Below are 57,671 nucleotides of genomic sequence, written 5' to 3'. Positions count from 1 at the left end.
AATCCCTTGTGGCTTCTCTACTACAGGCGCGGCTTTAGCTTCCTGCAACTGACCATCAAGGTTTAAAAGGCGTCGCAAAATATCCGAGGCGCTTTCACCGATATGCTTAGTTTGACTAGCTATATAACGGTATAGATCCTCATCAACCTCAATTGTTTTCATTCGCTTTTCACATTCTCAATGTTTAAACTCTGGGGGATTATAACGAGATCCACGCGGATACTCCACGTTAAACCCATCACGAATAAGATAAAATGTCAGCATTACTCAACTATAAGCAGGAAGGCCAAGGCCAAACAGTTGTTTTGATTCACGGATTGTTTGGTAGTTTAAGTAATCTGGGTCTACTCGCCCGCGATCTTATTAAAGATCACACGGTGATCAGTATTGATCTGAGAAATCACGGCCTCTCTTTCCACTCCGAAGTCCATAACTATACCGATATGGCAAAAGATGTGGCTCAGCTCCTTCAGCACTTAAACGTTGAGCCATCTATTGTTATTGGTCACTCCATGGGCGGAAAAGTCGCGATGGCTCTTGTGGACATTGCTCCAAATGTAGTCAAGCAGTTAGTCGTTCTCGACATGGCGCCTGTAGCCTACACTACGAACCGTCACGATAATGTTTTTAACGGCTTACATGCTGTTATTAATGAAAAACCAGCAAATCGACAGCAAGCCATGGATATCCTAGCTCAACATATTGAACTCGATGGTGTAAGACAATTTCTCTCTAAATCACTGTACAAAAATGGCGATAAGATGGATTGGCGGTTTAACGTACCGAGCCTTTTTGAGAATTATGACCAAATTATTGGCTGGCAAGAAATCACACCAACAGATATCCCAACTTTATTTATCAAAGGCGGCGACTCTGACTACTTAATGCCAGAACATCAGCCGGCAGTGAAGCGACAATTTAACCATGCTAAAGCACACATTATCGCTGGCACTGGTCACTGGTTACACGCCGAGAAACCGACAGAAGTAATGAGAGTCATTCGAAAATACATTTCGAGTTAACAAATTCGAAAAGCAACACTAGATTATTGAAATAACCCTTCTTGTAGTGCATTAACTTTACCGTTTAACAGTGGTATAGTGCGCCCAAGATTTTTCGGCATGAAGGGCTAAAATGCTTTACGACTATATGGATATGCTCGAGTCTATTGGGCTCGATCTTCTTTTTGCTGCTATCTTTTTTTTCATCGGGATGGCGATAAAAGATGTGCTAAAGCAAGGCAATGTACCTGTTTTTGGTCGTCGTATTGTGTGGTTAGTCCTTTTCCTAGGCTGTGCTGGCTTTATTGCAAAAGGTGTAATTCAGCTAACTTGGGAAGGCTCAGGGTTAGGTTAAACCCTTAGTAGTATCGCCAATAACAAACAATGTAAAGGTATAGACTCTATGGCAAGTGTAGGTATCTTCTTCGGTAGCGACACAGGTAATACTGAAGCCGTTGCAAAGATGATTCAAAAGCAACTAGGTAAACATCTAGTTCACGTTCAAGACATCGCGAAAAGCAGCAAAGAAGACATTGATAACTTCGATCTTCTTCTTCTAGGTATCCCAACTTGGTACTACGGCGAAGCACAATGTGATTGGGATGACTTCTTCCCTGAACTTGAGCAAATCGACTTCTCTACTAAGCTAGTGGCTATCTTTGGCTGTGGCGACCAAGAAGACTACGCAGAATACTTCTGTGACGCGATGGGCACAGTCCGTGATATCGTTGAATCTAAAGGCGGCACAATTCTTGGCCATACCTCGACAGAAGGCTACGAATTTGAAGCGTCTAAAGCACTTGTTGAAGGTGACGAAAGCCAATTCGTAGGTCTATGTATTGATGAAGACCGCCAACCAGAATTGACTGACGAGCGTGTTGAAAGCTGGGTTAAACAGATCTATGAAGAGATGTGTTTAGCTGAGCTAGAAGGCTAATCAAATTGAATGATGCAAAGACCTCCACTTGGAGGTCTTTTTGTATGTATTGTCACACAGCATCGGTAAGTACTTCCTCTTCGCGATACTGAGGTTTCTTTCTTACATAAAGCTTGCGTTGAACCTCTGAAACCACATTCCCCTGTTTATCTTTTACATGAGTAATAAACTCAGGAAAGCACTTTTCTCCATTCCGTGTCATTTGATAAATGTTTTCCAGCATCCCTTCAGTGACCTCAAATTCTGCAAACAAATCACTTTGCCCCGGCTTAATAAAGTTAATGCTTGCCTCTTTATCCCACACATAATATTCCTCTCGTAGAATCCCCATCAGCATCAACGAGTAAATAGGATCAGTTAAAGAGAAAATACTGCCGCCATATTGGGTGCGATTGGCATTTTTATTCCACCAGCGAAGCTTTAAACGTACCTTTACAGTACGGAAGTCTTGAGAAATATGTAAGATTTTAATACCCGCCCCCCAAAAAGGAGGCCAAATATTGAGTGCGAACTTTACAATTCCTGGTTTGTATATCTTCGCTAGTCGCCTATTCATCGCTATTCCTGCCCTCTCCAAGCTTAATGTTACACAATTGTAACTGGTCAGAGCTGTAATATAATGGACCTGTTTCTAATTTACAAAAAGATTCTATTAACCCTTTGAAGTTCGTGGTTTAATGTTCCGAACGCTTATCCTATAATGGTAGGAAGATTGAATTCTGTTAAATCGCTGCAGATGATCCAACGGGAAAGTATATGTCAGATAATAATCAGGCGCTGAAGGATGCGGGTTTAAAAGTAACCCTTCCGAGGCTAAAAATTCTAGAAGTACTTCAGCAGCCAGACTGCCAGCACATCAGTGCTGAAGATTTGTACAAAAAGTTGATTGATCTAGGTGAAGAAATTGGCCTAGCAACTGTTTACCGAGTTCTAAACCAGTTCGACGATGCTGGTATTGTAACTCGTCACCACTTTGAAGGTGGAAAGTCAGTCTTCGAATTATCGACTCAACATCACCACGACCACCTAGTGTGCCTAGACTGTGGTGAGGTAATTGAATTTTCTGACGATCTTATTGAAGAACGTCAAAAAGAGATTGCAGCTAAGTACAATGTCACACTAACAAACCACAGCTTATACTTGTACGGCAAGTGTAGCGATGGTGGTTGTAAAGACAATCCAGATGCACACAAACCGAAAAAATAAGGGTTTGTTAATTTAAAAAGTAAACGTCAGCACATGCTGGCGTTTTTTGTTTCTAGAAGTCAGTACCTTAGACGTCAGTACTTTGGTTACAGAACAAAAGCTACTAAACACCCATCTTTTTTCTCCACAGTTTTGCACATCTATATAGCACTCTGTGGGATTAGGTATAAAAAATGCCAGCGTTTGCTGGCATTTTTTCATCGTTCTCAGCATTAATTGAGATTATTGATTCTCAATTTTTGCCCAGGTATCACGTAGACCAACCGTGCGGTTGAATACTAGATTATCTGCTGAAGAGTCTTTAGAGTCTGCACAGAAGTAACCCATACGTTCAAACTGGTAACCTTTTTCTGCTTCTGCAGAAGCTAGGCTAGGCTCGACGAAGCCATTGATCACAACTAATGATTCAGGGTTGATAGTAGAAGCAAAATCTTCCGCTGCGCCTGGGTTTGGCACCGTAAATAAACGATCGTACAGACGAATTTCCGCTGGAAGAGCTTTATCAGCTGACACCCAATGAATAACGCCTTTCACTTTACGACCATCTGCTGGGTTTTTACCTAGCGTATCTGCATCGTAAGAACAGAAGATCGTTGTGATGTTGCCTTCGGCATCTTTTTCAACGCGCTCAGCTTTGATCACGTAAGCACCACGTAAACGAACTTCTTTACCTAGCACTAAACGCTTGTACTTTTTGTTCGCTTCTTCACGGAAGTCTTCACGCTCAATCCACAATTCACGCGTGAATGGCACTTCACGCACGCCCATTTCAGGTTTATTTGGGTGGTTGGCAACTGTCAAGTTTTCTACTGCGCCTGCTTCAAAGTTTTCGATAACAACTTTAACAGGATCCAGTACAGCCATTGCACGCGGAGCGTTCTCGTTTAGGTCATCACGAATACAAGATTCTAATGAACTAAACTCGATCATATTTTCTTGCTTCGTTACACCAATACGCTTACAAAACTCACGAATAGATGCAGGTGTGAAGCCACGACGACGCAGACCTGAGACAGTCGGCATACGTGGATCATCCCAACCATTAACCAGTTTTTCAGTAACTAGCTGGTTAAGCTTACGCTTAGACATCACTGTGTATTCAAGGTTTAAACGACTGAACTCGTATTGATGTGGACGGCTTTCGATCGTGATGTTGTCTAGAACCCAATCGTACAGACGACGGTTATCCATGAATTCAAGCGTACAAATAGAGTGCGTAATGCCTTCTAATGCATCAGAAATACAGTGCGTAAAGTCGTACATTGGGTAAATGCACCACTTATCACCAGTTTGGTGGTGCGTAGCAAAACGCACACGGTATAAAACTGGATCGCGCATGACCATGAATGAAGAACCCATGTCGATTTTAGCACGAAGACACGCTTTACCTTCTTCAAATTCACCAGCGCGCATTTTTTCAAACAACGCCAGGTTCTCTTCAACAGAACGGTCACGGTATGGACTTGGTTTACCTGGCGCCTTTAGTGTGCCGCGGTATTCACGAATTTGCTCTGGACTTAGCTCATCTACGTACGCTAAGCCTTTGTTAATCAATTCAATTGCATATTCGTAAAGCTTATCGAAGTAGTTTGATGAGTAACATACTTCACCACTCCACTCAAAGCCCAACCAGTTTACATCTTTCTTGATAGACTCAACGTATTCGATGTCTTCTTTTTCAGGGTTTGTATCGTCGAAACGCAGATTACATTGACCCTGGTAGTCCTGAGCAATACCGAAGTTCAAACAGATAGACTTAGCATGACCGATATGCAGGTAGCCATTTGGCTCCGGCGGGAATCGAGTATGCACGCTAGTGTGTTTACCATCCGCTAGATCTTTATCAATGATCTGGCGAATAAAGTTTGATGGACGAGCATCAGCTTCACTCATCTATAGCACCTCAAAAATATTAGTATTGTCAGAGAAAACGGAACCCTGTATCCAAGTATGGTTTCACAGAGTACATTGTTCCTAATGATCCACAATTCTAAGCAATTAGACAACAAGAACTCGCTCTAAAACGACAATATTTATCGAGTTGGCGTGAAAGCAAAGCAGATTCAAAGGGCCTAAACGAAAAAAGGCCTCCTGCGGAGGCCTTTTGCGATGTTGTAGTATCAATTGTTTGCAATACCAATAACAAACAATCGCACCACTATTAAACAGTTAAGCTGGTAACTGAACACCACTTAAGTCTTCATCTTTAGATACATTCTTCATCTCACCAGCAACAATCTCTGCTAGTGGACCAAGGATAACTTGTAGGTTGTTTGTACCTAGCTTCACAACTCCCATAGCTCCAAGATCTTTCAGAGTTTTCTCATTGATAATGCTCATATCTTTCACAGAAAGGCGCAAACGAGTAATACAGGCATCGATAGAACTTAGGTTGTCATGACCGCCAAGTGCTTTCAAGTACTGACGAGCAAGCTCTGAAGAATTGCTTGATCCAGCCACGTTAGATGAAGCTTCTTCATCATCTTCACGTCCCGGTGTTTTAAGGCCAAACTTAACAATCACGGTACGGAACACGAAGTAGTAAACCGCAAAGAAACCAAGACCTTGTACAATGAGCATGTACCAATTTACCGCTAGCGGGTTACGAGTCGACAATACTAAGTCGACTAAACCAGCAGAGAAACCGAAACCTGCAATCCACTGCATTGATGCCGCGATATAAACTGATAGACCAGTCAGCGCTGCGTGAAGAACGTACAGTCCTGGAGCAAGGAACATGAATGCAAATTCAAGTGGTTCTGTTACACCTGTAAAGAATGAAGCAAACGCAGCTGCAATCATGATAGATGCCACTTTCTCTTTATTCTTTGATTTCGCAGTATGGTACATCGCTAGAGCAGCACCTGGTAAACCAAACATCATGATTGGGAAGAAGCCCGCTTGGTACATCCCCGTAACACCTACCGTTGCCGTGCCTTCAGCTAATGATTTCGCACCGCCAAGGAAGTTTGGAATGTCATTAATACCAGCAACATCAAACCAGAACACTGAGTTTAGTGCATGGTGCAGACCAACAGGAATTAGAAGACGGTTGAAGAATGCGTAAACACCTGCACCTGCTTCACCCATACCTTGAATGCTTTCACCAAAACTGACCAGACCGCCGTAAACTGATGGCCAAACGTACATCAGGATGAACGCAATAACGATACCAGCAAAAGACGTTAGGATCGGTACAAGACGCTTGCCAGAGAAAAACGCCAGTGCTTTGTGCAGCTCTACGTGAGAAAAACGGTTGTACAACTCAGCAGAAACAATACCAACCAAGATACCGACGAACTGGTTATTGATTTTACCAAATGCAGCAGGTACTTCACTTGGGTCAATGCCTTGAATTTGTGATACTGCACCAGGGGCCAAAAGCGTTGTGACAACTAAGAAGCCCACGAAACCTGAAAGTGCAGCGGCGCCATCTTTGTCTTTAGACATTCCGTAAGCAACACCAACAGCGAACAATACTGACATATTGTCAATGATCGCTGCACCAGCTTTAATAAGAAATGCAGCAAGTGCACTGTTTGCGCCCCAGCCATTTGGGTCGATCCAGTAGCCAATACCCATGAGTATTGCTGCTGCAGGAAGTGTGGCAACCGGCACCATAAGCGCCTTACCCACCTTCTGGAAGTATCCGAGAATGTTCACCTTAAGTTCCCCCTATAGGATTAGATGTTATGTTGAATGACTTATTTCAGCCGTCCAATTTAGTCATCCTAAGTTTATGATATTAATTTTGCTCCGCAAATTAAAAGCTCACCGTTTGTGATCATAATCACCACAATTTGCCCTTTCGGAAGGTTTTTGCTAGCGAGATCATAAAACTTATTTTATTATACGAAAAAATGGCGTTTTAAAGATAATATTCTCGCACTTTATGCAAGGCAGAATCAGTGTTATTTTGGTATCTAGGCGGGTAAATCACTGTAACTTTGCTCTGAAAAAGAATCATAAAAAACCATACAATTATTACTTTTCAGTTAGTTACTATGACAATAACATCGATAAAACGCGACTTGCTGTATGTGACTCGTTATCTAATTCAGTGATACAAACTAAGTACCCATATGACTGAAGCAGTCTCTACTTAGATAACGATATAGAAATTGAATTCTCATCTATAAGGACTAGCTAACTATGTACGCGCTAAGTAACTGTAAAATTTATACCGGTAGTGATGTTCTTACCGATCATGCGGTCATCATCGAAAACGATCTTATTCAATCTATTGTGCCGGTTTCTGAGCTACCTCAAAGCATCGAAGTAAAAGACCTTGCAGGCGCTAATCTAAGTCCAGGCTTTATCGATCTGCAGTTGAACGGTTGTGGCGGTGTAATGCTAAACGATGCAATTACCCCTGAAACCATGCAAATCATGCACCAGGCAAACCTCAAATCTGGCTGTACTAGCTTCCTGCCAACACTCATTACGTCATCTGATGAAGATATGCGAACTGCAATTGCCGCAGCTCGTGAGTACCACAACAAGTATCAAAATCAATCGCTTGGTTTACACCTCGAAGGTCCTTACCTTAACGTCGCGAAAAAAGGCATCCATAACGTCGATTTTATTCGCCCATCAGACGAAAGCATGATCGACCTTATCTGCGCAAACGCCGATATCGTAGCGAAAGTAACACTAGCACCTGAGCATAACGACCCAGAGCATATTGCGCGATTAAAGGCTGCTGGCATCGTGGTTTCAATTGGCCACACAAATGCAACCTACGCCGAAGCACGTAAAAGCTTTGAAGCAGGCATTACTTTTGCTACACACCTCTTTAATGCAATGACACCAATGGTTGGTCGTGAACCAGGAGTTGTTGGTGCAATTTACGATACTCCTGACGTATATGCTGGCATTATTGCTGATGGTTTTCACGTCGACTACGCAAACATCCGAATTGCTCATAAAATCAAAGGTGAAAAGCTTGTTTTGGTGACGGATGCCACAGCTCCAGCAGGTGCTAACATTGATCACTTTATTTTTGTCGGTAAGAAAGTATATTACCGAGATGGTAAGTGTGTTGATGAAAATGGCACGCTAGGCGGCTCAGCTTTGACAATGATTGAAGCAGTTCAGAATTCAGTTGAGCACGCGGGGATCGCTTTAGACGAAGCTCTACGAATGGCCACGTTATACCCAGCAACAGCAATTGGTGTTGAGGATCGCCTTGGCCGAGTTCGAAAAGGGATGGTTGCAAACCTGACTATTTTCGATCGTGACTTTAAAGTAAAAGCGACGGTTGTTAACGGACAATACGAGCAAAATTAAGCATGAATGGCGGACAGATTGGTAATGTAGATTTAGTAAAACAGCTTAACAGCGCTGCGGTATATAGGCTGATTGATCAGCAAGGTCCTATCTCCCGTATTCAAGTCGCGGACGTGAGTCAGCTCGCGCCTGCTAGTGTTACCAAAATAACCCGCCAACTTTTAGAGCGCGGCCTTATTAAGGAGGTCGCCCAACAAGCTTCAACTGGTGGTCGTCGTGCGATCTCTTTGACTACTGAAGTCAAACCTTTTCATTCGATTGCCGTTCGCTTAGGTCGAGATTACGTACAGTTCAGTTTATACGATTTAGGTGGTACCGCGCTGGCAGAAGATCAGCATGAACTGCACTACACTAACCAAGCAGACTTAATCGCAGGACTTATCGATTTATTAAAAGATTTCGTAAGCCGTTGCGAAGACAAAATTGATCAACTCATCGCTATCGGCATCACTTTACCGGGCCTTGTTAACCCAACAACTGGCGTGGTCGAATACATGCCTAATACCGATATCGATAATCTTGCTCTCGGTGAAATTGTTGGAGAGAAGTTTAATACAGCATGCTTTGTTGGCAACGACGTACGTGGCATGGCGTTGGCTGAGCACTACTTTGGAGCAAGCCAAGACTGCCAGGATTCTATTTTGGTTAGCGTCCACCGCGGTACTGGCGCAGGTATTATCGTTAACGGCCAGGTTTTTCTTGGTTTTAACCGCAACGTCGGTGAAATTGGTCATATCCAAATCGACCCGCTTGGTGAGCAATGCCAATGTGGAAACTTTGGCTGTTTAGAAACCGTAGCTGCAAACCCAGCGATTATTCAACGAGTGAAGCAACTGATTACTCAAGGATACGAATCAAGCTTAACCGACCTTGAAAACATCACAATTGAATCGGTATGTCAGCACGCAATGAATGGTGATGAACTTGCGAAACAGAGTTTAGTGCGAGTGGGCAACCAGCTAGGTAAAGCGATTGCGATTACGGTTAACTTATTTAATCCACAGAAAATTGTAATTGCTGGCGATATTACTGCAGCACAAGATATTGTTTTCCCTGCAATTCAACGCAACGTAGAGAATCAATCTCTTAAAACTTTCCATAACGACCTCCCTATCGTGGCTTCTCACATTGATAAGCAGCCAACGATGGGCGCATTTGCGATGATTAAACGCGCTATGCTAAACGGAGTTTTGTTACAAAAGTTACTGGAAGACTAAGTTTATACAACCAATTGAGTTACAATCTCGGGCTGTGTTTTCACAGCCCGTTTTCGTATATCAGGAATACAGCTCAACAGTATGGAAATTATTCTAATTACAGCCGCTTTTTTAGCTGGTTTTATTGCGCTTAAATGCAGCCTCCCTCCCCTCGTTGGTTTTCTACTAGCTGGATTTGGCTTGCATGCATTTGGTTACCAAAGCAATGACGTTATTGTCACTCTCGCAGATCTTGGTGTTACTCTTCTTCTGTTTACTATTGGACTCAAACTCGATGTAAAAACCCTGCTGTCCAAAGAAATATGGGGAGGGGCAACCGCCCACAACATACTCTCTACCGCTTTTTTTGCCCTAGCGTTATCCGGCTTAAAACTACTGGGCTTGACTTCGCTAGCCAGTATGGACGGCAGCCAAATCCTGCTTTTAGCTTTTGCACTATCGTTCTCTAGTACCGTTTTTGCCGTAAAAGCATTGCAAGAAAAAGGCGAAATGAACGCGACCTACGGCACACTCGCGATCGGTATCTTGGTTATGCAAGATATTTTTGCCGTAGTATTCCTGACGGCTTCAACCGGAAAAGTCCCAGAATGGTATGCCATCGGTTTGTTCGCACTGCCTTTCCTTCGTCCCCTATTCTATAAGCTGCTCGATAAAGTTGGCCACGGCGAAATGCTGGTGCTATTCGGTATTTTCTTCGCGCTTGTTGTCGGTGCTGGGCTATTCGAGTTGGTCGGGATGAAACCAGACTTGGGCGCGCTAATTTTAGGCATGCTACTCGCAGGTCACCCAAAAGCCTCAGAACTATCCAAGTCATTATTCAATATGAAGGAGCTCTTTTTAGTCTGCTTCTTTTTGAACATTGGTTTATCCGCCTCATTGAGCGTGAATGGCGTCGTTCTCGCCCTGCTATTTATCTTACTGCTACCAATCAAAGGACTCTTGTACTTCGTCACTATTAATCATTTTAAGTTTCGAGTACGTACCTCTTTGCTCGCCTCTTTATCACTATTTAACTACAGTGAGTTTGGTCTTATTGTTGCTGGGTTGGCCTATAAAATGGGCTGGATGCCAAGTGATATGCTTGCTGCGATTGCGGTTGCGGTGTCGGTATCCTTTGTAATTTCCGCGCCACTTAACCGCCTTAGCCATAAAATTTATCAACATTCAGGTAAGTGGCTGCAAGAGACAGCGGTAGAAAAGCTCAATCAACGCGACCAACTCATCAACCCAGGTCATGCCCAAGTATTGATCTTAGGTATGGGGCGTATTGGAACGGGCGCTTATGATGAGCTACGTTCACGCTATGGCAAAATTTCATTGGGTATAGAAATTCGTGAAGACGCTGCACATCATCATCGTTCAGAAGGAAGAAATGTGATTTCTGGTGATGCCACCGACCCGGATTTCTGGGAGCGAATTTTAGATACAGGTCATGTAAAACTGGTTCTGCTTGCAATGCCACATCATCAAGGTAACCAAACAGCACTTGAGCAGCTTAAACGCAGAAAATATAAGGGGCAAATTGCCGCTATCGCCGAATACCCAGATCAATTGGAAGGCTTACTTGAAAATGGCGTTGACGCAGCATTCAATATTTATAGTGAAGCTGGTAGCGGTTTTGCTCGACACGTCTGTAAACAACTTCAACCTAAATTCACACCAATTAAATAAGCAACAGCACTGATATTTTTCGGAAGGCTTTCTATTGATAGAAAGCCTTTTTTGTATAGTTTTTATACCAAACCTTGATCTCATTCACCAAAACAACGGTTGAGTTAAATATTTTCCATACAACAAGGCCTTTTATCATTTTTTTAATCACAAAACGTTGCTTTTTTTATTAGTAATGGCAAATTTAAACCATACCGATTAGAAATTGTTTAGTTTAGTAAGGATGTAGTATGTGTTCAGTATTTGGCATTTTAGACATTAAAAGCGATGCAGCCGCATTGCGCCCTATCGCATTAGAGATGTCGAAAAAACTTCGTCACCGTGGCCCAGACTGGTCTGGGATTTACTCTTCAGAGCGTGCTATTTTAGCGCACGAGCGCTTGGCGATTGTTGGTCTAAATAGTGGTGCACAGCCGCTATACAGCCCTGATAAGAAGCTCATCCTTGCCGTCAATGGTGAAATCTACAACCATAAAGAAATTCGTGCTCGTTACGAAGGAAAGTACGAATTTCAAACCGATTCAGACTGTGAAGTCATTCTTGCACTTTACCAAGATATGGGTGCAGATCTCCTTGAAGAACTAAACGGTATTTTCGCTTTTGTGCTCTACGACGAAGAAAAAGATGAGTATTTAGTCGGCCGTGACCATATTGGTATTATCCCTCTTTATCAAGGTCACGATGAGCATGGTAACTACTATGTGGCATCAGAGATGAAGGCTCTTGTTCCAGTATGTAAAACAGTAAGTGAATTCCCTCCTGGTAGCTACTACAGCTCTAAAGATACTGAGCCAACACGTTACTATGTTCGTGACTGGAACGAGTACGCAGCAGTACAAGGTAACAGCACTAGCAAAGAAGAATTGACTGAAGCGCTAGAAGCGGCTGTTAAACGCCAACTAATGACTGACGTGCCTTACGGTGTACTTCTTTCAGGCGGTCTAGATTCTTCTATTACATCTGCGGTAGCAAAACGCTTTGCAGCGATGCGTATTGAAGATGATGAAAAGTCTGAAGCTTGGTGGCCTCAACTGCACTCTTTTGCTGTTGGCCTAGAAGGCGCGCCTGACCTGAAAGCAGCTCGCGAAGTTGCCGACCAAATTGGTACCGTTCACCACGAAATGACGTACACGATTCAAGAAGGTTTGGACGCGATTCGTGACGTGATTTACCACATTGAAACGTATGACGTGACGACTATCCGCGCATCAACACCTATGTTCTTAATGGGTCGTAAGATCAAAGCGATGGGTATCAAGATGGTATTGTCTGGTGAGGGCGCTGACGAAATCTTTGGTGGCTACCTTTACTTCCACAAAGCGCCAAACGCGAAAGAGTTCCACGAGGAGACAGTGCGTAAACTGCTTGCTCTGAACATGTTCGACTGTGCTCGTGCTAACAAGTCGCTGGCAGCATGGGGAGTTGAAGGACGCGTACCTTTCCTAGATAAAGAGTTCATTGATGTAGCAATGCGCTTGAACCCAGCAGACAAGATGTGTGGCAACGGTAAAATGGAGAAACACATCCTTCGTGAGTGCTTCGAGCACTACCTGCCAGAATCGATCGCATGGCGTCAAAAAGAGCAGTTCTCTGATGGCGTTGGCTACAGCTGGATCGATACGCTGAAAGAAGTAGCAGAACAGAAAGTGACAGACCAGCAGATGGAAACAGCTCAATATCGATTCCCATACAACACGCCAACGACAAAAGAAGGCTACGTGTACCGTGAAATCTTTGAAGAGTTATTCCCACTTCCATCAGCAGCAGAGTGTGTACCAGGAGGCCCTTCAGTAGCGTGTTCTTCAGCGAAGGCGATTGAATGGGATGAATCGTTCCAAAACTGTGTTGACCCATCAGGTCGTGCAGTACAGACCGTTCACAACGACTCATACTAATTCTCTACGATAAAGATAAGGGTCGGTTCGTCCAATCCTTTTAAAACAGACAGAAAATTAGATACGATCAAAAAGAGGTGCTTTTGCACCTCTTTTTATGTTTGATGGAATTAGGCTATTTTAAATCTAAATCACTATTGTCTATGCTGACAGGCACACGCTTGGTGATCATCTGAACTAGCATAATTGAGCGTTTCTCACCATCTTGTTCTTGGAAGATGGCATCTATGCCCGCAAATTGACCGCTTTTAACTCTAATTTGATCGCCTGGTTTTGGCATACATTCAGAAACGGTATTGTCATTACAACACTTTTCTAGCTGCATCAATTCGAAGACCAAGTCACCTTGAACTTCTTTCGGTTGAGCACCAAAACGCACAAAGTCAACAACACCTCGAGTAGAGCGGACTGAGGTGAAGTTTGGCCCTTGCTCATAATCAAAGTAAGCGAATACGTAACAAGGAAACAGCGGTTCCTCGACTTTTTGTCTTTTACCGCGCAAAATCTTCTCAACTTCTACAGTTGGATAAAAGCACTCTACACCTTGATTTTCAAGGTGTTGTTTCGCCCTAACCTGCTCCCCACGTTTACAATAAAGTAGATACCAACGTTTCATCTTTTTACTAGCCAATTCTATTTTGTTTTTATCCTAGCATTAAGCCAAAGTTGAGTCATTGATATTCAGTTTATCTATAAAAGTATGATTATACATCGCTCGCATTAACGACATTTTTCAGCAACTTACGATAAAGAAGTCCATAGGCAAAAATGGAAATTAAGTTTGTAACACAACCAATACACCATCATATAATCTGCAAATCCAATCAAAAACAGCCACTTAACAAACAAAAATAGTTGAATGGCAAAATTTTATTATTTGTCACTCGTTGAATTGCATTGTATACGTAGAAGTCGTTAAAAAATGTAATAACTATTATTAGAAGAGCTTATGTCAAACCAACATCAATATTTTGGTCATCCACGTGGCCTGTTCTTATTGTTCGGTACAGAACTGTGGGAACGCTTTTCTTACTACGCAATGCGTGCCATTCTCGTGCTTTACCTTACTGATACAACAATGAATGGCGGCCTTGGCTGGTCAACCAAAGACGCATTAGACCTATACGGCATATACACAGGGCTTGTGTATATCACGCCTCTTATCGGTGGTTACCTAGCAGATAACTATTTAGGTCAACGTCGCTCAATTTTGCTTGGTGGCGCGTTAATGGCCATCGGCCAGTTTACTCTTGCACTTCCTGCTGATGCTTTAGGTATTGGTTCGCTACACAGTTTCTATTTAGGTCTTGGCCTACTTATCACTGGTAACGGTCTCTTTAAGCCAAATATCTCAACCATGGTTGGCGACCTTTATCAAGAAGGTGACAACCGTCGTGACGGCGCATTCACTATCTTTTATATGGGTATCAACTTAGGTGCATTACTTGCCGGCGTCGTTTCTGGCTCTGTGACAACCTCTTACGGTTGGAAAGCTGGCTTTGTTGCCGCTGGTGTGGGTATGCTGGTTAGCCTAGTGATGCAAATGGTACTGGCTCAATCATGGCTTGGTGATATTGGTCGCGAACCAGCGGCGAAACGAGATCTAAACAACAAAAACGCCACCACGAAGCAGCCACTCACCAAAGAAGAAGTGAATCGACTAAAAGTAATTCTGGTCATGAGCTTATTCACTATTGTCTTCTGGGCAGGCTTTGAACAAGCTGGTGGTCTGATGAACATCTACACTCAACAATATACTGATCGCATGATTGGTGGTTTCGAAGTTCCTGCTGCGTGGTTCCAATCACTAAACCCATTTTTCATTATTACTCTAGCGCCAGTTCTGGCTGTCCTTTGGGTAAAATTGGGTAAACGTGAACCTACTTCGCCAGTGAAATTTGCGATGGCACTATTTTTCTTGGCGATTGGTTTCCTTTGTATGGTTGGCGCAGTGCTAGAACAAGGTGGAGATACAACAGTAAAAACATCGATGTTATGGTTGGTCGGCGCTTTCTTCTTCCACACATTAGGCGAGCTGTGTTTATCACCAATTGGTCTTTCATTGGTGACTAAATTAGCACCGCTTCGCTTAGCTTCACTTATGATGGGTGCATGGTTTGGCTGTAATGCGATTGCTAACTATGTTGCGGGCTATGTGGGCTCTCACGTAGGCGAGTTAGGCGCTATGGCTATCTTTAGTGGTATTGCGGTCAGCGCAACCGTAAGTGGCGTAATTTTGCTCCTATTCTCTAATACACTCGTTCGCTGGATGCATGGCGCTGAAAATACGCACAGCACGGCAGAGCAAGTAGAAGAGCAGCAAGTACAAGTTGCTTGATCGCTCAACTAAACGTAGAAAGGGTCGCTATTGCGACCCTTTTTTGTATCTAAAGTTTAGATTGAACTAACTCAACCATCATCTCGATATGAAGTTCACTATCGTTCAAACAAGGGATGTAGGTAAAGTTTTCGCCACCAGCTTCAAGGAAAATCTCTTTACACTCTTCCGAGATCTCTTCCAACGTCTCTAAACAATCTGACGAAAATGCGGGGGTCACAACATTAATATTTTTCACACCCTTTGCAGGAAGTGCCTCTAGGGTCTTATCGGTATAAGGTTGAAGCCACTCTTCTCTCCCAAATCGGGACTGATACGTCATGCCAATTTGTTGTTCGCTTAAACCTAACGCTTCCCCAAGCAAGCGAGTCGTCTCTTCACAATGCTGTGGGTAAACATCACCATTGTCAGCATAGCGTTTTGGAATACCATGATAAGAACACAGCAGGTAATCTCCCTGACCATTCTTTTGCCAATGTTCACGAACTGAATGCGCTAACGCTTCAATATATTTCGGGTGATTGTAATAATCACGAATAAAGCTAAAGCTTGGCATCACAGGCAGGTTTTTAAATGCTTTAGTGATTCCGTCAGAAACCGCTGCCGTTGTTGTGCCCGAGTATTGCGGATACAAAGGTAAAACAATGACTTCATCAACGCCTTGCGCCAATAGGGCTTCAAAGCCTGATTGTAAACCTGGGTTACCATACGTCATACCAAGCTCTACAGGTATATCAAGCTTTTGTGCCAACTTTTCCGTTTGGCGTTTAGAGTACACCATCAACGGCGAGCCCTCTTCCATCCATACTGATTGATAGAGTTTGGCAACTTTAGGAGCTCGGATAGGAAGGATAACGCCGTGCAATAGTGGACACCAAAGCCATCGAGTCATGTCTACCACTCGGTGATCATGAAGAAACTGACTTAAAAAGCGCTTTACGGCAGGAGCGGTTGGTGCGTCAGGAGTTCCCAGGTTAACTAGGAGTACACCCTGTTTATTATTCTCTTTCATAACATCCTATTCATGGTAAACGGCTTGGTTCATATATTTAAGTAACCTCGAAGTAACGAATAGCCGAGCTGAGGTTAATTAGATATATGTTTACGAGTAAACTAAAAAAGCGACCACTTGGGCCGCTTTCAATATATCAAAATATTAAATTTTTGACTTCAGCAAATTAAGATAGTGCTTTCTCGATATCCGCACTAACTTCAGCTACTTGCTTAGTACCATCAAACTTAAGGTACTTAGTCTTGCCTGCTTCAGCTTCTTTGCCGTAGTAGTTGATTAGCGGTGCAGTTTGCTCGTGGTAAACACCTAGACGAGCACGTACTGTTTCTTCTTTGTCGTCATCACGAACAACAAGATCTTCACCAGTTACATCATCTTTACCTTCCACTTTAGGCGGGTTGTAAACCACGTGGTAAGTACGACCAGAAGGAAGGTGAGCACGACGACCAGCCATACGCTCAACAATCACATCGTCTGCAACGTCAAATTCGATAACGTAGTCTACGTCTACGCCCATTTCTTTTAGGCCGTCAGCTTGAGGGATAGTACGTGGGAAACCATCTAGTAGGAAACCGTTTGCACAGTCTTCTTGAGCGATACGCTCTTTGATAAGACCAAGGATGATTTCATCAGAAACTAGCTGACCAGCGTCAATAACAGCTTTAGCTTGTTTACCAAGCTCTGTACCTGCTTTGATAGCAGCACGAAGCATATCACCAGTAGAGATTTGTGGAATACCGTATTTTTCCATGATGAAGTTTGCTTGTGTGCCTTTACCTGCACCTGGAGCACCTAGAAGAATGATGCGCATGATTTATCCTCTTTAATATTTAAGATTTATACCGAAGCTCACAATAGCTGACCTCTTAGACATCAAACCTGAGAAGCACCTGCAACGATAAGTTTCGGTATAACGTATATAGGCGAGCAAAAATACACGCCTTATTACTCACATTCAAGTCGCAGATTCTATCACAGGTTCTCTGAGCAAAGAGTGTATTAAGACTAAAGAATGTTAACAGTACCCTCTTTCACGCCCTATTGATTATTAACTCAGCACTTGAGATGCAAAATTTTGCGACAACAAACAAAAAGCTCGCGAAATGCGAGCTTTTTGATTTGCAGAGGTTATTACACCTTAGTCAAAAGTTGATTAACGGCTCCTAAGAACTCTGTTGGATCCTCAATAGAGCCTCGCTCCGCTAGCATTGCCTGACCAAGCAGAACTTCAACCCAGCGACCAAACGCTTCTTCATCGGCTTCGTCAGCCATACGCTTAACCAATTTGTGCTCAGGGTTTAGCTCAAAGATGTATTTCACTTCCGGCACAGCTTGACCAGCTGCCGCAAGAAGCTTCGCCATTTGAGTGCCCATTTCGTAATCGTCCGTTACCACAACAGCAGGCGTAGATGCGAGTTTGAAGGTCGTACGAACTTCTTTCACACGATCGCCTAGGTAAGACTTCGTGCGCTCTACAACCGACTTGAACTCTTCTTCGGTTTCTTTTTGCTTCTCTTTTTCTGCTTCATCTTCAAACTGACTTAGATCAAGCCCAGCTTTAGTGATTGACTGGAACTGTTTACCATCAAACTCAGTTAAGTAGTTCATCAGCCACTCATCAATGCGGTCGTACATCAAGATAACTTCAATGCCTTTCGCTTTGAACTGTTCTAAGTGAGGGCTGTTTTTCGCAGCTGCATAGCTGTCTGCCGTCAAGTAGTAGATCTTATCTTGACCTTCTTTCATGCGCTCAACGTAAGACGCCAAGCCCACAGTTTGCTCAGAAGAGTCCACTTCAGTTGAAGCAAAGCGCAATAAACCTGCAACTTTCTCTTTGTTTGCAAAGTCCTCCGCAGGGCCCTCTTTCATCACAAGACCAAACTCTTTCCAGAATGATTGGTATTTCTCTTCGTCATTCTTGGCCATACGCTCGAGCATCGTTAGCACGCGCTTAGTACAAGCATTACGTAGAGACTGAGTCACTTTATTGTCTTGTAAGATCTCACGCGATACGTTTAGCGGTAAATCGTTTGAGTCTATTAAACCACGTACGAAGCGTAAGTATGACGGCATAAATTGCTCTGCATCGTCCATAATGAATACGCGCTGTACGTACAGTTTCAAACCTGATTTGTGGTCGCGGTTCATCATATCCCAAGGTGCTTTCGATGGGATGTATAGTAAGCTCGTGTAGTCGTTTTTACCTTCTACACGGTTATGACTCCAGACCAAGGGATCGGCAAAGTCACGTGATACGTGCTTGTAGAACTCTTGATACTCTTCTTCTGAAATATCAGATTTGTTACGCGTCCACAGTGCTTGGGCTTTGTTGATTTGCTCCCACTTTTTCTCATCTGTTTCCTTGCCTTCGTCATCACGAACGACAGTTTGGATTGAAACAGGAATGCCGATGTGATCAGAGTACTTACTGATAACGTCACGTAGACGCCACTCATTCAAAAACTCTTTACCCTCTTCACGCATATGAAGAATGATGTCGGTACCACGTGACTCTTTGGTAATGTTTTCGATGGTGTACTCACCTTCACCCGCTGAGTGCCATTGTACCGCTTCATAAGCGGCTAGACCCGCAGCGCGAGTGCGCACGGTAACGGCGTCAGCAACGATAAATGCCGAGTAGAAACCAACACCAAACTGACCAATAAGCTGAGAGTCTTTGCTCTGCTCTTCAGATAGCTTTGAGAAAAACTCGGCTGTTCCAGATTTTGCGATTGTTCCTAAGTGCTCAATCACATCATCACGGCTCATACCGATACCGTTATCAGAAATGGTTAAGGTATTTGCGCTTTCATCAAACGACAGTTTCACGCAAAGATCTGCATTACCTTCGTATAGATCTGGGTTAGATAACGCCTGAAAGCGCAGTTTGTCTGATGCATCTGATGCGTTAGAGATCAGCTCGCGCAAAAAGATCTCTTTATTTGAATAAAGAGAATGGATCATTAAATGCAGTAGTTGTTTTACTTCTGATTGAAAACCACGAGTTTCTTTATTTTGAGATACGGTTTCGCTCATGTGTGCTCCATAACATCTAAACTAATTGGCTTTTTCATAGGGACAAGTTTGTGACTTTCCCCTTGAAATCACCTTACCGAGATGTCATTTAACATGTGGCTGACAAATGTAAATTCAAGGTCAATATTGCTAAAAACGGTGTTTTTTTAGAAAATTTTAATTATCCTACCCGTCTAAAAGCATCTAAAATGTCGTGCGCACTCCAAGCGCCCCGGTAATTTTGTGACATAAATCACCATAATTACAACATCATCCATCTAAGAAGAACTAAATGACTAACATTGGCACCAAATTTCTACTTGCTCAAAGGTTCACCTTTGATCCAAATAGTAATTCGCTCGCTGACCAACAAAACGGCAACGACGTTGTACGATTAGGAAGCAACGAAAGCCGTATACTTCTGATGTTGGCAGAGAGACCAAACGAAGTTTTAACCCGTAACGAGCTTCACGAGTTTGTTTGGCGTGAGCAAGGTTTTGAGGTGGATGACTCAAGCCTGACTCAAGCGATTTCTACTCTGCGTAAGATGTTGAAGGATTCAACAAAATCTCCAGAGTTTGTTAAAACGGTACCTAAACGTGGCTACCAACTCATTTGTTCAGTGGAACGCTTGAGCCCATTTTCTACTGACTCTAACACTGACGTTGAAGAAAGCGCTTCTGAACACGAAGCGCCAGCAGTGGAGTTAGAAGCGAGCGATACACCACCAACAGAGATAGTGACCGATACTACTGCTGATCTTGAGCCTCAAGTAGAGCCGACTAAAACTCAGCCGAAGCCAGCATCTAACACGATTAACTGGCTACCGCGTGTCATTATCTTTTTATCTCTGCTGCTTCCTGTTTGCGTATTGTTATTCACGAACCCAGCGGAATCCCAATTCCGTCAGATTGGTGAGTATCAAAATGTACCGGTGATGACACCTGTAAATCACCCTCAAATCAACAACTGGTTGCCCTCAATAGAGCAATGCATTGAGCGCTACGTGAAGCACCATGCAGAAGACTCGTTGCCAGTGGAAGTGATTGCCACTGGCGGACAAAATAACCAGCTGATTCTGAACTACATTCATGACAGTAACCACTCTTACGAGAACGTAACACTGCGTATTTTCGCAGGTCAAAACGATCCAACAGACATCTGCAAATAAAGGAGGCCAATATGAAGATTAAATTAGCATCTGCGGTTTTGGCCGTATCCGTTCTTTTCAGTAGTTGGTTGTATTGGGGAAGTGACCTAAAAGTGGAACAGCTCCTCACAGCAAACGAATGGCAGTCGACCATGGTGACAGTCATTACAGACAGCTTGCCTGACGATACTGTCGGCCCACTACGCCGAGTTAATGTTGAATCAAACGTGAAATATCTCCCTAATGGTGACTATATTCGCGTAGCAAATATAAAACTATTCGCTCAAGGTTCAACCGCAGAATCAACGATAAATATCTCGGAAAAAGGCCGCTGGGAAGTAAGTGACAACTATTTGTTGGTCTCGCCTTCGGAGTTTAAAGATATTTCATCTTCTCAATCAAAAGACTTTTCCGAAGCACAGCTACGTTTGATTACTCAAATTTTTAAGCTAGATGCGGAGCAAAGTCGTCGTATTGACGTCGTGAACGAAAAAACACTATTGCTCACTAGCTTGAACCACGGTTCTTCGGTACTGTTTAAAAACTAATTTTGATTGGATGATAAGGGGGCAAGACGCCCCCTTTGTTTTGCTTATGGATTGGCTAGATACCCTTACCCTTTTTTTCGGTTCACTAATCGCCAACACGCTGGCTTCACTTTCTGGTGGCGGAGCAGGCTTGCTTCAATTCCCTTTACTCATCTTTCTCGGCTTACCGTTCTCCGTTGCGCTAGGCACACATAAGGTGGCTTCGGTTGCTTTAGGCTTAGGCGCAGCAAGCACGCATTTAAGATCAGGCACTATTAAATGGAAAGTCGCGCTCTACCTTATCTTGTCCGGTAGTATTGGCGTGATTTTAGGGGCTAACTTAATTGTACAGATCCCTGATGGTATCGCGGAAAAGATGCTCGGCACGATGATCCTAGCGCTAGGTATCTACTCGCGATTTAAGACATCGCTAGGCCAAGCTGAAGTAATACGTAACCGTCATCCTATCGGTTGGGTTATTGGTGGAATTGGCTTACTGTTTATCGGCATCATTAACGGATCTCTTACCGCAGGTTCTGGTTTGCTCGTGACACTATTTTTGGTGCGCTGGTTTGGTTACGACTACAAACAAGCCGTTGCTTACACCATGATTTGTGTCGGCCTGTTTTGGAATGGCATTGGAGGCATTGCCGTCGTACAGGCAGGGGCGCCTATTCACTGGGCTTGGTTACCTGTTTTATTGTTTAGCTCTTTTCTAGGCGGCAGTTTAGGCGCATGGGCCGCGACTCGATACAGTAACAGAGTGATTAAAGTTGCATTCGAAATTCTCACGTTTGCGGTGGGCATCAAGTTGCTGGTTTAAAAAGATTAAAAGGAAAGTTTCATGGATAAAGCAATCATTGATATTTATTACTGCCGCCAGTGCAACTGGATGTTGCGTTCAACTTGGCTATCGCAAGAATTACTGCATACTTTTAGCGAAGAAATAGAAACAATCAGCTTACACCCGGACACAGGTGGTCGCTTCGAAATTTTCTGTAATGGCCAGCAAATTTGGGAACGGAAAAAAGACAGCGGCTTTCCTGAAGCCAAGGTGCTAAAACAGCGCGTTAGAGACATTATCGACCCAGAACGCGATTTAGGACATTCAGACACAAAATAGGGAGCAATTCGCTCCCTATTTTTTTACTTAGTAAAACCGTTAAATCATGGTTTGTGCTAATACTTCGCCTTCTGGCGTTTTTACCGTTAGCTTATTGTCTTCTAGAGTACCAAAGCTTCTCGGTAAGCCATTACGTGGGAATGTCATCGAGCCTGGGTTGAATATAATGGCTCCATCTTGCATCTCTGCGACGGGAACATGTGTATGCCCGTGGGCGATGATATCACCTTCGCGCAGTGGCGGCCGTTTTTCAGAGTTGTACAAGTGACCATGAGTCAAAAAGATTCTCTTGCCAGATTCAAGTAGCACCCATGAGTAATCCATCATCATTGGAAACTTCAATAGCATTTGGTCCACTTCACTATCACAGTTGCCACGTACAGAAATAATTTGATCACTGTATTGGTTCAATAAGTCTGCTACCTGTGGAGGGTTGTAGCCTTCCGGAATAGGGTTTCGCGGCCCATGGTTTAGCGTATCTCCTAGCAAAATCATGTGGTGCGCACCAGAGGCCAGAAATAGCTCAATGGTTTCTTTAGTTGCTGGCAAAGAGCCATGCAGGTCTGAGGCAAAAAATAGTTTCACGACATTGTCTCCTCAAAAAGTATGAGGTCATTCTACGGCATTTTTTTAGCAGCTCAACCTACGACGGTTTGAATACTACTGATAGCGCAATGATTCAATGACCATAGGCAAAACATAGAACCATGCTGCATACGCTGTTCCAACCAACACCAGTATCCAAAACACCATCGACATAAATTTTGATTTGGCTAGATGGTGCTGCGGATCGGGCTCTCCGCATCCTGGACATGCATGAGCGCGTTTTGAGATTTGTTTCTCACACACGGGGCAAGAGACTAAAGGCATGATACAGATTCCTCGACATTAGGCTTAGGGCGCAAAGAATAATGGTGAATTAACACATATGCAACCTAACATATATTAAATATTTTAGTTCTTTGTAACAGTCGCTGACTTGAGAAAAAATTCGTTGATTTTTCATTTATATCAACCTATTACACTTCTTCTCGCACCATACCATTGATGACAATATTGTTATAACTCACCATCCCAATGACCTCGCCACTTTCAATGACCGGCGCTCTGCTTATGCCAAATCGCTCAAACAAACGTGCACAATATTTTACGTTCATATCTGGTTCGACACACAAAGCGGGCTTGGTCATGATTTCATAAATATTTGTGCGCTGAGGAGAACGATTATTCGCCAGCACCTTTTTGGCGATATCATTCATCAACACGATGCCATATTCATCATTATCATCTCGCTTTTTCACCACCAGCGCTTTGACTTGGTATTTTTTCGCTAGCGTTATGCCTTCGTATACGGTCATCAGTCCATCAACCATTACATACGTTGCCGCCATAACATCTCGAACTCTAATTATCGTTTGATCACTCATAATTCATCCTCGACTACTTTGGTCAATGTCTCGACTTGATGCGCGACACCGACTGCATCTTCAATATCGATCTGAACAGCAATCCCCTGTCCCGACTCTCTGTCAAATTCACCAACCTCATTAATGGTCTCTAATATGTGTCGAGATAGATGTTCCTCGACCACAAACAGCAGCACATCTTTTTGCACTTCTAGCGTTAAACCAAAAAACGTTCGCTTTTGATTTAAACCTTGCCCGCGAGCATTGTTAATCACTGTTGCACCGGTCGCACCAGCATCGCGTGCAGCGTCCAACACCTTGTCTGTTTTGCTGTCTTCAACAAACGCAAGTATCAATTTAAAGCGCATTTTCTTCTTCCTCCGAGACGTTTTTATTCAGCCACTGGGTTATTTGCGCATAGCCCATCACAGAGATCATAGGAAATAGACTGGCAAACGCGATCAAGCCAAAGCCATCAATCATTGGGTTTCTTCCAGGGACGGTCGAAGCAAGCCCTAACCCTAATGCAGTTACAAGTGGGACAGTGACGGTAGAAGTTGTTACGCCTCCAGAATCGTAGGCGAGTGGAACAATAAGCTTAGGAGCGTAAAACGTTTGAATCACAACGACGATGTAACCCGCGATGATGTAATAATGAATGGGATCGCCCACGACAATCCGGTAACTCCCTAATGCAATACCAATTGCCACCCCAAACGCAACGGCTACGCGCAAGCCGTTAATACTGATACTGCCTCCAGAGACTTGGTTTGCTTTTATCGCTACAGCGATTAAAGAAGGCTCTGCAATCGTGGTACTAAAGCCTATAAAAAAGGCGAAGGTGTAAACCCAATAATAGTCGACCCACATTAAGGCTTTCCCTACCGATACTTTGAACTCTTGTAAAAACTCCGGCGCCGTTAATTGCACAGCCATCGTCTCCCCAAGTGGAAACAACGCCATTTCTAATCCAAGTAAAAAAAGAGCTAACCCGAAAATCACATAAACGAACCCAAGCAAAACTTTCTTAAGGTTGCTAACAGGACGCCTTAACACCGCTAACTGAAAACCAAAAATAATGCTGGCGATGGGAACGACGTCTCGAACGGTCGATAACAAAGTGTCTAGGAAATGATCAATTGAAATCATGTTACGACCATTCCGTAAACCATCACAAACATCATCGGTAACAGCGAGGCAAAAGCGATTAAACCAAAGCCATCCACCATAGGGTTACGCCCTTTAATAGAAGACGCTAAACCGACACCCAGTGCAGTGACCAAAGGTACTGTTATGGTGGACGTGGTTACACCTCCGGAATCGTAAGCAACGCCAATAATGGCTTCAGGTGCAAACCACGTCAGTATTACAACGCCGACGTAGCCACCAATGATCATGTAATGAATCGGCCACCCTTTTAAGATACGCAAAACGCCGATAACGATGGCTATCCCCACAGAGAGAGCTACTGTTACTCGAAGTCCTTCTCCGTAATCCTGCATGGACTGCTCTGAGTTAGCGATCATTCCGCCCTCTGCCGCAACTTCTGAGGCTTCTTCCGCTACCGCGGTTAATGCAGGTTCAGCTATCGTGGTGCCAAACCCCAAACAAAACGCAAAGACTAATAACCAAAACACGCTGCCTTTTTTTGCAAAGGCTTGAGCCATACTCTCTCCGATAGGAAAAAGACCAAGTTCTAGGCCAAAGATAAAAAAGGTTAATCCTAAAACGACAAGCAACAAGCCAAAAAGAATGGAGACCAGGTTGGGCAGCGGCTCTTGCAAAACGACTAATTGGAAAAAAGTGATAACAATGATGATGGGTAATAAGTCACGAGCACTATTGAGGAGCGCTCGAAAAAGCGCAACAAATGCTTCCATGCCTATCCTCCTTGATTGTGCAAACTGATTACGCTCGTTCCAATGAGCGATAACTTCTAGTCTGGCATAGATTTCACTCTTCTACCGTGAATGCACTAGCGCCATCTATAACATTTAGTTACATATTTTCTAATATGTGAAGTTAATAGTATCTCTGCCAGCTTGTCACTATCCCAGAAATAATGGTGTTGAGATGATCAAGCTAAGCACAAAACGACTATAATGTTCTAATACGTGTACATTCAAAGAGATAACATGAAGATATTACTCACAGGTGGCACTGGGTTTATTGGCTCGGAGTTGCTCAAGCTGCTATCAACTCACCAAGTTATGCTACTTACACGCTCTCCAGAGCGAGCAAAACAACGCCTACAGCATGCTGATCTGGGTAATATCGAATACCTTGACTCGCTCGAGTCGTTCGCCGATCTCAATCACGTTGATGCCGTCATTAATCTTGCAGGTGAGCCTATTGCGGATAAAAGGTGGACCAGCGAGCAAAAAGAAAAAATCTGCAAAAGTCGTTGGAAAATTACCGAACAAATTGTTGAGCTGATCCACGCAAGTACCGAACCTCCCTCTGTTTTTATTAGTGGCTCGGCAGTTGGCTACTATGGTGATCAACAAGACCATCCGTTTGATGAGTGCTTACATGTTAATAGCGACGACTTTCCTCACGAGGTTTGTGCAAAGTGGGAGCAAATAGCCAAGCGCGCAGAGTCGGAGCAAACTCGGGTTTGTCTAATGAGAACTGGCGTGGTACTCGGCCTTAATGGTGGTGCGTTGGCAAAGATGCTATTACCTTACAAGCTTGGCGTAGGCGGCCCACTTGGGAACGGTAATCAGTACATGCCTTGGATTCACATCCTAGATATGGTCCGCGCCATCATGTACTTGCTTGAAACACCACATGCCCACGGTGCATTCAATATGTGCGCCCCCCATCCTGTGACTAATCGTATATTCAGCGGCACACTAGCTAAAACGCTAAAACGTCCGCATATCTTGTTCACGCCTAAATGGGCGATGGAACTCCTAATGGGAGAATCTTCCTGCTTATTGTTTGATAGCATGAGAGCCAAACCCAAAAAACTCACCGAACTGGGCTTTAAATTTAGCTACTCCAGAATAGAGCCAGCACTCAAGCACTTGCTTCATGACCGGAGCTGATGAATGATGGCTCCAATCAATGCTTCTGAGTCTTAAATTAAATTATGAAAAAGTCGATTCTTATTACGGGTTGTTCAACCGGCATCGGTTACGTGTGTGCTCACGCCCTACAAAACAAGGGATTTAATGTCATTGCATCTTGCAGGAAAGAACAAGATGTCCAGCGCCTAATTAATGAAGGGCTAACCTGCATCAATCTAGACCTAAATAGCCCAGAAAGCATTTCTTCGGGCGTGATGCAAGCGCTAGAATTAGCAGAAGGTAAGCTTTACGCAGTGTTCAATAATGGTGCCTATGGTCAGCCCGGAGCACTGGAAGACTTACCCACCGAGGCTCTTCAAGATCAATTTCAGACCAACTTTTTTGGTTGGCACCAGTTGGTCAGAGAGGTGCTTCCTCATATGCGCCAGCAAGGCGAAGGACGCATCATACAAAACAGCTCTGTTCTTGGTTTTGCCGCAATGAAATACCGTGGTGCCTATAATGCATCAAAATTTGCCTTAGAAGGCTGGACAGATACGCTCAGGCTAGAGCTTGCGGATACGAATATCAAAGTGGCATTGATAGAACCAGGACCGATCGAAACTCAATTTAGAAACAATGCATTACGAGCCTTTGAGAAGTGGGTTGATATTGAATCTAGCCCCCATCGTCATGCTTATGAAGGACAAAGAGAGCGACTCAACAACGACAAGTCTAATAATCGATTTGTTTTGCCTGCAGAGTCTTGCATCGCACCAGTTCTTCATGCATTAACTAGCGTTTCACCGAAAATTCGTTATCGAATTACTACACCGACTAAATTATTCGCAGTCTTGAAAAGACTATTACCAACCCGTGTACTTGATAAAATTTTGCGACAGGCTGCATAAAAAAGTTTTGTCGAAATGTAATTTCACCGTAACAATGTGATGTCATTATGAACATGTAGGTTAAAAAAACCTCAACTAAACGAATCAATTTCTACGCAATTCAGCGGGGATTCTTTCGCCCAAAGTGATTGAGTTGCTTAGATTTGGTATCGCCACCCATTACGTTTTGTAGCAATGTTTATACTACTGCGAGGCAACAATGACATTAAATCAGCTTAACTGGCTTAGTGTGGGTGTAGTGTTGACCATGTTCATCCTATTTTGATACCGCACTAACAAATAGCATTAGAATTGCGCTGCTTCGGCAGCGTTTTCTTTTTATCTAACACCTGAGCAGCAATAACCTCACTCTATTACCTCACGTTTTCTCAAAATAGAATGATTCATTATTGATGGTGAATGTCGCTTGAATTTCACCTAAATCAACTCCATATCTAATATCAACGACAAGACACAAGGCAAGGATACTCTGATGCAATCCCCATTTATCGTTGAGATAACAGAACAGAACTTTCGCGAAACGCTTGAAGGATCAATGAACACGCCCGTTTTGATCCACTTTTGGGCCAACGCTCAGCCAGAAAGCGCACAGATACTCCCTGAGTTGCAATCTCTTGCTCAACAGTACAACGGTGCATTTACGCTTGCTCTACTAAATTGTGAAGATCAGCCCGCTTTAGCGTCTCAATTTGGCGTGCAAGTATTGCCAACTATCGCGCTGTTTATAAATGGTCAAGCCGTCGATGGTCTGGGAGGCCCCCAGCCAATTGATGCCATTGCCACCATGCTACAAAAGCATTTGCCAAGCCCAGATGAACAACTATTAAAACAAGTCAGTGAACTTCTTCAGCAAGGTGAGCATGCTCAGGCTTTGAGCATCATCCACACTTTGCCGCCAGAGCTGCAAGAGCGTGGTGATGTGAAACTCGCGATGGCTGATTGTTTGCTAGAAACCAAACAATTTGATATTGCCCAAGAACTACTGAACACTATCCCTCTCGAGTATCAAGATAACTACTACAAGAGCCTAATAGCCAAGCTCGAGCTGCATTTGCAGGCTGCAGATAGCCCTGAGTTACAGCGACTAGAACAAGCATACGCAGCAGACATGGCAAACTTCGAACTCGCTTGTGAATTGGCGGTACAATACAACCAAGTTGGTCGGGATGAAGAAGCGTTGGAACTGCTGTGGAATATTCTTAAAAAAGACTTGGGCGCCCAAGACGGTGACGTGAAGAAGACTTTTATGGATATTCTCAGTGCGCTAGGTCAAGGTAACGCATTAGCAAGCAAATATCGTCGCCAGCTTTACTCAATTTTGTACTAAGCGTCGCATTCTTCTAGGAAGAGACAGCAAAGGCCGGAATTTCCGGCCTTTGTTTTTTGTTAGAAGTCGCTATACAGCGTTGGTGCTGCTGGCGGATACTCTATTGGTTGCCAACGGTCATTAAAGGTGTACTTGGCATAAAGCATGAAATGGTTTGGTGTATAAAACTCAGAACGTTGTACATCGACTAACGCCCCAAGGTACCAACGTTTGCTGACTCGCTTTTCCACCGCCGCTTGCAACGACGTACCAAAACCACCACCTTTGTCTGACTCCGCTACTGTCGATAAGTATGGCGCGTCTTCCTTAGTCCAAGAGTTAGAGACGGATGCACTCAATTGATATGACCAAGAACTGTTGTATCGGCCATAAAAGTTGATAGGTAAAGACACCGAGAAGTAACTTTGCGGGCTGTAGTAGCCACCGTGACCTAGCGTGTACTCACCCAGATTTTTGTCGTAATCAAGGTACATTAAGTTTGTACCTATACTTAAACGCTGGTCATCCGTTGCAATTAACTTGTAGTACGCTCCACCTAGCACGCCTAAACGAGTGTTGTCCTCAACCTTTTCACCAGTCAAAACATGATACTGCAAGCTACTCCAAAAACCGTAAGGGCCACCAATGTCCCAACTTGAGCTCAACTTCACACCAGTACGAGCAACTCCGCCCCATTTAGTCCCTTGAGGGTCAGTCGTGCCGCTAGGGACAGACATTCCAGCATAAGAAAGCGTGCTACTGGTCTCTGGGCGACGCGAAGCTTCTGCCGTCCAACCGAACTCACCCAGGTCCCCATTGATGCGCACACCCCCAACCCATGTGGTATGGTCAAAACCAATTGGTGTCGTGCCGATATCGACCAACCAATCTTCAGCCTGCCAGCCCACCCCAAATGCCATACCTGATGCGTCATTTTGGAACGAAGTGCTGTCAGAATCGGTGGTTTTTTCATAGTAGTCCAGCTGACCTGAATCGATAGAAACATAATCGGCTTTTAGCAACAGGTGCCCATCCCAGCTCTCTATCGGGATTCGGGCTTCTATGGGCACTTGATTCGAAGTATTACGGCCATCTCGTGCACTGTAATCCCAACCAATCATAACATGCCCATCACTCCGATCATGCAGTTTATCGATGTCCGATTTGACGTTTCGAGTCAACCAGTAGTCGTCAGCAGTATCATATAAATCGCGTAAGCTTGGGGGTTCTTCTATCGCCTCTTCAGGTTCACGATTTTTATCCATTCGGTCACGATTTAAGGCTTGATAGGCGCGTGTTTCAGCTAAGGCCCACTGTTGATTTATCATTGCTATAGACATGCTATTGCGAAACGCTAATGCGTCAGCATCAGGCATCGCATCCAACAACTGATTTAGCGCATTAGCGTCATTTCGATAGCCTTGTTGATTAAACACCGCGGCCACTGCCATCAATTGTGCCGCAGTTAAGCTATCGCGTTTTCTATTCAAAACGAGGTGCATGTCGTGATACGTCGCTTCATCTCTATTCAAAGCACTGGCTTGCAACATGCCAATTTCTGCTTGAGTTTTAAATGGCTCAGGCTTTAAAGAAACTTGTTCATACAAATCCAACGCAAGCTTAGGCTGTTGATTAACAAGCATCAGCTCCGCTTGACTCAACAGTCGACGGGTTTTGAGTTCATCAAGCTGTAATGCTTCCGAAGCACTTAAATCTTGTGTTGCGGAATTCAATGCTAAGCCCGTGTACCAACGATCAAAATCTTCAAAGTGACTCAAGCTTACCATCATGCTGCCGTAAGCCAGTTTGTCATCGGTTGACCAATCTTCTGAAAGCGAAATGTTTTGGAAAATCCTCTCAGCTTCCTTAACTTCATCAATGTCTAACCACGCACTCACTAGACGACCGAGCGGTTGAATTTGACCTTGATAATCCGATTCTAGCGCACGTAATGTCGCCGTTACTGATTCAGGAGAAGCTAAGTAACGCGTTTGAATGTCTCTCAACTGAGCATCAAGCTTCAAGCGGGTTAAATTGCGCTGCATTGCGTCTGTCATGTCATGTTGTGCGATGCTCTCTAGCTCAGCGATGGCCTCATTCACTTTGAAGTCCTGCGCGAGATAAAGCGCGTAAGCAAATTTCATTTCAGGGTCATTACTAGATGTAGCCCAATTGGACATCAGCGTATCCGCGCGTACTTTGTCGCCCATTGAATGAATAACATCAGCAATATCAAGCCTTAACCATGGGGAGGCTGGCTGTAGCGCTATCAATTCCTCTACGGACGCTTTCATCGTTGCCTGATCATTTTGAGCGATTGCGATCCGCAGACGAGTCAAAATAACTTCCGACTTGATGCTCGCTATTTTTTCAGCGACCACTTTCTGCTGTTGGGCTGAGTAACTGCGCGCGAGTGCTTCCGCGCCAGACCAATCTTGCTGCTGAATACGAACATCTAAGCGACCACGCAATGCAGAGCTATTGCTGCTATCCAGTTGCAAAGCTTGTTTGAAAACCTTCTCTGCCGCGGCATAATTTTCTTGTACCAGATACAAAGAGCCTAATGATGAATAAGCATAAGGTTGGGATTTATCTACTTGAATCGCTTTTTGATAAGCGCTTTCTGCTTGCTTAAACTGGCCTTTTTCGACCAAGGCATCACCTTGATCAAGATACGCCCAATATTGAGAAGTCTCGATTAGCGCTGCCCATTTTGAGGCCGAGTCAGGATTATGATCTAAGTGCTGAGCCTGTTTAAAGTATCCGAGCGCTTTTTGTTGCTGCCCTCTACGTAGATAAACCTTACCCATAGCACCAAGCAATTCAGGATCTTGCGGACGAGTCGTCAACGCATAACGCAGCTGAGCTTCTGCTTGGTCGGTTTTATCTTCCTCGAGCAACGCTAACCCTTTGAGCTTGGCGAGATAAGTGGGGTCTTTGCGTAGTTCCTTTTCCTTTTTCCAGCGATCTTTCGCGCTTTGATTCGCTCTTTGTATCTCCATGTCAGACGGGTAGTAGCTAGCTAAGATGGCATATTGCTGAACAACTTGATCTGAAATAGGCAATTGATCCAATGCACGCAACCACGACGTTGCCGCATTTGTTCCAACCGAAGGAGCAAGCGCTAACTTTTTATAGGTATCGAGAATCCATGGATCAGCAGGATTCTCTTTGCGAATGTGGTTGGCTAACGCGAGTTGAAAAGACGGAACACTAGGATAATTTGCATTTAAACGTTCCAGTCCCTGTTTTACCGAACTCCAACTGCCTGGCAAATTACTTTGCAACTGTAGGAATTCCAGTTGTAACGCTGGTGATGGCATTCCATTTGGGAAAAGGGCTTTGTAAGCTTGAATCGCTTCATCGTAACGACCAGATTTTGCAAGCAACTGAGCGCGCTGATAATCCGCTCTTTTCTCTCCCTGAATAGCCATAATCGATGACAAGTTTTTCGCTTGAGTCGAATGAGGCGCCTGTCTGATTAAGCGCTCAAATACCGGTTTTGCTAATTCTGGCTGCTTACGTTTCAGATACATATTCGCTTGATAGAAAAGCCCCGTTGGATTGCTTTCTTCAATCGCGAACAGCCTCTCCAGAGTACTCTCGACAATATCATCTCGGCCAATCGCATCCGCCAGTTTTAGCTGCTCAACCAACCACTCAACCGAGTCAACTCGTGCTAATGATGTGGAAAATTGAACCAGCTCGATAGGCTTGTAGACCTGTGCGAGCTGCGACTTTGTCAGAGGTTTTGAGCTAAAGCTTTCTGCATGCACAGTGCCGACGCCACCAGCCGCCAAAGCAACCAGTGGAATCCACCATAACACGTATCCTGTTACTGACATCTCTCGCTCCATACAGGAAGCAATTCACCTTGCACACCAAAACGGTAACGTTCTTCATGCCAACCAAGCCCAAATAGACTTAATACGTTGTCGTAATAATGATCGTTTTTGTCCACCACAAGTTCATTTTGAGCACGACGAAACTGCGTCTCCAACAGCGCAGATTCACCAGAAGCCGCGAGTAACGGAAGAGCCGCAGCAGAAAAACCTGCGCTTCCTGCTTGGGTATATTTACCCGTTTCAGTATTTACTTCTCTCGCTGGCGCACCAAGGGCTTTGGTTGCCGCGACAAACGGCTGCATTTTTTGTACTAATACTGCTTTTTCTGAAACTTGGTCATTTAGCATACCCGCCCAAAGATAAGTGCGGATCGCGTTGTAACTGCCCATCGGCCCTGTAACCACATCTGAGCTATAACGACCATTTCTCAATACTGCCCAGTCTGGGCTAAAGCCAGCTGGCATCGTTTTCTCTAGCATGTGAACACTTGCCTTATACATTGAGTCCCAGTTGTATTGCGGGTACAGCGACTGCATACGAGCAATCAGTTGTAATGGAACATAACTCGGATTCACACGGTACTGGCCGTCGGCATCAAAGCCCGTTGGAGCTGGCAACAATACCGTTCCAACTCCCGCTATGTTGACGGTTTCTTCACGTAAAATACGACTCGCGATCAGATGTCCAAGGGTCTGATAGTAGTAGTTATTCCATAATCTTCCCGCCTCAACGAGGGAGTACGCTATCCACAAATCAGAATCTGACGCTGGGTTAGAATCCAAGACTCCGAACTGATCATTTTCTTTTCTTCCCCACAACCAAGCAGGAAGCCTTGCCGTCAAATCCCCACCAGCCAAATGTGATTGAGTCCATTTTAAAACCTGATCGAAGGTTTTAGGGTCATTGGCAACCAAGGCAAAGAACAATGCGTAAGATTGACCTTCCGAGGTCGTAATCATACGCTCATCACTGCCATCAACGACTCGGCCTTGCTCCATGTATACCGACTTAAATGTTTCCCATTGTGGCCACTCGCAGGTGTTAGCCCACAAGTAAGAAGACACGAACAACATAAGGAACGAGATGAGTTTTTTCATTATTCCTCTTCCTCAGTTTTTTCTAAACGTCTAGACGCGACTTGACGTAATACGCGCCAAAGCACAATGGTTACGATCACCACTAGCAAGGCGGCAAAGCACGCAACGATGACTGGGTGATTAGAGAAGTGATACCAAACGAGCTGCCACACAGGAAGCTTACCGACATAGTAGTGCGAACCCACGTTGTAGCTTGCTACTTCGTTATTTCTCAACGTCACCACCGAGCCAAACATGTGCTCCACTTTACCGGAGTCAGCCAACGCGCGATCAACCGACGCAAAATCTGACGGGTGAGCCGCCATAATAGAAATGACGCTGCGTTTTTTCGTAAATGGCGATTCTGCACCATAAATAGCAGCAAAAGAGCCTTCTGCCTCAACAGAAACATAATCTGCGGCGGCTTGACGAGCATCACTTGGACTCATCCAGTTCATTCCTAGCTGCTTTTCATTTTTGCTTGGCAGGCGAATTTGTCTCTGACCTTCTTTAACCACTAAGTTAACTTGGTCAGGGTTATTAGCGGCTTCTTCTAGTGCATCCACAACACCAATCGTCAGGATGTCTTTATTTTTTAGTTGCTCAGCATTCCATTTATCTGTCAAAAGCACCTGAATACCTGGGTACCCAGAATCACTTCCTAACGAGCCCATGACGTTTAAGAAGGTCTGCAACACTTCTTTTGGAGCACTCTCTGGAACAACAATAGCAGTTTCTGACAAATCGGCCATGCGTGTGTAAGGGAAGCCAGAAGTAGCAAAAGCGCGCATATTTGGCATTTCGATGTAGTGAGGGAAGCCACTAAAATCAACCGTAGAGTCACCATCAATGACCGCGTATTGCTTACTTGGCTGCGTCACCTGACATTGCCCATCAGTCACCGACGCAAAACCAAACTCAAACTCGATTCGGTTTTGACTACCCACCTTAAAAGCCGGAATGCGAACAAACGTATCACCACTTAGAATGCCATCATCTAACAAAGGAACACGTATACGGTTAGATTCTCCACCTTGACCTTTTGTGGTTAGGTTGAACGCCTCAATGAATTGGTCATTAATACTCAAAGTCAGACGAGAGCCGGAATGATCCGCAGCAGGCGGTGAATAACGATAGTTAAGATCCATCGGTATACCACGGCTTTGCCAAGTAAAGAGATCGGGTGGTAAACGCAAACTTACGTTGATTGGTGGAGGCGTTCGGCCTTCCACTTGCAGCATGCTTTTTTGTTCGACTAACTCAGACAATGCAACAGGACGAGCCGTACTCACCCAGTTTGGCGCATCGTACGGGACTCGTGGTTTGATTTGTTTGACTTCATTAATCTTCGCGATTGGTCCAGTAAGAAGTTGGTTTCCCAACGCCAAACCTTGCACCGCAATGTTAAGATCCTTACTGTCACGGCCTATCACCAGAAGAAGCTTCACGTACGGGTCTGTTGGATGAGTGATGACTTGAAGACGAGGGCCATCCGTGTCTGGAAAATCTCTCAGAAACTCAGGTTTGTTGTCATTGGTAACAAAGACAATGGCGTTGCGCTTAGGTAACGTGTCGACACTAAAAGGGAACTGAGCACCACGCCAACCCGCAAGAGCACCAAAGTAAGAGCTCAAGACACCGGCAGCCTTGACATCATCTAAATCGTATTTGCTACCCATCACGACAGGCAGATTTAACTGGCTGAAATCACGGACATCAAAAAAAGGAGCCGGTAACAAACTCAAGTCACTTTCCAGCACTGTCTTTTGAGCAAGCATCTCAATTCGACTACTTTGGCTAATCTCAGCCCAAATGCTCGAGTCATTGGGGTTAGCACAGTCTTTCTGAGTATTCCCTATTAACTCAAAGCGAATTTGGTTGTAATTACTAAAGTAACGAGTGTCCAGCGGCATAGATAAGCTCAACTTTTTGCCTTGCTGGCCATCGACGATTGACGCTACTCCCATAAGTTCGTTGTTCAAATACACTTTGACGTGAGAAACCAAAGAGAGCAACGCTGGCGAAGGTGTGATATCAAAGTGCAACGTTGCTTTAGATACCACCTCATCGAGTCGCGAACCGAAACCAATATAAGCACTGGCCTCACTACCTTGGATAGCAATTGAACCACTGTAACCTAATTGACTAAATGGGATGACGCGCTTAAACACGGTCGAATCTTCAGCATCTTGCTGTGCCAAAGGCGTTGCTTGTTGCTGACTTACTTCTTGTGCCGCGAGACTGCACGACATACACATGAGAGTGATAGCCGTTGTCAACGCTGTTAGTTTTTTATTATTTAGCATGACTTGAGGTCCTGATTGGGACATAACGAGGTCTTAGTGACCAAATAAATTCGATACAAAATAAAAGTGCATCCACACTGACCTGAACAAACTTAGGACAATGTTGCAGCAAGCGTTTGTATCCATTAAAGCCGACTTGCAGTACAGCCTGCATACTCGATAGAGGTTTATCTGATTGATAACCTTGTTGCCATTTCGCCCATGTATCTGCACGTGCAAATGTACATTGGACGTATTGGATTCGTTGTTGATGAGACAATTCGTTGAGTTGTAAACCAAATATCCCCTTATGAGCATAGGCAACCGTCATAGGGAACACGAATTCTTGGCCACCTCGATTGAGGATCACTTCTAAGGTTTGACCGAGTAAGTAAGCACAGGTTGGTTCATCGACCCCGTCAATTTCTATGCGCACGCCCCCCAAAGAGAAATCCTTCATCTGCGCTTGTATTAAATGCCCAGAATTAAGCCTAACCGCGACAGGAATCGCCACCTCTACTCGGTGATCTTTTCGCACTTGTTTAGCTTCTACTGCAACCGCAACGGCAGCACCTAAAATCAACAGGTTGTACATCGTCCATACGAGATTCACGATCACTGTACCGATTTCATTTTGAGGCCCCCACCCCATTCGGTAAATCCCTACAGCGAAGCCCAAAATGTTGAGTGCAACCAAAACCAAATATGGTCGAGAGATCACCCAATCGTAGTGAGACTTTTCAACCAAACCGCCTTTTGCCGTTACGTTGAATGTCCCTTTATGGGGCGCAAACAAAGCCACCGTTGTTGGCCTTGCGATATACCAAGCAAGCACGGTTTCGTATACCTCACCCCAAAACGAATAACGGTAGTCACCCTGCATACGAGAGTTGGTCATGCTGGCGTGAATCATGTGGGGTAATACGTACAAAATGATCGCCAGCGCTGGTGCATAAATCACGTAGGAATGCAGCAACAAATAAGCCAAGGGTGCGATCAGGAATACAATCCTCGGGATACCAGATAGAAAGTGCAGCATGGCATTGACGTAACAAAGCCGTTGAGAGAGCTTAAGCCCCTTTCCAGTCAATGGATTATCTACCCTAAATATCTGCGCCATCCCGCGAGCCCAACGAATGCGTTGCCCAACATGTGCAGACAATGTTTCTGTCGCCAAACCAGCAGAAATCGGCTGCTTAAGATATGCAGAACGATAGCCTAAACGGTGCATGCGCAGAGACGTGTGCGCATCTTCCGTCACGGTTTCGACTGCAATACCACCGACTTCCTCTAAAGGCTCTCGACGTAAAATAGCGCACGAGCCACAGAAGAAAGTCGCATCCCATAAGTCGTTACCATCTTGAATCAGGCCGTAAAACAAGTTGCCTTCGTTTGGCACGTTACGAAAGTTCGATAAGTTACGCTCAAAAGGATCCGGTGAGAAAAAATGGTGCGGCGTCTGAATAAGCGCCAACTTTGGATCTTTCAGGAACATCCCCATTGTGAGCTGAAAAAATGCTCGTGTAGGAATATGGTCACAGTCAAAAATCGCAACAAACTCACCGCTGGTCTGCTTCAACGCATAGTTAATGTTACCGGCTTTCGCATGTTCATTCGTTGGGCGGCGGATGTAGTTCACCCCTACACTTTTGGCGAAATCTCGGAAGCTATCACGCTTGCCGTCATCCAGAATGTGGATGTTAAGTTTGTCTTTCGGCCAATCGACACCTAACGAGGCATAAACCGTCGCTTTCACAACATCGAGATCTTCGTTGTAAGTAGGGATCATCAAGTCAATGGTTGGCCAAGTTGACTGATCCGGTGGCATCGATACTGGTTTGCGATTCAATGGCCAGATATTTTGGAAATAGCCAAGCATTAGCACAATCCAAGAATACGTCTCAGCTAGAAGTAAAACGCCCCCTAGAAACAAAGCAACAGGATCGTCCCAGTTCAGGGTAGACGAATAACGCCACCACAAGTATCGACATGAGGCCGTAACCGACAAGATGATCAAAAGCATGGTAGGAAAACGACCCGGCATGCGACGGACCATCATCGCTAATGCCCAGAGTAACAGCACAAAGACAGTCTGAGCCTGATAACCAAATGGCACCGTAAAACAAAGCAAAGCGATTAACACCACGAAAAACAGCAAAGTGTAGTTCAACGCCATCGCGGACTTACTTGCTTTAATACGCTCTCGAACTTGTGGATCTTTGATGTTGTTCGCTGTCTGTTCTAACCAGCGGACGCCTTTTGCAACCAATTCAAATGGCAAGTAGAACGCATTGCGAATTTGCTCGGCTAAAGTCATCGCTAAGCTGCTGGTTTTTTTGGACCATGCTGTATTTACGTTTTGCCTGAAGCAAAGCAACCACACGCTTTGGATAATAAAACGTACAGGATCAAACCATCTTGGCGCAGCAAAATTAACGTTTGGATAGTAAACCAAAGGCAGTTTCCATGAGGGAACACCCGAAATAACCGGCTTTAAAAATACAAAACTCAATGAAAACCAAAAAGACAAAGCACACTCACCAACCCAGTTTGTTTTACAATTCCAGGCTTGCTCGTAAGCGTTCTTCTGCAGTCTGAATTGATCCACTACCCAACGTTGGAAAATCAGATTAAGACTTCGCATAAATTAGCTTTGGTCCTGAGCGCTTGATAACGCTGATACACACCAAAAAGCAAAAGACTGAAAATCTTTTGCGGCTTGGCTCGATGGCGAATAGTGTTGAACGGTTGTCAGGTTTGCCACACATTCAAGCAATGCCGTATCTCGATGAATCGAAACAGGAATCAAGGATTCGCTAAGTTCATTTTTCAGCACCAACATGAAATCACGACCAATTTCGGTTTCTGGCTGATACTTATTCACCAAAAAACGTAATTTGTCAGAGCGAAGCAATCTCGATAGCTCTTCATGTTGTAGCCAAGATTGAAGAGTGAGATAACTCAGGGCGTCTGCCGTTACCACCACCACAATCATATCCATTGAGTCGACAAAAGATCGCACTTCAGGATCAGTAAGCTCTGCTAAGTCGGCGTGAAAAAGCAGCCACTGCTCACCACGGTTTTCGCTCACTTGCAACGTCATTTCACCTAGCATTGATAGATAGTGAGAACGCTCATTAAAAAACGCTTTTAACTGCTCAGAATTCAGATGGCCAAACGGTAAAAAAAGTGCACCTTGTGGGCTTTCATAACCAGCCTGGGTCCAAGGCTTATCTAAAAGAAGTTGTTTCGCCCAGCCTCCTTGCTCTTCCCTCGGCAAGCCAAGATGAGCTTGCAGTAAACTGTTAGGCACCACCTCAATGGCCAGTACCTGTTTGTTTATCTTAACTAACGCTTGTGCCAAATTCGCAGCGACGGTCGTTGAGCCACAACCGCCTTTTAAACTAACAAATAGAAGGCGCTTCATATCGCTTCCGTTTCTGAATTTTTCTGCGTATTACGTACCAAAGATAGAACATTACGAGCACCGTTGGCTTTGAAGACTTGCCACTTATTTTTAACTTGTACGTAAGACTCGTTTTCTGTTGTTTCAATATACGTGTATTGAGTTAAGTTATAAGAAGAGTAGATCGAATTAATATCTTTTGCAGACTCAGTCATAGAATTTTTCACAATGTAACGGAGCTTAAACTGAGATAACAGCAATCCCGCCACTATCATTTTCAGTATAAATTCCATTGTTAAAAAATTGACGCATCGACCTATGCGTCTCATATTTATAGAACGATGATGAATGTGAATAAGTTTATTTATAGCCCATATAAATAACAAAGGCCTAAATAATATTTAACTTCAGAAAAAAGGATTACAATAATGAATTGTTACCATCCATTTAATACATATAAGAAATTTAAATATTTTAAATGAGAATCATAGACTTAGAGACTATTGATTTTAAACTCATAAACATCATGTGAAGCACATGCTATAACTATTTTAATTTCTGATCAATTTCGTTTAATATCTTAGCGTCATTTTCTTGTCACTAAGAAAATCAAAATTGTAACGATTAGCATACAACGGATTGTGAGCTTCACAAAATACATTAAGTTATTGATTTAAGGATCTTTATGTCATCACTCTCTGAATCATCTGCTATTAAAAACGAACGAGAGATAAACTCTGTTTATGTAAACTTATTTACTCATAAAAAGATGCTTATTGATTATTTGTTCAGTACACTACCGGAAAATGACAACACTTCACTTACAAGCTTTACAGACAAAGAAACTTTTTTGTCCACATTGAATGATGAAGCCTTAATGAAATTCAATGACTTATCTAAAACCCACCTTGAACAGTGTTTTTTTCTTAGTCATAAATTCACAAAAAAAACACCCAAAGCTATAAATCTTGCTAAAGACATTCACCAAACGAACATAAAGAAGTTTTCTACATGTCTATTAGTTGTTCCAGACTCGCTACTATCATCAACTAATGATGATTTTATAAGTGTCTTTCTACAAAGCTTAAATGAGCTGGCAAATAATAAAAAAATCACTATTAGTGTTTGTATATATGGGCATCTGACGACTTCACTATTAAAGCCCATTCTTATTTCTCATAATAGACACATTGCAGGTTTGGCGACCATGACATCATTAGATGACGCTCGCTACTGCTATCTTGTGGATTTTTGGTCCAATAAACACGGTGTAATTACCCAACACGAATACATTCTCACTAAAACTAAAGATAAAACACTAAAAGCAACGTCTTACGAAACGCATCAATCTCATGTCATGCCAGAAGACAAATCGGATAGCGATAGAATCTATGTCAGCAGAAGAGCTTTCAGAGAAAGCGTGAAAGCCCCAAAAGGGATGCGTGTGGCAGAGAGCAATCAAGGACTCATAGCGATGCTAGACAACCCTCGCTCTTCAACTATTGTTTTCAGCTGTGATAACCAAAGCGAAGTTCAACAGATCGCGTTAGATTGCTACCGTTTAAGGTCCGCGTATGGCCGTCAGCTAAAGATTATTGTCAGGGAGACCCAACAATGTCTGAGATATGCAGATGAAAAGTTCTTACTTCGCTCGGGGGCAAACTTCATTTCTCACGCGCAAATCCCCCCAATGCGCTTTATGACTCAGGTTGAAGCAATTCAAGGCCAGATGCTTACGCGTCCAATTCCTGACAGTTTAGAGGCGCTCTTAAAGTATGACCTTAAGTTTGGTAGCAAAGGCTACTTACAAAACCAGGACTTTAGCCAATACTGTATTGACGTCATTTCCCACTCAACACACTCAAATGTGAACTTTGCGCTTATCAAGCTGAACTTATTACCAGGCATGACGGCAGAGGAATGTTTACGTCTTTGCCATATTCGAAGAGATGGCGACGTTGTGACAGCCTGCAACAAAGCTCTATATGTCGTGTTCAGTGCTATTCGACAAAGCGATATTGATATTGCGCTAAACAATATATTTGAGTTCCCAGTGAGAGACCTATTTCACTCGACCCACACGTTTGATACCCAACTAGATATCGAAACAGAGTTAAAATTCATCGTTCAAGATGCCGCTGTCATATCCGACGACGTTTCAGCTCTGGCGACAGAGAGGAAAATATTCCATACCGCCACTAACTCCATTACTGATGTTCCTCCTTTGTTTGCTGTGAAAAAAACCATTGATCTCAAGGAACGTTCATGAATATTAACGATTTTTTACTGACCGTGTGTATCAGTTCAGGTATTGGCCTACTCCTAGGATACTTTCTACGTGACCTAGTAAACGCTACCCGACGCTTTTACCACAAACACTTAAAACGCTCGCGCTATTTTGAGCTAGATACATCAGCCACTAACACCAAGAAGCTTAAGTAATGACATCGCATTCTCATGACTCTACCCCCCTCACTATAGGATTGGGCTGGTGGAACATTTACTTTATCGCAAAAACAGCGCTCTATTTTCAAGGAATCATCGATTTCCATCCAATGGAAAACTTTGCGCTGTTGATCTTCATCCTGCTTCCTATCTCGATGAAAAGCCTAAATGCGGTGCGCCATATCGTTTCATTTGTCGCCGCAGCGTGGCTCTTGCATTACGATTCTTACCTACCTCCTCTAAACCGTCTTTGGGCTCAAGCGGGACAGTTAATGCAGTTTGAATCGAGTTATCTGGTCGAGCTTTTGGGACGATTTTTATCATTCCAAGCAATACTCGGATTGCTCGCTTTGTGTGGTGCGTACTTTATTTTGAGCAAGTTTGTTAGGGTTTCAGTCTTTGTGGTTATTGCGATGGTCTATATAAGTATTCCTATGACGACTGAACCTCAGACAACAGTGGCTGCAGAAGTAGCTCAACAACAGCCGACAACCGAGGTTACTGCTAGCAAACAACCTCAAATAACGGAAATTAATGATGCCAGTTTCAACACGTTAACTGCAGATTTCTTTTCTAAAGAAGCTTCTCGACGTGTGGCATTCGATACCAACAGCGCAATGGATGCTCCTTTCGATTTGTTGTTCTTGAGTATTTGCTCGGTCGCGTGGGATGACATCGAAATTGCAGGACTGGCCGATCATCCTCTATTCAAAGAATTTGACATCATGTTCGACAACTTTAGCTCTGCAACGTCATACAGCGGGCCTGCGGTCATTCGTCTGTTACGAGCCAATTGTGGTCAACAGGAACACAGTCAACTGTTCCAGCCAGCACCATCAAAGCAGTGCTACTTGTTCGAAAGTTTGAAAGAGCTAGGCTTCACAGAAAATTTACTGATGAACCACAATGGTGTCTTTGATAGCTTCCTTGAATTGATCAAAAAAGACGGCGACTTACAAGCGGCTCTTATGTCTCAAGAAGACTTAACTCCTTACCAAAAATCTTTTGATGGCTCTTCGATCTTCCGCGATAAGCAAGTATTGGATAACTGGTGGCAGCAAAGACTTAACAGTAGTGACGACAAAGTCGTGGCACTCTACAACTCAATTTCACTACATGATGGCAACAGGATCATCAATGCGAATTCAAGCACATCTATTGCTAGCTACAAAATGCGCCTTAAGAATTTGCTTGATGATCTCCACGCGTTCTTTAAAACCTTAGAGTCCTCAAAACGCAACATCGTTGTCGCTTTGGTACCAGAACATGGTGGTGGAATGCGAGGAGACCGCATGCAAATTTCGGGTATGCGAGAAATTCCTGCACCGACAATCATTCATACACCGGTAGGAATTAAAATCTTCGGAGAAGGAATTCAGCGTCAGGGCGACACCGAACACGTAAGCGAGCCATCTAGCTATCTGGCATTGTCGCAGCTCGTTTCGAATATCCTGGATAAAAACATTTATCAAAGTAAGACGTTTAGCCCTTCAATATTGACAGAGAACCTACCAGAAACACGAGTTGTCGCGCAGAACTCAGGCTCTACTGTGATTGAAGTACAAGGGAAATATTATGTTTCTCTTGATGGTTCAAGTTGGATTGAATACCCCGCAAAATAGCGAGAGTAAAACCATGCAATGACAAAGGCCGGTGTTTCCGGCCTTTGTCATATAAAAAACCAATAACCTCTCAAAGGTCTCAGAACTTCAATTGTCTATTGTCTATAAATAGGTAAAAATGGATCGAATATTATGCACTTAAGGGAATAACTCATGCCAATTGATTCACTGATCACCATCGGTATTTTCGTCGTTCTTGCTGTCGTTATCTTATCTTCAGCCATTAAAACGGTTCCGCAAGGAAACAACTGGACAGTTGAACGCTTCGGACGCTACACCCACACATTAAAGCCGGGTTTAAACTTGATCATTCCATTCGTTGATAAAGTTGGTCAAAAAGTAAACATGATGGAGCGCGTTCTCGATATTCCTGCGCAAGAGGTCATTTCAAAAGATAACGCTAACGTGGTTATTGACGCTGTCGGATTTGTTCAAGTGATCGATGCTGCCAAAGCGGCTTATGAAGTCAACGACTTAGAACACGCTATTAGAAACTTGACCCTTACCAACATTCGTACCGTTTTAGGTTCAATGGAACTGGACGAAATGCTGAGCCAACGCGACATGATCAACTCTAAGCTGTTGGCGATTGTTGACCAAGCAACAAACCCTTGGGGCGTAAAAGTCACACGAATTGAGATTAAAGATGTCCAGCCACCAGCCGATCTGACCGCTGCAATGAATGCGCAAATGAAAGCCGAGCGTAATAAGCGTGCGGAAATTCTTGAAGCAGAAGGAGTTCGCCAAGCTGAGATATTAAAGGCCGAAGGTCATAAACAATCAGAGATATTAAAAGCTGAAGGTGAAAAGCAGTCTGCTATTCTCCATGCAGAAGCACGTGAGCGTGCCGCGCAAGCAGAAGCAAAAGCGACTTACATGGTTTCCGAAGCCATTGCAAAAGGTGACATGCAAGCCGTCAATTACTTCATTGCACAGGGTTATACCGAAGCGATCAAGAGCATTGGTCAAGCCGAAAATGGTAAAATCATTATGCTTCCATTAGAAGCAACCGGACTAATGGGCTCGGTTGCAGGGATAGCAGAAATGTTTAAACAGCAAGGTAAAGAATAATTTATGGATTTTTTTAGTTTGCTGGAAGGTATCTCTTTCTGGCATTGGCTAGCGTTTGGCTTTGCTCTTTTAGCAGTTGAGCTACTTGGTACCGCAGGGTATTTTCTCTGGCTCGGGGTGTCTGCACTTATCGTTGGAGCAATCATGACCGTTTTGCCAATGAGCTGGCAATTACAATGGCTTTGCTTTGCAAGCTTCAGCTTAATCACCACCTGGCTTTGGTGGCGACGACAATGGTCTAAAGACAAGCAAGAAGACCAAGAAAGAGATCTGAACCAAAAGTACAAGCAGTTAATTGGGCGTACTCTTATCCTTGAAGAAGACTTTTCCGTCGGGCTCAATCGCATCAAGGTAGCCGATACCACATGGTCCGCACAATCGGATCAAGCACTTCCAGCCGGTACCCGCGTAAGAATCACCGATGTTGAAGGTATTATTTTAATCATTGAGCCTGATTCTAATTAATTTATGCCAAAGTAATGGGGCAAATCATGCTCCATTACTTTAATCTAAACAACTGCTTTCATTTCATTACCTTAATTAAAATCGAGAAAAAAATAAGTATTAGTAATATTATTAATACCCTACCTACCATTTCCTATTATTTAATTATTCAACACACGACAATCAATAAGATAGAAATATATCTAGGTAAATTATCGATCTAATTTTATTTTAAAAAATAAAACTTTATTGAATTATTTTTTGATCTTTTTATCCTCGGATACATACTTAACGCATAAGCATTTAAGTTGAGTGCTTTTTATTTGGTAAGTAAGAGGATGTACTATGAATAAGCTTCTCTTTTTAATGTTGTGCGGTATTTTTTCTTTTTCTTCCTTTGCCTACAACAACGGAAACGGCGGTACAACTAATTTGGGACCTATAGTCGAATGTAAGATGCCAAGTGGCGACGTTACGAATATTCCAAGTGAAATGTGTCGATTTAGAGGTGGGGAATGGGAATAGTAAAGAAGTAAGAGCTTAGTTTGATATAAGAGCCCTATTCAACCTTGCCTTTCTGCGTAGTCACGGTTTATACAAGCACGTAGATATTTAAAGTTTATATTAAGGTGATTATTATGAGATTTTTATCTGGTCTATTAGTAATATCTTTTGCCATAATTCCGTTAACCACTAATGCTAATGGTGCATCCGGTGGTCGTACGTTAGGCCCAGAGATAAAGTGTGAGTTGCCAAACGGTAATGTACATATGTTGCCACCGTTATATTGCAAAATATACGACGGCCGAGAAGTGAAATAGAAAAGGAGCCTAGCGGCTCCTTTTATTATCTAATTAAGTATTAGTGGAAGCTGTAAGGGATAAGAACTTGTAGACGTAAGTCTGTTTCATCCGCATCGCCAGCACCTGCGTACTCATCACGTTCTAGGATTGTACCGTGTAAACGAATGGTAGAACCTTTAAGCGCGCCACTTTGTAGTGAGTAAGATACTGTTGCGTTAACTGCGTATTCGCTTTCGTAATCCCAGTCACCTGATGCTCCGCTTGCTGCAGAGTCAGCGCCAGTACCGTAACCAAAGCCTAGGTAGTAGTTCCAGCCGTTACCTTGGTTGTAAGATAGACGGTTGTACCATGCTAGCTCACCCGCTTTGTTCCAGTCAGACAGCGCGTCCCACCACTGAGACCAAGTACCATTGTTCATACCATATGTATGAATAGTACGAGGAACGAAGTCCGCACGGTTATCTGTGTCTGTGTAGCGCAACTCAGACATCCAAGCTAGCTTGCCGAAAGATTGATTCAAAGATAGACCAGTGTGGAAACCTAGACCATCGTATTTCACATCATCGTCAACACCGTAGAAATCAAATGCTAGAGTTGTACGGTCACTAACAGTGTACTTCAAGTAAGCCTTGTAAGAAGTGTTGTCAGTTTCGTTGTGGTAGCTAGTTACTTGACCTGCACCCCAGTCAACACCATTTGCATATTGAACGCCAGTAGCTTGACCCAAACCAAGTTGCATAAACAAGCTGTCAGTTAGGTTACCGTTTAGGCCTAGAGAGTGTAGGTAGCTCCATGAAGTGTCAGACCAAAGCGCTGGTGCGTAATCATCTTCGTGAAGCAGCCAAGGTGCTGTAAATTGGTCTGCGCCAAAGTAGCTTAGGTTGAAATCACCAAGTTTAGCGTTTAGTTCGAAACCACGGTAAGTACCAGGTACAAAGCTCCAAACGTTACCGATTGTACCGTTACCACCAGCCTGTAACATACCGAAACGAGCATTAAAGTTTTCGTTTGCTTTGAATTTCAGCGCTGCTTTGTAAACTTTAAGCTGCTGACCATCACCTGCACCCCAGTCTAGGTTGTTACAAGTTGAGATTTCGTTACATAGGTAGCCTTCGTTTGAATTGTAAAGACTATCGTTGTAAAGATCGCCAGAGTAGTAAGCCGCAACATCTGCGCCCACCCAACCATCGTGGTAGCCAGAAGTGAAGTCTAAAATTGCGTTGTAAGAAGAGTAGTTTAGACGACTCCAACGGTCACCATTTTCACCGCCGGGCTTACCTGTTGTACGAGTTCGTGAACGAGTATCAACTATGAATAATGCATTCAGACTTGAGTCTTGTATAAATTCGTTCACTTTCTCTACGTACTCGCCACCTGCTGCACTTTCAGTAGACGCTGTAGCTGGAGCGACAGCAACAACACCAAACATTGCTGCGGTTAACGCTGAAACCTTAAAAAATTTGTCCATGGAAAAACTCCTAAAAATGGATATAGCTGTATTTTTCTATCTCACCTTTAGTTGGCCGCCGAAGGAGAGAAGTAAATTCCTGATCAAACCTCATTATTTCTAATTTGGCTTTTTTTAGTTCCTGCATACACACCGTGTATCCACGTGATTAAGACTAACTTCGCAGCTAAAAACATCCAAATGGAACTTATTTTTTTTCTAAAAAAATATGAGCCACTCCAAAGTTCCATATAACTTATTGATCCAGATCTTATTTTTAACAACACTAACACAACTCAACAAAATATCATTTAAAATCAAACATTTAAATTTAGCCTGAAAGTATCAACTTGAAGTCACTCGCAGACTAAAAAAGCCAAAAAAACCAATAACCCAAGGTTCGATCTTGATCACTGAAAAGAACAAAGGCATCAATTACTCAATAAAAAAACACTTAATTATGAACAAGAAAAAGCCCCGCATGCTTACCATACGGGGCTTTTAGTTATTTTTTAGCTTTTTTGAGAAGACTTAATTCATCAATTCGAGTAAGTCTTGTTCTGTTTTAATTTCGATACCCAGTTCTTGTGCCTTTGCGAGCTTCGAACCTGCATTTTCACCAGCAAACAAAATATCGGTTTTCTTAGAAACACTACCCGTCACTTTAGCCCCCAGTGCTTGGAGGGCTTCTTTGGCTTCTGTACGCCCCAGTTGAGAAAGTGTTCCCGTTAATACTACTGTTTTACCTTCTAATGGTAATTCCCCCACCTGCTCAGTAGTATTAATCTCTGGCCAATGAATTCCTTGTTCAAGCAAATCTTTAACCACCGCTTGGTTCTGTTCTTCACTAAAGAAAGTCGTAATATGTTGAGCAACCACAGCACCGATGTCTTGCACTTCAATCAACTGCTCTTCGGTAGCATTTTGGATCGCTCCCAACGTTTTAAAGTGCATTGCTAAGTTTGCTGCGGTTGCCTCGCCAACTTCACGGATCCCCAGTGAATACAAAAACCGAGGTAAAGTTGTTTCTTTGGATTTTTCTAACGCATTCACAATATTCTGCGCAGACTTTGGCCCCATGCGATCTAGTACGGTTAAAATCCCCGCTGATAACTTAAATAAGTCAGCAGGAGTTTTCACCATCTCACGATCAACAAGCTGCTCGATCACTTTATCGCCTAAACCGTCAACGTCTAACGCTTTACGAGAAACAAAGTGTTTTAGCGCTTGTTTGCGTTGGGCTTGGCAAACTAAGCCCCCCATACAACGTGTTACCGCTTCTCCTTCGATCCGCTCAACATGCGAACCACAAACAGGACACTGAGTTGGGAAAACAATATCTCGAGCTGTTTCTGGTCGACGCTCTTTGATGACAGAAACGACTTGCGGAATAACATCGCCAGCACGGCGGATCACAACGTGATCACCAATCTTGACTTGCAGACGTTCTATCTCATCTGCGTTATGAAGCGTCGCATTACTTACCGTTACCCCACCAACAAATACAGGCTCTAGTTTAGCAACAGGTGTAATCGCACCAGTGCGACCGACTTGGAACTCCACTTCATTCAGTGTCGTCATTTCTTCCTGAGCTGGAAATTTGTAGGCAATCGCCCAACGTGGAGCGCGAGCAACAAAACCCAGACGCTCTTGCACGGCAATATCGTCAATTTTAATAACGACACCATCGATCTCATAAGGGAGGGCATCACGACGCTGCAATATATCTTGGTAGTAAGCTTTTACATCCGCCAAGCTTTCAACTCGCTTAGTTTCCGGACACATTGGCAGTCCCCAAGATTTGATTTGCAAAAAGCGTTCGTAATGACTTGCTGCCAATTCTGCACCTTGCACCACGCCTACACTGTATGCATAGAAGCTAAGCGGACGAGAAGCCGTAATACGTGAATCCAATTGTCGTAAGCTACCTGCCGCAGCGTTACGTGGATTAACAAAGATTTTCTCGCCTTTCTTCCTTGCTAATTCATTGAGCTTTTCAAACCCAGCTTTCGGCATAAAGACTTCACCACGAACTTCAAGACGATTTGGCCAGTCATTACCTCTGAGTTTTAAAGGAATAGCTTTAATCGTACGCACATTCTCTGTGATGTTTTCACCCGTAGTACCATCGCCTCGAGTGGCCGCCTGAACTAAAACGCCATTCTCATATAACAAACTTACGGCGAGTCCATCCAATTTAGGCTCACAACAGTATTCTTTCACACTCTGGCTGCCCACGCGCTCTTGTGCGCGCTTGTGGAAACTATCGAGTTCACTATCATCAAACGCGTTATCAAGCGAAAGCATCGGTACTTCATGTGTCACTTGGCTAAACGCAGAGAGAGGTTGCCCACCGACACGTTGGCTTGGCGAGTCTACGGTTATTAAGTCAGGGTTCTCAGCTTCAATATCCAGTAACTCTCGCATTAAACGGTCGTACTCGGCATCAGGGATCTCTGGGTTATCTTCCACGTAGTAACGCACAGCGTGGTAATGCAACGACTCTTTTAGTTCTTCTAGTCGCTGAAGTACTGATTCAGACATAGTAAAGCCCCGTGTATTTTCAATCGGTGAGGTTGGGAAATCCAAGAAAAAGGGCTCCATCCGGAGCCCTATTATTATTTGCTGTTAAGATTATGCGTTAGCGGCATTAAACTCAACTATTTGACGTCGATAAGATGCTAAACGATCTGGCGTCATTAAGTTGCGCTGGTCATCAAGTACGTTACCACCTAAGTCATCAGCAATTTGCTGCGCAGTTCGGAGCATTAAGTTGAAGTTCTGTTCAGCCTCGCCATAACAAGGCAATGTCATGAAGAATGAAATACCCTTCGTTGTAAACTCAGCAGGATCAGCATGTTCAAACGTACCAGGGTGCATCATATTAGCGACGCTAAACAGCACTTTGCCGTTACCGGACAAGTCGACATGACGATGGAAAATATCCATCTCGCCATAAATTAGACCGTTTTGTTGCATACTTTCAAATAAAGCAGTACCAACAAATGGCTCTTCACCAGCACAGTGCACATTCAATACAATCACTTGCATTTCAGGTTCTGGCTTTGGCTCTTCCTTAGGCTCTGCAACGACAGGCTCACTAACCGTTTCGACTTGCTGTTCTTTCTCCGTAATATCAAACGCGGCGGGAATAACTTCTTCTTCCACAGCAGGCTGGAATGGCTCTTCAGCTACTGTTGCTTGAACAACAGGCTCAACGTCCTCTTCTTTATCTTTTTCTGCAACAAATGAAGGGATGTCATCCGGCTCCTGCTGCGTCTGTTTGACTTCAGATGGACCACCGAATAACGGGTCAGATTCAAACTTGTTGTCGAAAGAACTCGCCATCCCAAAATCTGGTTCTTTGCGATCTTTGCGAATGATCTCAAAGTCATCTTCAGGAGCGGGAGCGAAGTCTCGTTCTTTCTCAACAAGATCATTTTTGTCTTCTTGGTCAACATCCAGCTTACCAAGTGGCTTGTTACCAAACTTTGCTTTGCCTTCTTTTTTACTGCTCCATAAACCATGAAACAGTAATGCCGCGATGGCTAATGCGCCAACAACAATGAGTACGAATCGCAATTCCTGCATTATTTACTCTCAATATACTTGTTTTTACTACTCGCAGTTCCTTGAGCAGCAACCCAAGTGCAATAAATCTGAATGATACGTTTACTTTACCAAAACTATATGTAGATTTAGAACAACTTAATGCAAGAAGTTCCGTTTTTTGTTGTGATTCTTGCCACGATTCCACTTAACAAGACGTCATTTGTCAGGGCTTTGAAAGAAAAGTCCTCACAGGTACAATGAGTTTTCATTTACACGAAGCCAAAATAGACATGAAGAAAAACAATCAGCAGAGAACCGGGTTCGGTTATTTTCTATACGGGATACAATTGGCACTAGCCCCTAAAATCAGGCGCTTTGTCATCTTACCTCTACTTGCAAATATCTTGCTTGTAGGTGGTGCCATCTTCTATCTATTTTCAAACCTTAATATATGGATAGAAGGCTGGATTGGGCAGCTGCCTGAGTTTTTATCCTGGTTAACTTACATTCTTTGGCCTTTACTCGCTCTAACGATACTCGCTACCTTCTCCTATTTTTTCAGCACGCTCGCGAACTTTATCGCCGCGCCATTCAATGGCCTCTTGGCTGAAAAAGTGGAAGAGTACTTAACGGGACAAAAAGTAAATGATGATGGTTTCACTGCCGTCCTGAAAGATGTTCCTCGCGTTTTAGCTCGTGAGTGGAGAAAGCTCCTTTACATTTTACCTAAAGCAATAGGCCTATTCCTGTTATTGCTCATCCCTGCCCTTGGACAAACAGTAGGCCCATTTTTATGGTTTATCTTTACCGCCTGGATGCTCGCGATTCAATATTGTGACTACCCGTTTGATAACCACAAAATCCCATTTAACGACATGCGTTACAAATTGAAACAAAAGCAAGGTAAGGCCTATGGCTTTGGGGTATTGGTGTCTGTATTTACGACGATCCCAATTTTGAACCTCATTGTCATGCCTGTAGCAATATGTGGTGCAACCGCTATGTGGGTCGCGGAGTTTAAGCACCAACGATAGTCGATTAGAGATTAAGGAAAGGGATCAGCGCCAGCTTTTCCCTTTTCTTTTATCAAGTTCTGGGCCAACCTAATAAGATATAACTTTTTAATCCTTTTCCCTTTTTTTCATACCGCATATTCTTCTATCCATATTCACACAACGTGTAATGAAGGAACATCACTATGAGCAAAATCTACGAAGATAACTCTCTTACTATTGGTAATACACCTCTCGTTCGTCTAAACAAAGTAAGTAAAGGCAAAGTTCTCGCGAAAATTGAAGCGCGTAACCCTAGCTTCAGTGTTAAGTGCCGTATCGGTGCAAACATGATTTGGGAAGCAGAGAAAGCGGGCCTTCTTAAGCCAGGTGTAGAGCTTGTAGAACCTACCAGTGGTAACACAGGTGTTGCTCTAGCATTCGTAGCGGCTGCTCGCGGTTACAAGCTAACATTGACCATGCCTGAATCAATGAGCCTAGAACGCCGTAAGCTACTAAAAGCACTAGGCGCGAACCTTGAGCTGACTGAAGCGGCGAAAGGCATGAAAGGGGCGATTGCTAAAGCAGAAGAAATCGTAGCAAGCAACCCTGAGAAGTACCTACTTCTTCAACAATTTGACAACCCAGCGAACCCAGAAATCCACGAAAAGACTACGGGCCCTGAGATTTGGGAAGCGACAGACGGTGAAATCGACGTATTCGTTGCTGGTGTTGGTACGGGCGGTACTATCACAGGTACAAGCCGTTACATCAAAGGTGAAAAAGGCAAAGCCATCACTTCTGTTGCAGTTGAGCCAGCAGAGTCTCCGGTTATTGCACAAGCACTTGCTGGCGAAGAAATCCAACCTGCCCCACACAAAATTCAAGGTATCGGTGCTGGTTTCATCCCTGGTAACCTCGATTTAGACATTATTGACCGTGTTGAGCAAGTTACCTCAGAAGAAGCGATTGAGATGGCTCGTCGCCTAATGGAAGAGGAAGGTATCCTAGCTGGTATCTCATCTGGCGCAGCGGTTGTTGCAGCGAACCGACTTGCAGAACTACCTGAATTTGAAGGAAAAACAATTGTAACTGTCTTGCCAAGTTCCGGTGAGCGTTACCTAAGTACAGCACTCTTTGCAGGTATCTTTACCGAAAAAGAGAACCAACAATAATATGTGTTCAAATCAATTTTTAGTTTAAAAAAGCCCCGTTTAGGGGCTTTTTTGTTGATCCCTGCCCTACCTTTGGTAATATCAGGGTGTTTTATTTCTAGCTTCAAAATAAAGAAGCAGAACACAAAAAGGTTTCAAAGTGATTACGCACGCAAACAGTTGCGTAGTTACCAAACTTTTGACTAGTATCAGAACTGACGCGCTTTGAACTCTTCCCGTGCTAGCGCACAAGATGTAAAGCAGTTAAGCTAAAATCTGGTCACAAACTAACAAAAAAATACATTTATTGGGGTATATCACATGTACGAGAAGCAAGTAGAAATCACAGCAGAAAACGGCCTTCACACTCGTCCAGCTGCACAGTTTGTTAAAGAAGCAAAAGCATTCGACGCAGACATCACTGTGACTTCTAACGGTAAAAGCGCTAGCGCTAAGAGCCTGTTCAAACTACAAACACTAGGCCTAGTAAAAGGTACTCAAGTTACTATTTCTGCTGAAGGCCCACAAGCTCAGCAAGCAGTTGACCACCTAGTTGCTCTAATGGACCAACTACACTAATCCGGTCTCCTACTCCAGAAGCCATTTTGTGAAAGCAAAATGGCTTCGTTGGAAATAGGCTCAAAACTAAGCTAAAACTATTCGTTAGCGCACCCATTATTCTCCCGTTTTATAAAGTTGACCAAACTTAAGGTAAGGCTATGATTTCAGGCATCCTAGCATCTCCTGGTATTGCAATCGGTAAAGCACTACTACTTCAAGAAGATGAAATTGTCCTAAACACAAACACTATTTCTGACGATCAAGTAGAAGCTGAAGTTCAGCGTTTCTTTGACGCTCGTAACAAATCTGCAGCTCAGCTAGAAACTATCAAGCAAAAAGCGCTTGAAACGTTTGGCGAAGAAAAAGAAGCGATCTTTGAAGGTCACATCATGCTTCTTGAAGACGAAGAGCTAGAAGAGGAAATCCTAGCACTTATCAAAAACGACAAGATGACTGCTGATCACGCTATCCACTCAGTGATCGAAGAGCAAGCATGTGCTCTTGAGTCTCTAGACGACGAATACTTAAAAGAGCGTGCAACTGACATCCGCGATATCGGTTCTCGTTTTGTTAAGAACGCACTAGGCATCAACATTGTTTCGCTTAGCGATATCAACGAAGAAGTAATTCTTGTTGCTTACGACCTAACGCCATCTGAAACTGCACAAATCAACCTAGACTACGTGCTTGGTTTTGCTTGTGATATCGGCGGTCGTACATCTCACACTTCAATCATGGCTCGCTCACTTGAGCTTCCAGCTATCGTTGGTACTAACGACATCACGAAGAAAGTTAAGAATGGCGACATGCTGATTCTTGACGCAATGAACAACAAGATTGTTGTTAACCCATCAGAAGCTGAGCTAGAAGAAGCGAAAGCGGTTAAAGCAGCATTCCTAGCTGAAAAAGAAGAGCTAGCGAAACTGAAAGACCTACACGCAGAAACGACTGACGGTCACCGTGTAGAAGTTTGCGGTAACATCGGTACAGTGAAAGACTGTGACGGTATCCTTCGTAACGGCGGTGAAGGTGTTGGTCTGTACCGTACTGAATTCCTATTTATGGACCGTACTGCGCTACCAACTGAAGAAGAACAGTACCAAGCGTACAAAGAAGTTGCGGAAGCAATGAACGGTCAAGCTGTGATCATCCGTACTATGGATATCGGCGGCGATAAAGATCTCCCATACATGGATCTTCCAAAAGAGATGAACCCATTCCTAGGCTGGCGCGCTGTACGTATCAGTCTGGATCGTCGTGAAATCCTTCGTGATCAGCTACGTGGCATTCTACGTGCTTCTGCACACGGCAAACTGCGTATCATGTTCCCAATGATAATCTCTGTCGAAGAAATCCGTGAGCTTAAGAAAGCGATCGAAGAGTACAAAGAAGAGCTACGCGCTGAAGGCCACGCGTTCGACGAAAACATCGAAATCGGTGTTATGGTTGAAACTCCTGCTGCTGCTGCGATCGCACACCACTTAGCGAAGGAAGTGTCTTTCTTCTCTATCGGTACAAACGACCTAACTCAGTACACACTAGCGGTTGACCGTGGTAACGAGATGATTTCTCACCTATACAACCCACTATCACCTGCTGTACTTACTGTGATCAAGCAAGTTATCGACGCTTCTCACGCAGAAGGTAAATGGACTGGTATGTGTGGTGAACTTGCAGGTGACGAGCGTGCAACACTTCTACTTCTAGGTATGGGTCTGGACGAGTTCTCAATGAGCGGCATTTCAATCCCTAAAGTGAAGAAAGTAGTTCGTAACTCTAACTTCGCAGAAGTGAAAGCAATGGCTGAAGAAGCCCTTTCTCTACCAACAGCAGAAGAAATCGAAGCCGTGGTAGAAAAGTTTATTGCTGAGAAAGCTCAGTAATCGGTAGTACCAAGTAATTCAATACTTAATGGCCATTAGACGGCGAAAAAAGTCGTCTAATGAGCTATATTGGTATACTATAATTCGACAGAATAAAACCAAACCTTAGGAGCATGACACAATGGGTCTGTTTGACAAACTTAAGAAGCTTGTATCTGATGACAGCGCTGACGCTGGTGCTATCGAAATCATCGCGCCACTTTCTGGTGAGATTGTAAACATCGAAGACGTGCCAGATGTTGTTTTCGCTGAGAAAATCGTTGGTGACGGTATTGCTATCAAGCCAGCAGGCAACAAAATGGTAGCTCCTGTAAACGGTACTATCGGTAAGATCTTCGAAACTAACCATGCGTTCTCTATCGAGTCTGACGACGGTGTTGAGCTTTTCGTTCACTTCGGTATCGACACAGTTGAACTAAAAGGCGAAGGCTTCACGCGTATCGCTGAAGAAGGTCAAACTGTTAAAGCTGGCGACACTGTAATTGAATTCGATCTAGCTCTTCTAGAAGAGAAAGCGAAGTCAACGCTAACTCCAGTTGTTATCTCTAACATGGACGAAATCAAAGAGCTAAACAAGCTTTCTGGTTCTGTAACTGTTGGTGAAACTCCAGTTCTACGTGTAACTAAGTAATTTTTACTTAATCGAACACGAAAAAAACGCTGCCAATGGCAGCGTTTTTTATTATCTGACTTTTTTTGAGCGATGGGCATCGCTGAAACCCGCTCAGCTAAGTAATCCAAGTGCCGAACTCGGCCTTTGCTTTGCCTGAGCCAATAACGCAGTTGTCGCATCTTGGAGCACTTGAGAACGCACCATTTCCGTAGATTCTCTTGCGAAGTCTGTATCTCTTATTCGACTCTTGGATTCTGTAACACTCTGATTCACAGTATTTAAGTTATCCACCGAACCATTTACACGGTTCTGAAAGCTGCCAATTTCACTTCGGTGCGAATCAACGTACTTAATTGCTGCATCAATCACCCCAATTGAAAGCTGCGCCTTACCTGCCGTCGACATATCGATGTCATCCATTGTGACTAATTGACCAGCGCTCACATCAAGCTCATCCGCTAAACTCCCTTCGAGAACCACACCCTCTGGCGCCTTCATCGTAGAAGCGAAGAATTGCAGTTCATTGTTTTCCGTTACTGAAGCATTCACTATCGATTGTTGAGCATTGATGTAAGTGGCGACCTGTTCTATACGGTCACCCAATTTGAGTCCAATGGATTCCGTTTGGGTTTGCCCTTTACTGTCTTGGTATTCGACTTTGAGAGTTTGGTTATCTCCAGTGACTCGCCAATCTTTATCGACCGCATCACCAACATAATGCTGCCCTCCCATCTCTGGGATGTGGCTACGCATGTTACGTAACGTCAAAGAGATTGAATTAGCGTTCGCGCCAATATGGAAACTTTGTGAACCGTAAGATCCATCAAACAGGTTTTTATCCCCAAATGTTGTCGTAATCGCGACACGATCAAGCTCATCTTGCAGCGCTACGACCTCATATTGAATACTTTGCCGATCACTTGAGTCATAACTGCCGTTTGCTGCTTGAAGCCCCAGAGAGCGTAAGCGTTGCAATATGTCACTGCTTTCGTGCAATGCTCCCTCCGCTGTTTGAGCAACAGAAAAAGCGTCGTGCGCATTTCTTAAGGCGACATCAAGCCCTCTCGTTTGTACATGGAGAGTATTCGATATCTGTAAACCTGCCGCATCATCGCTCGCCGAGTTGATTCGAAACCCCGAAGTTAGGTTGCGTTGTGACTCAACATTTTGCGCAGCTGCTTGACTCAGGTGTCTCTGCGCCACCATCGCAGAAACATTGGAATTTAAAGAGATCATCTAATCGATATGAATGCCTTATCGAACATACTGTCAGGACACATCTGAATCGTTATAGCCAATAAGCAAAAAGCCAGGGATGAGCCTGGCTTTGGTTTCTTGCTTTGTTAAATTGATTAACCTAGCAGACTTAGCGCTGAGTTAGGCGCTTGTTTCGCTTGCGCAAGGATTGAGCTTGACGCTTGCGATAGAATTTGTGATTTGGTCATTGCCGTCGTTTC

Annotated in this window: 51 protein-coding genes (1 of these 51 running past the window's edge); 26 read left to right on the top strand and 25 right to left on the bottom strand. The window is 43.8% G+C overall.

Going from position 1 to position 57,671, the window contains the following annotated elements:
- Positions 1–162: the 5' end (the start) of a replication initiation negative regulator SeqA gene (gene seqA, locus R7093_RS18230; RefSeq protein ID WP_005382149.1), read on the bottom strand. 381 nt of this gene lie to the left of the window's left edge; the window shows 162 of its 543 coding nt (coding positions 1–162); the start codon lies at positions 160–162; its stop codon lies beyond the left edge, outside the window.
- 92 nt (positions 163–254) lie between these two features.
- Here seqA and R7093_RS18225 point away from each other — a divergent pair, with 92 nt between their 5' ends.
- The 3 genes from R7093_RS18225 (at position 255) to fldA (ending at position 1,938) form a co-directional block, all read left to right on the top strand.
- On the top strand, positions 255–1,022 hold the full coding sequence (locus R7093_RS18225) for an alpha/beta fold hydrolase (RefSeq protein ID WP_017819953.1): 768 nt from the start codon (positions 255–257) through the stop codon (positions 1,020–1,022).
- A 112-nt stretch (positions 1,023–1,134) separates the two neighbouring features.
- Positions 1,135–1,356: a DUF2788 domain-containing protein gene (locus R7093_RS18220; protein ID WP_005393038.1), complete on the top strand. Its 222-nt coding sequence runs from the start codon at positions 1,135–1,137 to the stop codon at positions 1,354–1,356.
- A gap of 48 nt (positions 1,357–1,404) precedes the next feature.
- On the top strand, positions 1,405–1,938 hold the full coding sequence (gene fldA / locus R7093_RS18215) for a flavodoxin FldA (RefSeq protein ID WP_005382146.1): 534 nt from the start codon (positions 1,405–1,407) through the stop codon (positions 1,936–1,938).
- Positions 1,939–1,990: 52 nt separating this feature from the next.
- Here the strand turns inward: fldA and R7093_RS18210 are convergent, their stop codons facing one another.
- Positions 1,991–2,494 carry a DUF4442 domain-containing protein gene (locus tag R7093_RS18210; RefSeq protein WP_005382144.1) on the bottom strand — a complete coding sequence of 168 codons (504 nt, stop codon included), beginning with the start codon at positions 2,492–2,494 and terminating at the stop codon, positions 1,991–1,993.
- Positions 2,495–2,694: 200 nt separating this feature from the next.
- On the opposite strand from R7093_RS18210, the gene fcrX reads away from it, so the two are divergent.
- On the top strand, positions 2,695–3,144 hold the full coding sequence (fcrX, locus tag R7093_RS18205) for a ferric iron uptake transcriptional regulator FcrX (protein WP_005382141.1): 450 nt from the start codon (positions 2,695–2,697) through the stop codon (positions 3,142–3,144).
- A gap of 222 nt (positions 3,145–3,366) precedes the next feature.
- Here fcrX and glnS read toward each other — a convergent pair whose 3' ends face one another.
- Entirely contained in the window at positions 3,367–5,037 is a 1,671-nt protein-coding gene (gene glnS / locus R7093_RS18200; RefSeq protein ID WP_005382124.1) for a glutamine--tRNA ligase, read from the bottom strand.
- 276 nt (positions 5,038–5,313) lie between these two features.
- The gene (gene nagE, locus R7093_RS18195) at positions 5,314–6,807 is read right to left on the bottom strand and encodes an N-acetylglucosamine-specific PTS transporter subunit IIBC (RefSeq protein WP_042523155.1); all 1,494 of its coding nucleotides are present in this window, start codon (positions 6,805–6,807) and stop codon (positions 5,314–5,316) included.
- A 489-nt stretch (positions 6,808–7,296) separates the two neighbouring features.
- Here nagE and nagA point away from each other — a divergent pair, with 489 nt between their 5' ends.
- From nagA to asnB, 4 genes are all read left to right on the top strand, one after another.
- Positions 7,297–8,433 (top strand): N-acetylglucosamine-6-phosphate deacetylase, encoded by a 1,137-nt coding sequence (nagA, locus tag R7093_RS18190; RefSeq protein WP_005384983.1) that lies wholly within the window; start codon positions 7,297–7,299, stop codon positions 8,431–8,433.
- A 2-nt stretch (positions 8,434–8,435) separates the two neighbouring features.
- Entirely contained in the window at positions 8,436–9,650 is a 1,215-nt protein-coding gene (gene nagC / locus R7093_RS18185; RefSeq protein WP_017634816.1) for a DNA-binding transcriptional regulator NagC, read from the top strand.
- An 81-nt stretch (positions 9,651–9,731) separates the two neighbouring features.
- Positions 9,732–11,321, top strand: a complete 1,590-nt coding sequence (locus tag R7093_RS18180; protein WP_005384981.1) for a cation:proton antiporter family protein — start codon at positions 9,732–9,734, stop codon at positions 11,319–11,321.
- A 230-nt stretch (positions 11,322–11,551) separates the two neighbouring features.
- Positions 11,552–13,216: an asparagine synthase B gene (asnB, locus tag R7093_RS18175; protein WP_005384979.1), complete on the top strand. Its 1,665-nt coding sequence runs from the start codon at positions 11,552–11,554 to the stop codon at positions 13,214–13,216.
- Positions 13,217–13,331: 115 nt separating this feature from the next.
- On the opposite strand, the gene rfaH is transcribed toward asnB, so the two are convergent.
- Positions 13,332–13,832 carry a transcription/translation regulatory transformer protein RfaH gene (gene rfaH, locus R7093_RS18170; protein ID WP_005382098.1) on the bottom strand — a complete coding sequence of 167 codons (501 nt, stop codon included), beginning with the start codon at positions 13,830–13,832 and terminating at the stop codon, positions 13,332–13,334.
- 333 nt (positions 13,833–14,165) lie between these two features.
- Between rfaH and R7093_RS18165 the strand changes: the two genes are divergently transcribed.
- Complete coding sequence (locus R7093_RS18165; RefSeq protein WP_005382097.1) at positions 14,166–15,554, top strand: peptide MFS transporter; 1,389 nt, start codon at positions 14,166–14,168, stop codon at positions 15,552–15,554.
- 49 nt (positions 15,555–15,603) lie between these two features.
- Here the strand turns inward: R7093_RS18165 and hemH are convergent, their stop codons facing one another.
- The 3 genes from hemH to htpG form a co-directional block, all read right to left on the bottom strand.
- On the bottom strand, positions 15,604–16,566 hold the full coding sequence (hemH, locus tag R7093_RS18160) for a ferrochelatase (RefSeq protein WP_054575221.1): 963 nt from the start codon (positions 16,564–16,566) through the stop codon (positions 15,604–15,606).
- 166 nt (positions 16,567–16,732) lie between these two features.
- Positions 16,733–17,377 carry an adenylate kinase gene (adk, locus tag R7093_RS18155; protein WP_005382094.1) on the bottom strand — a complete coding sequence of 215 codons (645 nt, stop codon included), beginning with the start codon at positions 17,375–17,377 and terminating at the stop codon, positions 16,733–16,735.
- Between the two features lie 320 nt (positions 17,378–17,697).
- A complete protein-coding gene (gene htpG / locus R7093_RS18150; protein ID WP_318146769.1) occupies positions 17,698–19,602 on the bottom strand; it encodes a molecular chaperone HtpG in 1,905 nt (634 codons plus the stop codon).
- A 271-nt stretch (positions 19,603–19,873) separates the two neighbouring features.
- Here htpG and R7093_RS18145 point away from each other — a divergent pair, with 271 nt between their 5' ends.
- The 4 genes from R7093_RS18145 to R7093_RS18130 are packed head-to-tail and all read left to right on the top strand — an operon-like array spanning position 19,874 to position 22,381.
- The gene (locus tag R7093_RS18145; protein ID WP_017634819.1) at positions 19,874–20,752 is read left to right on the top strand and encodes a transcriptional regulator; all 879 of its coding nucleotides are present in this window, start codon (positions 19,874–19,876) and stop codon (positions 20,750–20,752) included.
- 11 nt (positions 20,753–20,763) lie between these two features.
- Positions 20,764–21,279 carry a transmembrane regulator ToxS gene (gene toxS / locus R7093_RS18140; RefSeq protein WP_005382091.1) on the top strand — a complete coding sequence of 172 codons (516 nt, stop codon included), beginning with the start codon at positions 20,764–20,766 and terminating at the stop codon, positions 21,277–21,279.
- A gap of 46 nt (positions 21,280–21,325) precedes the next feature.
- Positions 21,326–22,081 (top strand): sulfite exporter TauE/SafE family protein, encoded by a 756-nt coding sequence (locus tag R7093_RS18135; RefSeq protein ID WP_176310838.1) that lies wholly within the window; start codon positions 21,326–21,328, stop codon positions 22,079–22,081.
- 21 nt (positions 22,082–22,102) lie between these two features.
- Positions 22,103–22,381, top strand: a complete 279-nt coding sequence (locus R7093_RS18130; protein ID WP_005382088.1) for a SelT/SelW/SelH family protein — start codon at positions 22,103–22,105, stop codon at positions 22,379–22,381.
- Between the two features lie 39 nt (positions 22,382–22,420).
- On the opposite strand, the gene yfcE is transcribed toward R7093_RS18130, so the two are convergent.
- The 6 genes from yfcE to R7093_RS18100 form a co-directional block, all read right to left on the bottom strand.
- Entirely contained in the window at positions 22,421–22,966 is a 546-nt protein-coding gene (yfcE, locus tag R7093_RS18125) for a phosphodiesterase (protein ID WP_138939153.1), read from the bottom strand.
- Positions 22,967–23,041: 75 nt separating this feature from the next.
- A complete protein-coding gene (locus tag R7093_RS18120; RefSeq protein WP_318146768.1) occupies positions 23,042–23,251 on the bottom strand; it encodes a hypothetical protein in 210 nt (69 codons plus the stop codon).
- 149 nt (positions 23,252–23,400) lie between these two features.
- A complete protein-coding gene (locus tag R7093_RS18115; RefSeq protein WP_005382085.1) occupies positions 23,401–23,808 on the bottom strand; it encodes a CBS domain-containing protein in 408 nt (135 codons plus the stop codon).
- Positions 23,805–24,155, bottom strand: coding sequence for a P-II family nitrogen regulator (locus R7093_RS18110; protein ID WP_054578025.1), 351 nt, complete (start codon positions 24,153–24,155; stop codon positions 23,805–23,807). Before R7093_RS18110 ends, R7093_RS18115 begins: the two co-directional genes overlap by 4 nt.
- Positions 24,145–24,936, bottom strand: coding sequence for a DUF1538 domain-containing protein (locus tag R7093_RS18105; RefSeq protein WP_005382078.1), 792 nt, complete (start codon positions 24,934–24,936; stop codon positions 24,145–24,147). Before R7093_RS18105 ends, R7093_RS18110 begins: the two co-directional genes overlap by 11 nt.
- Complete coding sequence (locus R7093_RS18100) at positions 24,933–25,667, bottom strand: DUF1538 domain-containing protein (protein WP_005382077.1); 735 nt, start codon at positions 25,665–25,667, stop codon at positions 24,933–24,935. The genes R7093_RS18105 and R7093_RS18100 overlap by 4 nt, the downstream gene beginning before the upstream one ends.
- Positions 25,668–25,922: 255 nt before the next feature.
- Between R7093_RS18100 and R7093_RS18095 the strand changes: the two genes are divergently transcribed.
- The 3 genes from R7093_RS18095 to R7093_RS18085 all read left to right on the top strand — a co-directional run bounded on the left by R7093_RS18095 (position 25,923) and on the right by R7093_RS18085 (position 29,036).
- On the top strand, positions 25,923–26,837 hold the full coding sequence (locus R7093_RS18095; RefSeq protein WP_047102894.1) for a TIGR01777 family oxidoreductase: 915 nt from the start codon (positions 25,923–25,925) through the stop codon (positions 26,835–26,837).
- A 44-nt stretch (positions 26,838–26,881) separates the two neighbouring features.
- A complete protein-coding gene (locus R7093_RS18090) occupies positions 26,882–27,709 on the top strand; it encodes an SDR family oxidoreductase (RefSeq protein ID WP_047102895.1) in 828 nt (275 codons plus the stop codon).
- A 472-nt stretch (positions 27,710–28,181) separates the two neighbouring features.
- Complete coding sequence (locus R7093_RS18085; RefSeq protein WP_047102896.1) at positions 28,182–29,036, top strand: co-chaperone YbbN; 855 nt, start codon at positions 28,182–28,184, stop codon at positions 29,034–29,036.
- A gap of 59 nt (positions 29,037–29,095) precedes the next feature.
- Here R7093_RS18085 and R7093_RS18080 read toward each other — a convergent pair whose 3' ends face one another.
- From R7093_RS18080 to R7093_RS18055, 6 genes are read right to left on the bottom strand one after another with little or no spacing between them, the layout of a single operon-like run.
- The gene (locus R7093_RS18080) at positions 29,096–32,860 is read right to left on the bottom strand and encodes a cellulose synthase subunit BcsC-related outer membrane protein (protein ID WP_047102897.1); all 3,765 of its coding nucleotides are present in this window, start codon (positions 32,858–32,860) and stop codon (positions 29,096–29,098) included.
- Positions 32,851–33,957: a cellulose synthase complex periplasmic endoglucanase BcsZ gene (gene bcsZ / locus R7093_RS18075; protein ID WP_047102898.1), complete on the bottom strand. Its 1,107-nt coding sequence runs from the start codon at positions 33,955–33,957 to the stop codon at positions 32,851–32,853. The genes R7093_RS18080 and bcsZ overlap by 10 nt, the downstream gene beginning before the upstream one ends.
- Positions 33,957–36,242: a cellulose biosynthesis cyclic di-GMP-binding regulatory protein BcsB gene (gene bcsB / locus R7093_RS18070; protein ID WP_047102899.1), complete on the bottom strand. Its 2,286-nt coding sequence runs from the start codon at positions 36,240–36,242 to the stop codon at positions 33,957–33,959. Before bcsB ends, bcsZ begins: the two co-directional genes overlap by 1 nt.
- Positions 36,232–38,865, bottom strand: a complete 2,634-nt coding sequence (gene bcsA / locus R7093_RS18065; protein ID WP_025766999.1) for a UDP-forming cellulose synthase catalytic subunit — start codon at positions 38,863–38,865, stop codon at positions 36,232–36,234. The genes bcsB and bcsA overlap by 11 nt, the downstream gene beginning before the upstream one ends.
- A gap of 3 nt (positions 38,866–38,868) precedes the next feature.
- On the bottom strand, positions 38,869–39,648 hold the full coding sequence (gene bcsQ, locus R7093_RS18060; protein ID WP_318146767.1) for a cellulose biosynthesis protein BcsQ: 780 nt from the start codon (positions 39,646–39,648) through the stop codon (positions 38,869–38,871).
- The gene (locus tag R7093_RS18055) at positions 39,645–39,842 is read right to left on the bottom strand and encodes a hypothetical protein (RefSeq protein WP_021034149.1); all 198 of its coding nucleotides are present in this window, start codon (positions 39,840–39,842) and stop codon (positions 39,645–39,647) included. The genes bcsQ and R7093_RS18055 overlap by 4 nt, the downstream gene beginning before the upstream one ends.
- A 470-nt stretch (positions 39,843–40,312) precedes the next feature.
- On the opposite strand from R7093_RS18055, the gene bcsE reads away from it, so the two are divergent.
- The 5 genes from bcsE (at position 40,313) to R7093_RS18030 (ending at position 45,230) form a co-directional block, all read left to right on the top strand.
- Complete coding sequence (bcsE, locus tag R7093_RS18050) at positions 40,313–41,896, top strand: cellulose biosynthesis protein BcsE (protein ID WP_047102901.1); 1,584 nt, start codon at positions 40,313–40,315, stop codon at positions 41,894–41,896.
- Positions 41,893–42,069, top strand: coding sequence for a hypothetical protein (locus tag R7093_RS18045; RefSeq protein WP_172797322.1), 177 nt, complete (start codon positions 41,893–41,895; stop codon positions 42,067–42,069). The genes bcsE and R7093_RS18045 overlap by 4 nt, the downstream gene beginning before the upstream one ends.
- Complete coding sequence (bcsG, locus tag R7093_RS18040; protein ID WP_047102902.1) at positions 42,069–43,694, top strand: cellulose biosynthesis protein BcsG; 1,626 nt, start codon at positions 42,069–42,071, stop codon at positions 43,692–43,694. The genes R7093_RS18045 and bcsG overlap by 1 nt, the downstream gene beginning before the upstream one ends.
- A 153-nt stretch (positions 43,695–43,847) precedes the next feature.
- A complete protein-coding gene (locus R7093_RS18035; protein WP_047102903.1) occupies positions 43,848–44,765 on the top strand; it encodes an SPFH domain-containing protein in 918 nt (305 codons plus the stop codon).
- A gap of 3 nt (positions 44,766–44,768) precedes the next feature.
- The gene (locus R7093_RS18030; RefSeq protein ID WP_047102904.1) at positions 44,769–45,230 is read left to right on the top strand and encodes an NfeD family protein; all 462 of its coding nucleotides are present in this window, start codon (positions 44,769–44,771) and stop codon (positions 45,228–45,230) included.
- Positions 45,231–46,070: 840 nt separating this feature from the next.
- On the opposite strand, the gene R7093_RS18025 is transcribed toward R7093_RS18030, so the two are convergent.
- The 3 genes from R7093_RS18025 to zipA form a co-directional block, all read right to left on the bottom strand.
- On the bottom strand, positions 46,071–47,480 hold the full coding sequence (locus R7093_RS18025; protein ID WP_318146766.1) for a porin: 1,410 nt from the start codon (positions 47,478–47,480) through the stop codon (positions 46,071–46,073).
- 510 nt (positions 47,481–47,990) lie between these two features.
- Entirely contained in the window at positions 47,991–50,003 is a 2,013-nt protein-coding gene (gene ligA, locus R7093_RS18020) for an NAD-dependent DNA ligase LigA (RefSeq protein WP_017819968.1), read from the bottom strand.
- Between the two features lie 90 nt (positions 50,004–50,093).
- Complete coding sequence (gene zipA, locus R7093_RS18015) at positions 50,094–51,050, bottom strand: cell division protein ZipA (protein ID WP_017819969.1); 957 nt, start codon at positions 51,048–51,050, stop codon at positions 50,094–50,096.
- A gap of 251 nt (positions 51,051–51,301) precedes the next feature.
- Between zipA and cysZ the strand changes: the two genes are divergently transcribed.
- The 5 genes from cysZ (at position 51,302) to crr (ending at position 56,232) form a co-directional block, all read left to right on the top strand.
- The gene (cysZ, locus tag R7093_RS18010) at positions 51,302–52,045 is read left to right on the top strand and encodes a sulfate transporter CysZ (RefSeq protein WP_025767003.1); all 744 of its coding nucleotides are present in this window, start codon (positions 51,302–51,304) and stop codon (positions 52,043–52,045) included.
- A gap of 164 nt (positions 52,046–52,209) precedes the next feature.
- Entirely contained in the window at positions 52,210–53,178 is a 969-nt protein-coding gene (cysK, locus tag R7093_RS18005; RefSeq protein WP_005382045.1) for a cysteine synthase A, read from the top strand.
- Between the two features lie 300 nt (positions 53,179–53,478).
- A complete protein-coding gene (locus R7093_RS18000) occupies positions 53,479–53,736 on the top strand; it encodes an HPr family phosphocarrier protein (protein ID WP_005382043.1) in 258 nt (85 codons plus the stop codon).
- Positions 53,737–53,876: 140 nt separating this feature from the next.
- The gene (gene ptsI / locus R7093_RS17995) at positions 53,877–55,601 is read left to right on the top strand and encodes a phosphoenolpyruvate-protein phosphotransferase PtsI (RefSeq protein ID WP_005389298.1); all 1,725 of its coding nucleotides are present in this window, start codon (positions 53,877–53,879) and stop codon (positions 55,599–55,601) included.
- A 121-nt stretch (positions 55,602–55,722) separates the two neighbouring features.
- Complete coding sequence (gene crr, locus R7093_RS17990) at positions 55,723–56,232, top strand: PTS glucose transporter subunit IIA (RefSeq protein WP_005382041.1); 510 nt, start codon at positions 55,723–55,725, stop codon at positions 56,230–56,232.
- Between the two features lie 93 nt (positions 56,233–56,325).
- On the opposite strand, the gene R7093_RS17985 is transcribed toward crr, so the two are convergent.
- Entirely contained in the window at positions 56,326–57,450 is a 1,125-nt protein-coding gene (locus R7093_RS17985) for a flagellin (protein WP_047102906.1), read from the bottom strand.
- Between the two features lie 116 nt (positions 57,451–57,566).
- Positions 57,567–57,671, bottom strand: a 105-nt coding sequence (locus R7093_RS17980; protein WP_254661342.1) for a flagellin, incomplete at its 5' end; no start/stop codon positions are given.

It is taken from the genome of Vibrio sp. 1580, assembly GCF_033340055.1.
This window is presented reverse-complemented; position numbering and strand designations above follow the sequence as displayed.

Coding starts and splice junctions, on each gene's coding strand:
- nagA (WP_005384983.1), top strand. CDS start 7,297: ATGTACGCGCTAAGTAACTGTAAAATTTATACCGGTAGTGATGTTCTT.
- R7093_RS18080 (WP_047102897.1), bottom strand. CDS start 32,860: ATGTCAGTAACAGGATACGTGTTATGGTGGATTCCACTGGTTGCTTTG.
- R7093_RS18220 (WP_005393038.1), top strand. CDS start 1,135: ATGCTTTACGACTATATGGATATGCTCGAGTCTATTGGGCTCGATCTT.
- R7093_RS18025 (WP_318146766.1), bottom strand. CDS start 47,480: ATGGACAAATTTTTTAAGGTTTCAGCGTTAACCGCAGCAATGTTTGGT.
- hemH (WP_054575221.1), bottom strand. CDS start 16,566: ATGAAAGAGAATAATAAACAGGGTGTACTCCTAGTTAACCTGGGAACT.
- bcsZ (WP_047102898.1), bottom strand. CDS start 33,957: ATGAAAAAACTCATCTCGTTCCTTATGTTGTTCGTGTCTTCTTACTTG.
- glnS (WP_005382124.1), bottom strand. CDS start 5,037: ATGAGTGAAGCTGATGCTCGTCCATCAAACTTTATTCGCCAGATCATT.
- R7093_RS18055 (WP_021034149.1), bottom strand. CDS start 39,842: ATGACTGAGTCTGCAAAAGATATTAATTCGATCTACTCTTCTTATAAC.
- R7093_RS18030 (WP_047102904.1), top strand. CDS start 44,769: ATGGATTTTTTTAGTTTGCTGGAAGGTATCTCTTTCTGGCATTGGCTA.
- R7093_RS18100 (WP_005382077.1), bottom strand. CDS start 25,667: ATGGAAGCATTTGTTGCGCTTTTTCGAGCGCTCCTCAATAGTGCTCGT.
- R7093_RS18145 (WP_017634819.1), top strand. CDS start 19,874: ATGACTAACATTGGCACCAAATTTCTACTTGCTCAAAGGTTCACCTTT.
- htpG (WP_318146769.1), bottom strand. CDS start 19,602: ATGAGCGAAACCGTATCTCAAAATAAAGAAACTCGTGGTTTTCAATCA.
- bcsQ (WP_318146767.1), bottom strand. CDS start 39,648: ATGAAGCGCCTTCTATTTGTTAGTTTAAAAGGCGGTTGTGGCTCAACG.
- R7093_RS18110 (WP_054578025.1), bottom strand. CDS start 24,155: ATGCGCTTTAAATTGATACTTGCGTTTGTTGAAGACAGCAAAACAGAC.
- fldA (WP_005382146.1), top strand. CDS start 1,405: ATGGCAAGTGTAGGTATCTTCTTCGGTAGCGACACAGGTAATACTGAA.
- bcsA (WP_025766999.1), bottom strand. CDS start 38,865: ATGCGAAGTCTTAATCTGATTTTCCAACGTTGGGTAGTGGATCAATTC.
- rfaH (WP_005382098.1), bottom strand. CDS start 13,832: ATGAAACGTTGGTATCTACTTTATTGTAAACGTGGGGAGCAGGTTAGG.
- bcsE (WP_047102901.1), top strand. CDS start 40,313: ATGTCATCACTCTCTGAATCATCTGCTATTAAAAACGAACGAGAGATA.
- R7093_RS18135 (WP_176310838.1), top strand. CDS start 21,326: ATGGATTGGCTAGATACCCTTACCCTTTTTTTCGGTTCACTAATCGCC.
- R7093_RS18225 (WP_017819953.1), top strand. CDS start 255: ATGTCAGCATTACTCAACTATAAGCAGGAAGGCCAAGGCCAAACAGTT.
- ligA (WP_017819968.1), bottom strand. CDS start 50,003: ATGTCTGAATCAGTACTTCAGCGACTAGAAGAACTAAAAGAGTCGTTG.
- toxS (WP_005382091.1), top strand. CDS start 20,764: ATGAAGATTAAATTAGCATCTGCGGTTTTGGCCGTATCCGTTCTTTTC.
- R7093_RS18115 (WP_005382085.1), bottom strand. CDS start 23,808: ATGAGTGATCAAACGATAATTAGAGTTCGAGATGTTATGGCGGCAACG.
- R7093_RS18095 (WP_047102894.1), top strand. CDS start 25,923: ATGAAGATATTACTCACAGGTGGCACTGGGTTTATTGGCTCGGAGTTG.
- asnB (WP_005384979.1), top strand. CDS start 11,552: ATGTGTTCAGTATTTGGCATTTTAGACATTAAAAGCGATGCAGCCGCA.
- crr (WP_005382041.1), top strand. CDS start 55,723: ATGGGTCTGTTTGACAAACTTAAGAAGCTTGTATCTGATGACAGCGCT.
- R7093_RS17985 (WP_047102906.1), bottom strand. CDS start 57,450: ATGATCTCTTTAAATTCCAATGTTTCTGCGATGGTGGCGCAGAGACAC.
- nagC (WP_017634816.1), top strand. CDS start 8,436: ATGAATGGCGGACAGATTGGTAATGTAGATTTAGTAAAACAGCTTAAC.
- R7093_RS18120 (WP_318146768.1), bottom strand. CDS start 23,251: ATGCCTTTAGTCTCTTGCCCCGTGTGTGAGAAACAAATCTCAAAACGC.
- R7093_RS18180 (WP_005384981.1), top strand. CDS start 9,732: ATGGAAATTATTCTAATTACAGCCGCTTTTTTAGCTGGTTTTATTGCG.
- cysK (WP_005382045.1), top strand. CDS start 52,210: ATGAGCAAAATCTACGAAGATAACTCTCTTACTATTGGTAATACACCT.
- R7093_RS18035 (WP_047102903.1), top strand. CDS start 43,848: ATGCCAATTGATTCACTGATCACCATCGGTATTTTCGTCGTTCTTGCT.
- R7093_RS18130 (WP_005382088.1), top strand. CDS start 22,103: ATGGATAAAGCAATCATTGATATTTATTACTGCCGCCAGTGCAACTGG.
- bcsB (WP_047102899.1), bottom strand. CDS start 36,242: ATGCTAAATAATAAAAAACTAACAGCGTTGACAACGGCTATCACTCTC.
- R7093_RS18165 (WP_005382097.1), top strand. CDS start 14,166: ATGTCAAACCAACATCAATATTTTGGTCATCCACGTGGCCTGTTCTTA.
- zipA (WP_017819969.1), bottom strand. CDS start 51,050: ATGCAGGAATTGCGATTCGTACTCATTGTTGTTGGCGCATTAGCCATC.
- cysZ (WP_025767003.1), top strand. CDS start 51,302: ATGAAGAAAAACAATCAGCAGAGAACCGGGTTCGGTTATTTTCTATAC.
- R7093_RS18045 (WP_172797322.1), top strand. CDS start 41,893: ATGAATATTAACGATTTTTTACTGACCGTGTGTATCAGTTCAGGTATT.
- R7093_RS18085 (WP_047102896.1), top strand. CDS start 28,182: ATGCAATCCCCATTTATCGTTGAGATAACAGAACAGAACTTTCGCGAA.
- bcsG (WP_047102902.1), top strand. CDS start 42,069: ATGACATCGCATTCTCATGACTCTACCCCCCTCACTATAGGATTGGGC.
- R7093_RS18105 (WP_005382078.1), bottom strand. CDS start 24,936: ATGATTTCAATTGATCATTTCCTAGACACTTTGTTATCGACCGTTCGA.
- ptsI (WP_005389298.1), top strand. CDS start 53,877: ATGATTTCAGGCATCCTAGCATCTCCTGGTATTGCAATCGGTAAAGCA.
- adk (WP_005382094.1), bottom strand. CDS start 17,377: ATGCGCATCATTCTTCTAGGTGCTCCAGGTGCAGGTAAAGGCACACAA.
- R7093_RS18000 (WP_005382043.1), top strand. CDS start 53,479: ATGTACGAGAAGCAAGTAGAAATCACAGCAGAAAACGGCCTTCACACT.
- R7093_RS18090 (WP_047102895.1), top strand. CDS start 26,882: ATGAAAAAGTCGATTCTTATTACGGGTTGTTCAACCGGCATCGGTTAC.
- fcrX (WP_005382141.1), top strand. CDS start 2,695: ATGTCAGATAATAATCAGGCGCTGAAGGATGCGGGTTTAAAAGTAACC.
- R7093_RS18210 (WP_005382144.1), bottom strand. CDS start 2,494: ATGAATAGGCGACTAGCGAAGATATACAAACCAGGAATTGTAAAGTTC.